At 58.5% G+C, this 57,671-nt stretch carries 49 protein-coding genes and 3 pseudogenes; 29 read left to right on the forward strand and 23 right to left on the reverse strand.

Going from position 1 to position 57,671, the window contains the following annotated elements:
* Positions 1-533, forward strand: a pseudogene (locus ED655_RS09945) (IS3 family transposase); the annotation flags it as partial.
* A gap of 244 nt (positions 534-777) precedes the next feature.
* Here the strand turns inward: ED655_RS09945 and ED655_RS09950 are convergent.
* The 3 genes from ED655_RS09950 to ED655_RS09960 are packed head-to-tail and all read right to left on the reverse strand — an operon-like array spanning position 778 to position 5,071.
* Positions 778-1,992: a glycosyltransferase family 4 protein gene (locus tag ED655_RS09950; RefSeq protein ID WP_122050028.1), complete on the reverse strand. Its 1,215-nt coding sequence runs from the start codon at positions 1,990-1,992 to the stop codon at positions 778-780.
* Complete coding sequence (locus ED655_RS09955; RefSeq protein WP_122050029.1) at positions 1,989-3,356, reverse strand: capsule biosynthesis protein; 1,368 nt, start codon at positions 3,354-3,356, stop codon at positions 1,989-1,991. The genes ED655_RS09950 and ED655_RS09955 overlap by 4 nt, the downstream gene beginning before the upstream one ends.
* Positions 3,353-5,071 carry a capsular polysaccharide export protein, LipB/KpsS family gene (locus ED655_RS09960; RefSeq protein WP_122050030.1) on the reverse strand — a complete coding sequence of 573 codons (1,719 nt, stop codon included), beginning with the start codon at positions 5,069-5,071 and terminating at the stop codon, positions 3,353-3,355. The genes ED655_RS09955 and ED655_RS09960 overlap by 4 nt, the downstream gene beginning before the upstream one ends.
* 76 nt (positions 5,072-5,147) lie before the next feature.
* Between ED655_RS09960 and ED655_RS09965 the strand changes: the two genes are divergently transcribed.
* The 4 genes and pseudogenes from ED655_RS09965 to ED655_RS09980 all read left to right on the forward strand — a co-directional run bounded on the left by ED655_RS09965 (position 5,148) and on the right by ED655_RS09980 (position 11,216).
* A complete protein-coding gene (locus tag ED655_RS09965) occupies positions 5,148-6,590 on the forward strand; it encodes an LTA synthase family protein (RefSeq protein WP_162993475.1) in 1,443 nt (480 codons plus the stop codon).
* An 897-nt stretch (positions 6,591-7,487) separates the two neighbouring features.
* A pseudogene (locus ED655_RS15890) lies at positions 7,488-8,073 on the forward strand (IS3 family transposase); the annotation flags it as partial.
* 760 nt (positions 8,074-8,833) lie between these two features.
* Entirely contained in the window at positions 8,834-10,414 is a 1,581-nt protein-coding gene (locus ED655_RS09975) for a glycosyltransferase family 2 protein (protein ID WP_122050032.1), read from the forward strand.
* Positions 10,407-11,216: a DUF5672 family protein gene (locus ED655_RS09980; RefSeq protein WP_205836026.1), complete on the forward strand. Its 810-nt coding sequence runs from the start codon at positions 10,407-10,409 to the stop codon at positions 11,214-11,216. Before ED655_RS09975 ends, ED655_RS09980 begins: the two co-directional genes overlap by 8 nt.
* An 827-nt stretch (positions 11,217-12,043) precedes the next feature.
* On the opposite strand, the pseudogene ED655_RS09985 reads toward ED655_RS09980, so the two are convergent.
* The 3 genes and pseudogenes from ED655_RS09985 to ED655_RS10000 form a co-directional block, all read right to left on the reverse strand.
* Positions 12,044-12,833, reverse strand: a pseudogene (locus ED655_RS09985) (IS5 family transposase); the annotation flags it as partial.
* Between the two features lie 126 nt (positions 12,834-12,959).
* A complete protein-coding gene (locus ED655_RS09995; RefSeq protein ID WP_240993603.1) occupies positions 12,960-13,775 on the reverse strand; it encodes an ABC transporter permease in 816 nt (271 codons plus the stop codon).
* Between the two features lie 891 nt (positions 13,776-14,666).
* Positions 14,667-15,200 (reverse strand): sterol desaturase family protein, encoded by a 534-nt coding sequence (locus ED655_RS10000; protein ID WP_122050033.1) that lies wholly within the window; start codon positions 15,198-15,200, stop codon positions 14,667-14,669.
* 1,866 nt (positions 15,201-17,066) lie between these two features.
* Between ED655_RS10000 and ED655_RS10015 the strand changes: the two genes are divergently transcribed.
* Positions 17,067-18,101 (forward strand): polysaccharide biosynthesis/export family protein, encoded by a 1,035-nt coding sequence (locus tag ED655_RS10015; RefSeq protein ID WP_240993613.1) that lies wholly within the window; start codon positions 17,067-17,069, stop codon positions 18,099-18,101.
* 16 nt (positions 18,102-18,117) lie between these two features.
* Here the strand turns inward: ED655_RS10015 and ED655_RS10020 are convergent, their stop codons facing one another.
* The gene (locus ED655_RS10020; RefSeq protein ID WP_122050037.1) at positions 18,118-18,765 is read right to left on the reverse strand and encodes an ABC transporter ATP-binding protein; all 648 of its coding nucleotides are present in this window, start codon (positions 18,763-18,765) and stop codon (positions 18,118-18,120) included.
* Between the two features lie 9 nt (positions 18,766-18,774).
* Entirely contained in the window at positions 18,775-19,935 is a 1,161-nt protein-coding gene (locus tag ED655_RS10025; protein ID WP_122050038.1) for a KpsE/RkpR family capsule polysaccharide export protein, read from the reverse strand.
* Positions 19,936-20,223: 288 nt separating this feature from the next.
* Here ED655_RS10025 and ED655_RS10030 point away from each other — a divergent pair, with 288 nt between their 5' ends.
* Positions 20,224-20,586 carry an ArsC family reductase gene (locus ED655_RS10030; protein ID WP_122050039.1) on the forward strand — a complete coding sequence of 121 codons (363 nt, stop codon included), beginning with the start codon at positions 20,224-20,226 and terminating at the stop codon, positions 20,584-20,586.
* A 27-nt stretch (positions 20,587-20,613) separates the two neighbouring features.
* Here ED655_RS10030 and ED655_RS10035 read toward each other — a convergent pair whose 3' ends face one another.
* On the reverse strand, positions 20,614-21,177 hold the full coding sequence (locus ED655_RS10035) for an HNH endonuclease (protein ID WP_023978366.1): 564 nt from the start codon (positions 21,175-21,177) through the stop codon (positions 20,614-20,616).
* 138 nt (positions 21,178-21,315) lie between these two features.
* On the opposite strand from ED655_RS10035, the gene gluQRS reads away from it, so the two are divergent.
* Complete coding sequence (gene gluQRS, locus ED655_RS10040) at positions 21,316-22,173, forward strand: tRNA glutamyl-Q(34) synthetase GluQRS (protein WP_122050040.1); 858 nt, start codon at positions 21,316-21,318, stop codon at positions 22,171-22,173.
* Here the strand turns inward: gluQRS and ED655_RS15585 are convergent.
* Both ED655_RS15585 and argH read right to left on the reverse strand, forming a co-directional pair.
* Positions 22,158-22,295 (reverse strand): hypothetical protein, encoded by a 138-nt coding sequence (locus ED655_RS15585; RefSeq protein ID WP_162993476.1) that lies wholly within the window; start codon positions 22,293-22,295, stop codon positions 22,158-22,160. The two genes, gluQRS and ED655_RS15585, sit on opposite strands and share 16 nt — an antisense overlap.
* On the reverse strand, positions 22,292-23,752 hold the full coding sequence (gene argH / locus ED655_RS10045) for an argininosuccinate lyase (protein ID WP_122050041.1): 1,461 nt from the start codon (positions 23,750-23,752) through the stop codon (positions 22,292-22,294). Before argH ends, ED655_RS15585 begins: the two co-directional genes overlap by 4 nt.
* A gap of 60 nt (positions 23,753-23,812) precedes the next feature.
* On the opposite strand from argH, the gene ED655_RS10050 reads away from it, so the two are divergent.
* The 9 genes from ED655_RS10050 (at position 23,813) to ED655_RS10090 (ending at position 32,421) form a co-directional block, all read left to right on the forward strand.
* Positions 23,813-24,586 (forward strand): N-formylglutamate amidohydrolase, encoded by a 774-nt coding sequence (locus tag ED655_RS10050; RefSeq protein WP_122050042.1) that lies wholly within the window; start codon positions 23,813-23,815, stop codon positions 24,584-24,586.
* A 2-nt stretch (positions 24,587-24,588) separates the two neighbouring features.
* Positions 24,589-25,455: a shikimate dehydrogenase gene (locus ED655_RS10055; protein WP_122050077.1), complete on the forward strand. Its 867-nt coding sequence runs from the start codon at positions 24,589-24,591 to the stop codon at positions 25,453-25,455.
* A gap of 97 nt (positions 25,456-25,552) precedes the next feature.
* On the forward strand, positions 25,553-26,140 hold the full coding sequence (gene coaE / locus ED655_RS10060) for a dephospho-CoA kinase (protein ID WP_277302615.1): 588 nt from the start codon (positions 25,553-25,555) through the stop codon (positions 26,138-26,140).
* A complete protein-coding gene (gene dnaQ, locus ED655_RS10065; RefSeq protein WP_122050043.1) occupies positions 26,137-26,814 on the forward strand; it encodes a DNA polymerase III subunit epsilon in 678 nt (225 codons plus the stop codon). Before coaE ends, dnaQ begins: the two co-directional genes overlap by 4 nt.
* Complete coding sequence (locus ED655_RS10070) at positions 26,811-27,752, forward strand: glycosyltransferase family 9 protein (RefSeq protein WP_122050044.1); 942 nt, start codon at positions 26,811-26,813, stop codon at positions 27,750-27,752. Before dnaQ ends, ED655_RS10070 begins: the two co-directional genes overlap by 4 nt.
* A 64-nt stretch (positions 27,753-27,816) precedes the next feature.
* On the forward strand, positions 27,817-28,884 hold the full coding sequence (locus ED655_RS10075; RefSeq protein ID WP_408735668.1) for a glycosyltransferase: 1,068 nt from the start codon (positions 27,817-27,819) through the stop codon (positions 28,882-28,884).
* Between the two features lie 3 nt (positions 28,885-28,887).
* A complete protein-coding gene (asnB, locus tag ED655_RS10080; RefSeq protein WP_122050045.1) occupies positions 28,888-30,627 on the forward strand; it encodes an asparagine synthase (glutamine-hydrolyzing) in 1,740 nt (579 codons plus the stop codon).
* Between the two features lie 39 nt (positions 30,628-30,666).
* Complete coding sequence (locus tag ED655_RS10085) at positions 30,667-31,986, forward strand: dihydroorotase (RefSeq protein ID WP_122050046.1); 1,320 nt, start codon at positions 30,667-30,669, stop codon at positions 31,984-31,986.
* Positions 31,987-32,034: 48 nt separating this feature from the next.
* Positions 32,035-32,421: a hypothetical protein gene (locus ED655_RS10090; RefSeq protein WP_122050047.1), complete on the forward strand. Its 387-nt coding sequence runs from the start codon at positions 32,035-32,037 to the stop codon at positions 32,419-32,421.
* An 88-nt stretch (positions 32,422-32,509) separates the two neighbouring features.
* Here the strand turns inward: ED655_RS10090 and bla are convergent, their stop codons facing one another.
* Positions 32,510-33,466, reverse strand: a complete 957-nt coding sequence (gene bla, locus ED655_RS10095; protein WP_240993606.1) for a class A beta-lactamase — start codon at positions 33,464-33,466, stop codon at positions 32,510-32,512.
* A gap of 148 nt (positions 33,467-33,614) precedes the next feature.
* On the opposite strand from bla, the gene ED655_RS10100 reads away from it, so the two are divergent.
* Genes ED655_RS10100 through ED655_RS10115 form a run of 4 tightly spaced genes read left to right on the forward strand, consistent with a single transcriptional unit; the run spans position 33,615 to position 37,695 of the window.
* On the forward strand, positions 33,615-34,307 hold the full coding sequence (locus ED655_RS10100) for a tetratricopeptide repeat protein (protein WP_122050048.1): 693 nt from the start codon (positions 33,615-33,617) through the stop codon (positions 34,305-34,307).
* Positions 34,308-34,312: 5 nt separating this feature from the next.
* Positions 34,313-35,698, forward strand: coding sequence for a PQQ-binding-like beta-propeller repeat protein (locus tag ED655_RS10105; RefSeq protein WP_240993607.1), 1,386 nt, complete (start codon positions 34,313-34,315; stop codon positions 35,696-35,698).
* A 3-nt stretch (positions 35,699-35,701) separates the two neighbouring features.
* Positions 35,702-37,108 (forward strand): ribosome biogenesis GTPase Der, encoded by a 1,407-nt coding sequence (der, locus tag ED655_RS10110; protein ID WP_062164785.1) that lies wholly within the window; start codon positions 35,702-35,704, stop codon positions 37,106-37,108.
* Positions 37,105-37,695, forward strand: coding sequence for a cysteine hydrolase family protein (locus tag ED655_RS10115; protein WP_122050050.1), 591 nt, complete (start codon positions 37,105-37,107; stop codon positions 37,693-37,695). The genes der and ED655_RS10115 overlap by 4 nt, the downstream gene beginning before the upstream one ends.
* Before the next feature lie 66 nt (positions 37,696-37,761).
* On the opposite strand, the gene ED655_RS10120 is transcribed toward ED655_RS10115, so the two are convergent.
* Positions 37,762-39,102, reverse strand: a complete 1,341-nt coding sequence (locus tag ED655_RS10120; RefSeq protein ID WP_122050051.1) for a GntT/GntP/DsdX family permease — start codon at positions 39,100-39,102, stop codon at positions 37,762-37,764.
* A gap of 299 nt (positions 39,103-39,401) precedes the next feature.
* Here ED655_RS10120 and ED655_RS10125 point away from each other — a divergent pair, with 299 nt between their 5' ends.
* Together ED655_RS10125 and ED655_RS10130 are read left to right on the forward strand one after the other, a co-directional pair.
* Positions 39,402-40,151 (forward strand): dienelactone hydrolase family protein, encoded by a 750-nt coding sequence (locus ED655_RS10125; RefSeq protein ID WP_122050052.1) that lies wholly within the window; start codon positions 39,402-39,404, stop codon positions 40,149-40,151.
* Between the two features lie 3 nt (positions 40,152-40,154).
* Positions 40,155-41,552 carry an MFS transporter gene (locus ED655_RS10130; protein WP_122050053.1) on the forward strand — a complete coding sequence of 466 codons (1,398 nt, stop codon included), beginning with the start codon at positions 40,155-40,157 and terminating at the stop codon, positions 41,550-41,552.
* Between the two features lie 15 nt (positions 41,553-41,567).
* On the opposite strand, the gene ED655_RS10135 is transcribed toward ED655_RS10130, so the two are convergent.
* Positions 41,568-42,218 carry a class I SAM-dependent methyltransferase gene (locus ED655_RS10135; protein WP_122050054.1) on the reverse strand — a complete coding sequence of 217 codons (651 nt, stop codon included), beginning with the start codon at positions 42,216-42,218 and terminating at the stop codon, positions 41,568-41,570.
* The gene (gene ubiA, locus ED655_RS10140) at positions 42,215-43,135 is read right to left on the reverse strand and encodes a 4-hydroxybenzoate octaprenyltransferase (RefSeq protein WP_122050081.1); all 921 of its coding nucleotides are present in this window, start codon (positions 43,133-43,135) and stop codon (positions 42,215-42,217) included. Before ubiA ends, ED655_RS10135 begins: the two co-directional genes overlap by 4 nt.
* A gap of 18 nt (positions 43,136-43,153) precedes the next feature.
* Between ubiA and ED655_RS10145 the strand changes: the two genes are divergently transcribed.
* The 3 genes from ED655_RS10145 to ED655_RS10155 are packed head-to-tail and all read left to right on the forward strand — an operon-like array spanning position 43,154 to position 46,038.
* Positions 43,154-43,933: a 16S rRNA (uracil(1498)-N(3))-methyltransferase gene (locus ED655_RS10145; RefSeq protein WP_240993608.1), complete on the forward strand. Its 780-nt coding sequence runs from the start codon at positions 43,154-43,156 to the stop codon at positions 43,931-43,933.
* Between the two features lie 58 nt (positions 43,934-43,991).
* Positions 43,992-45,374: a glutamate--cysteine ligase gene (locus ED655_RS10150; RefSeq protein WP_122050056.1), complete on the forward strand. Its 1,383-nt coding sequence runs from the start codon at positions 43,992-43,994 to the stop codon at positions 45,372-45,374.
* Position 45,375: 1 nt separating this feature from the next.
* Entirely contained in the window at positions 45,376-46,038 is a 663-nt protein-coding gene (locus tag ED655_RS10155) for a LolA family protein (protein ID WP_122050057.1), read from the forward strand.
* 127 nt (positions 46,039-46,165) lie between these two features.
* Here the strand turns inward: ED655_RS10155 and rsmI are convergent, their stop codons facing one another.
* On the reverse strand, positions 46,166-47,110 hold the full coding sequence (rsmI, locus tag ED655_RS10160) for a 16S rRNA (cytidine(1402)-2'-O)-methyltransferase (protein ID WP_122050082.1): 945 nt from the start codon (positions 47,108-47,110) through the stop codon (positions 46,166-46,168).
* Here rsmI and ED655_RS10165 point away from each other — a divergent pair.
* Entirely contained in the window at positions 47,095-48,474 is a 1,380-nt protein-coding gene (locus ED655_RS10165) for a penicillin-binding protein activator (protein ID WP_162993477.1), read from the forward strand. The genes rsmI and ED655_RS10165 overlap by 16 nt on opposite strands.
* 173 nt (positions 48,475-48,647) lie before the next feature.
* On the opposite strand, the gene ED655_RS10170 is transcribed toward ED655_RS10165, so the two are convergent.
* The 6 genes from ED655_RS10170 to pdxH all read right to left on the reverse strand — a co-directional run bounded on the left by ED655_RS10170 (position 48,648) and on the right by pdxH (position 54,757).
* A complete protein-coding gene (locus ED655_RS10170; RefSeq protein WP_205836027.1) occupies positions 48,648-49,019 on the reverse strand; it encodes a hypothetical protein in 372 nt (123 codons plus the stop codon).
* Between the two features lie 182 nt (positions 49,020-49,201).
* Positions 49,202-50,128 (reverse strand): LpxL/LpxP family acyltransferase, encoded by a 927-nt coding sequence (locus ED655_RS10175; RefSeq protein WP_122050060.1) that lies wholly within the window; start codon positions 50,126-50,128, stop codon positions 49,202-49,204.
* A 9-nt stretch (positions 50,129-50,137) separates the two neighbouring features.
* Positions 50,138-51,124: a tetraacyldisaccharide 4'-kinase gene (lpxK, locus tag ED655_RS10180; RefSeq protein WP_122050083.1), complete on the reverse strand. Its 987-nt coding sequence runs from the start codon at positions 51,122-51,124 to the stop codon at positions 50,138-50,140.
* Complete coding sequence (locus ED655_RS10185) at positions 51,121-53,115, reverse strand: glycosyltransferase N-terminal domain-containing protein (RefSeq protein ID WP_122050061.1); 1,995 nt, start codon at positions 53,113-53,115, stop codon at positions 51,121-51,123. The genes lpxK and ED655_RS10185 overlap by 4 nt, the downstream gene beginning before the upstream one ends.
* Before the next feature lie 71 nt (positions 53,116-53,186).
* Positions 53,187-54,074 (reverse strand): universal stress protein, encoded by an 888-nt coding sequence (locus tag ED655_RS10190; protein WP_062164774.1) that lies wholly within the window; start codon positions 54,072-54,074, stop codon positions 53,187-53,189.
* 71 nt (positions 54,075-54,145) lie between these two features.
* The gene (gene pdxH, locus ED655_RS10195; RefSeq protein ID WP_122050062.1) at positions 54,146-54,757 is read right to left on the reverse strand and encodes a pyridoxamine 5'-phosphate oxidase; all 612 of its coding nucleotides are present in this window, start codon (positions 54,755-54,757) and stop codon (positions 54,146-54,148) included.
* Between the two features lie 142 nt (positions 54,758-54,899).
* On the opposite strand from pdxH, the gene fabI reads away from it, so the two are divergent.
* Together fabI and aroC are read left to right on the forward strand one after the other, a co-directional pair.
* Positions 54,900-55,742 (forward strand): enoyl-ACP reductase FabI, encoded by an 843-nt coding sequence (fabI, locus tag ED655_RS10200; RefSeq protein WP_122050063.1) that lies wholly within the window; start codon positions 54,900-54,902, stop codon positions 55,740-55,742.
* Between the two features lies 1 nt (position 55,743).
* Entirely contained in the window at positions 55,744-56,844 is a 1,101-nt protein-coding gene (gene aroC / locus ED655_RS10205; RefSeq protein ID WP_122050064.1) for a chorismate synthase, read from the forward strand.
* Positions 56,845-57,072: 228 nt separating this feature from the next.
* Here the strand turns inward: aroC and ED655_RS10210 are convergent, their stop codons facing one another.
* Positions 57,073-57,501, reverse strand: a complete 429-nt coding sequence (locus tag ED655_RS10210) for an OsmC family protein (RefSeq protein WP_162993478.1) — start codon at positions 57,499-57,501, stop codon at positions 57,073-57,075.
* Between the last annotated feature and the right edge of the window lie 170 nt (positions 57,502-57,671).

Raw genomic sequence — 57,671 nt, forward strand, 5'->3', positions numbered from 1 at the left:
GGTGCGATGCTCGGACATCACCTACATCCCGATGCGCAAGGGTTTTCTGTATCTCGTGGCGATCATGGACTGGTCGACGCGCAAGGTTCTGTCCTGGCGGCTGTCGAACACGATGGATGCGGAGTTCTGCATCGAGGCGCTGCAGGTAGTGTTGATCCGCTACGGCGCGCTGGAGATTATCAACACGGACCAGGGTTCACAATTCACGACGCCCCGGTTCACCGAGGTCCTTGAACGACGCCAGGTTCGCATCAGCATGGATGGACGCAGGCGCTGGCTGGATAACGTGTTCATCGAACGTCTGTGGCGACCGTTGAAATACAAATACGTCTATTTGCACGCATTCGAGACCGGATCGAAGCTACGAGCCGGGCTCGCCGGATGGATCGCCCATTATAACGGGCAGCGTCCGCACTCGGCACTGGCTGGACGCACGCCCGATGAGGCGTATCATGACGTGCTGTTGACCATCTGGTCCGGGGTTAACCCCGGACCAGATGGTCAACAGTAGCGCCGTCAGAATGGCGGCATAACGACAACCGGGTATAGCTTATCAAGCCCACAAAACTATCCGAACAGACGGGTCCACCTCTGTGTTTTGCCGTTGGATCGCACAGCTACTACCCAAGACCCCCAAACTCGCCATGCATCACCAGAAGTCACGGACTGCCACATCTTCGTCATAGAGATCCATGCAGACCCATTACAGCTTCAAGTTCTAAAAGGCTTTACCATCCCACCTTTATTTTTAGATGAGAATAAAATAAATACATGCCATTACATTATCAATGAAAGTGCTTGCGCTACGCTCTTTTCCCAAGAAAGGGTGCTGAAGTTTCCTGTCTGTGATGCATGATCTGTCCTGTCACACCCTGAAGCAGCGTAACGCACAATTGCGTCCAACCATGCCGGCCCGTCCAGAGGATCGAGATAGCTTGCCGCACATCCTCCGACCTCTCGTAAAACTGGAATATCGGAACAGAGCGCGGGCACGCCTAGTGACAAAGCTTCCGCAAGTGGGAGGCCGAAACCTTCGACAAAAGATGGGAAAAGAAGCCCGGAGCTGCCTTTCAGAAGGGTCTGAACCATAGTGTCAGGCAATGACTGGCACTCAATGACGTGCCCGTTGAGGGCCGGTGCACGATCGAGAAGATCAAGAATATTCTCATTCTCCCAGCCGCGCTTACCTACGATTACCAGTATAGGTGCCGAATGTTGCTCCTGTTCAACGAGACGACGCCAAACATTGAGCAAGAGGAGATGGTTCTTCCGTGGCTCAATGGTGCCCAGACATACAAAATAGGGTCGCCCTTTGAGCTGATCGCGGAGGGATACATTCAGTTCCATCCTGCGTGTATGGAGATGAGGAGTATCGACTCCATGAAGAACTGCATAGACTGGAATATTGACAGAAAGTTCAGTGAGATATCGACATACCGTTTCCTTCACGTAGTGCGATGGTACAATAATGGAATCAGCATAACTTGCGACTGTCTTGAGACGGACTTCATGCCGCGCGGGCTCTCTCGGACGAGAATACTCCGGGTAGTCTATCGGAATAAGATCATGAATCATCACCACGAAACGAGCGCCTGTCTGCCTGAGAAAGGCACCTACGACCTTAGGGCGTGTCAGATGATGATGTGAAACATTAAGGTATATTGTGCCGGGAGCCATTGCAGTAGGGCGATGCCAGAACAGCCCACGATTGATTCTAACGCATAGGCGTGCGGCCGGCCGACCGGAAACAGATTGTCCCCACTGGAGTTCGAGTGCCTGTATAAACCGCCGCGCCAAGGCCTGGTCAATCATTCCCATCACACCAATTGGGTGCATGGCACAGAAGCGAGTGTGTTCTGATGCATGAGCCAACAGGTATCGCGCATAGGCTAGCTCGACCCGATCAATGCCGGTCGGTACGCTTGCTCCCGAACGGGACAGAAGGCGTGAAATATCCAGGAGAAACGGAGATGTTGTCTGACTGGCCTTCACTCAGGAGCCCCTACTGCGTCCGCGACCTTTTCTGCAAGCCGCAAGAGGGGACGGCTCATTCCGTGCCAGAATTCATGTCCTTCCTTGGTAGCCCGTGTCTGAAATAATTGAGGCGAGTGTCGTTCAAGTTTTGCTACGACACCCCGCACTAGCTTGGACATGGCTTCGTCTGAGAAAAAGCCACCGGCGACAAGACAATATTCGACTAGAACGCGCCTAAATGCAAAAAATAGTTCCATATCTGGCTTTTCCGGGGCGTTCCAGAATGCATCAATTGTGCCCTCGTATGTAATGCCGGGAATATTGTAGATGGCCTGTCCCAACGTTATAACTGGAATACCTTCTGCTAGTGCCAATGTGCCCGTCGTACTATTGATCGTTATGACGCCTTTAGCCTGTTTTACCAGAAAGGCAATGTCACCACCCTCGATGAAACCAATCCGACCGAGCACTCCATTATGGCGCCCGGAGCATGCAATAATATGCCGCCAATCGCGCAGACCATTATCTAGGGGATGCTGCTTGATGATTAGTCGCATATTTGCCGGTGCGTGAGCCGCAAAGGAAGAAATGACGTATTCAATCGCTTCCTGCATGCCACTAAAGCCCGAATGGAGGCGGACCTGAGCATCTGCATCCAACTGGAGAGGAAAGAGCATATAAGGCGCTTTACAGGCCTCAAGCCTACTCAGAATTTTCTTCGTACGCTCGGCGACGGCTTTACGACGCGAAAACCGCTTTAGCCAGCCCATTCCCTCAACAAGGGGATGCCAAGGACGATGGTTTGTCCAATGCGGGAAATACCATCTCAAAAGAAGGTCAGCAGTATTATAGGCAATACCTTCCGCTGCTCGCCTTTGAAAAGAAGATGGCACGGAACTGTGAGGCAGTTGGGGAGGGAGCAATTGTGCCTCCACACGGTAATAGTCGGGATCGCGCGGCAAACGCGAGTGGCCGTTCACGCCCCCAAGTTCGAGTGTTACCCAGTCCGGCCTGAGATACCCTTCTTCGAAGACATGCATCGGGATTTGGAGCTCTTCACAGACTTTTGCCGCTGCCATGTGATGCAGGCGACAGTCTCCGAAAATAACGACATCCGTAATTTCGCGTTTCACGATGAAGTTACGCAAAAAATCAGGCCAGTCTTCAGGGCTTCGCCGATAGTCCACACCACCTGGGAGGCGCCAAAAAAGCTTGTCTCCACCATTGAAGTTAATTTTGAAAACCTTGTAGCCATCCGCTAGCAGGGCTTCTCCAACGCGCTCAAAAAACGGCCCCATTAGCCCCTGTAAAAACAGAAAACTCCGTGTTTTAAGCGGTTTGAGATGGTCCTTGCCGAAGTGGCTATCGCCCGGTGCCTTCATTTCGGCCAGATCCTCATGCGTGTATGCTGTATTCGTCTACGTAGACGGCCTTGCAATCTTCGTAGACGCACAGCGAAAGATGTTGTCCATATCGTTGGGTCTGAAATTCTTTCTACAAGAACCTCAGGTCCACAAGGTGTTCGGGTGACCGGATCCAGGTATAGTGGATAGAGAATGAGCGCCCCTGCTACAAGCTCTTCCAATTGTAGATTTCGCCCCCTACGGCCCGTGCTCGGAGCCAGATCGCACGTGAGCCCCCATCCCGCGTAGAATGGATTTCCATAAGTCGTTACCGCACGCCCCCGTAACAACGCCTCGAAGCCTGCAAGCGATGTCATGGTGTGAACTTCGTCTACCTGAGCAATCAAAGAGACCATTGAGCCATCTCGTGCGATTTCGTCTGCGTATCGCAGAGCAATATCATCTCGAACTGCACCTAGGCGATGGCCTGCATCCACGTCCGGGTGAGGACGAAAAACAATATGCGCATCGGGCATCCGATCACGAACTCTCCGAAGCAAGGAGAGGTTGTCGCTGACGTCCCCACAGCCCAAACGAATGGACAGATCATCACTGACCTGCCCCGGCACCAGAATAATCATCTTTCCGGCAGGACGTGAACGCAAGGGACTAACATCAGCCGTGCTCCCGTATTTGGAGACATTCCGCGCTATAAGTGTATCAATCAAATGGCGAGCCCGAGCCCGCACGTCATCATCGAAGGGAGTCTCCATCAGGATTTTTTCGAGATCACTGGAGCGCGAGGGATCAAAATAGATGCCCGACCGATCGACTACGATAGAACAGGGGGGGAGAAGATCACTACCGAGCCCGACAGAACGCAGAAAGCCATCTTCGACTTGGGAAATTTCCACACCTTGAGCTTTGGCCTTATCCCTTAATCCAGATGGGATGCGGCTGGACCAAGCAGCAATTACTCCTTTGCGACGTTGCGCTTCGCTTAGAGCGCCATAAACGGAATGCAGAAAGAAGGCCCTCTTCCGACTAACATTGAAAAACTCGCGAATACGCTCGCGCTTCCACCATGCCATGCCAACACAGGCAGCTACATCCCGCGTCCGCTCCCACGCACGACGATCGTCAGAAACAATCCTTACCGACTCGGTTAGATCTATTGATCTGCCATCGAACGGGCTACGCCAGGAAATAGCTTGTGTCAGCCATTCGAGAGCCATTGTTTCAGAAAATATGGCCTCGCCTTCTTCGGGTGACCATATTTTCACTAACCGCCCATAAATTGCACCTAGAAGCGCTACGTCGTCCCGACCTGTTGCCCAGACTTCCTCAGTCTGTTCGACTACGGTGTGCGGGTCTACCTGCGATACAACATGCCCATTTGCTGCTTTGATCGCATCGGCATGATGCGAGTGCTGAGAAAAAACGACAATGTTCCGTGCATCTACCTGAGCCGTAACATGCTTCCACAAACTCCAGGCAAGAGCTCCGTCTTCTGGCAGCGACAGGAGAATATTGCGCTCAGCGGAAAGCACTACAGAAGGTAACCAGAAAGCTCCCCCAATCTTTGCACGCCGAATGTCATGCAAGATCGATACAGTAGAATGATGCAGATTTTCGCTAGATAGTGAGGAGATATATCCTAGTTCGACATCCTCGCGTTCCGCCCTTGGTGGCCGCCTTAGCAAGACCGAGTCAATCGTAGAGCCTGTGCTTGATGGATGAAATCTCATAGACATGCTTTCTAACTGAAAGCCTGCTGCATCCGAAAGCCGATTTCGAATTCATGTTTTATCTTTTTTATGGGTCGTTTCTGTGAAGGACGTTCTGTTCTCCCTTTGCTGCACGGTCGTATTTTCGATCTTGATTGACAGACGCGTTCGGCCAGGTCGTAGTGGCTGGCGCGGATACACATCCCACACCCTTTCTATCTTGATTTTGTACGGCGCAACACTTGTGTTGACAGGTGGCTTTTGGGTTGCTTCCGTTCTCACGGACGCATTTTTTCTTGCCCTTGTTATTGCTTCCAACATCAAGTTTCGGGTGTTGGGCGAGCCCTTAGTTTTTTCCGACCTGGCGGTCGCTGCTTCATTCTTGCGTTATCCACGCTTTTACCTCGCTGCGATTCCTAATTTTTTGAAGATTATCCTGATACCTTCTCTGATGCTCATCTCTGGATGCGTCATTACGTTTTCTTCTGCTGCTCCTGTACCTCATTTCGCCGGTTTTCTGATATTGCTGACCTCTCTGTTGGGCCTCGGCGCTGGCTGGAAATTTCGTTGGCGTTCCAATGTTATGTTGCGCCCTGAGCTTGAAGCAGACATCGTGCGATTCGGATTACTTTCGGTGTTGCTCATTTACACCCTCAGATGGCGAGCAACGTCATCACCGGTTGCTGCCCAGGCACTGCCTGCACGGGAACCAGGTACAGGCCCGGCACCCTTTCTGGTCATCGTACAGTGCGAGTCCTTTGCAAATCCCGTAGATCTAATTCCTAGCCATCCGCTTGCTCCCCTCCACAACTTTGAGCGACTTAAGAAAAATTCCGACCACCATGGGGCCCTGTCCGTTAGCGGTTTCGGCGCTTATACAATGCGCACGGAATACGCTGTGCTCTGCGGGCGCAGTGAGGAGGAGCTTGGCTTTCGAGCCTTTGACCCTTTTCTTACAGCTCAGGATGAGCGTACCTTTGGGTTACCAAATCGGCTGGCTGCCCTTTATCAAAAACGGCTTTTCATCCATCCTCACGATTTAAGGTTCTACGGCCGAGATCGCCTAATGCCTGCCTTGGGCTTTACCACGCTCGTCGGCCCAGATGATTTTGTACACGCTGAAACAGCCGGTCCCTATATCAGCGACAAGGCAATCAGTGACTATCTTAACAAACGCATCATGACCGCAGAAGCACCAGAACTGATTTATGTTGTAACCATGGAAAATCACGGCCCTTGGGATGCCGGCCGCTTAGATGCCTCAGATGCTCTAACAGCTTGGGAACGTCACGCTCAAAACAGCGACGCTTTATTGAAGAGTTTGGACACTACATTGCGCGACTGTGGCCACTCAGCCCATCTCATATTTTTCGGCGATCACCGTCCCTCGATTCCAGGATACGTCACCCCTTCGAAGATACGGTCAACTCCTTTTATTTCTCTTTCTTATCATATCCATAAAACAAGAAATTTTCCGTCTGTTGGTGATATAACGCCAGCGGAACTTCATGACCTCATAATAAAAAAAACAAATCAACATATATAACTCGGATGGCCTGAAAACCACTCTGTCTCTGAGGTGCTGCCCCGTTATCCAAGGCCTGTTATTTATTGAGATAATCTGCGGCGATACAGATGACGGCCCTGAAGGATACTGCGGTTTTTTTCATGTCGCGTAGTGCCTACCATACACTCCTTAAGGCGCGTCCACAGATTTCCGACCAGATGTTTGTGCCGGTAGGTGTATTTGAAACAGGCCACTTGCAGCTTCTTGAGTTTTGTCGGGATGACCGGGCCTGAGCCCCGTTCCAAAGGACTTCTCGAAACCGATTCGATGCATTACCCCGGTCGTAGACAATGTAGCGCGGGGCGTACGGTAACGCGTTCGGGAGTGCCATGGCTGATGGAAGTTCATAGGCCTGACCTGGCGTCAGGCTAAAAGATAGGGCCTTTCTATGGCTATCTGCGACTACACAGACCCCACTGCCAAAACCGCCACGCGCGCGGCCAAGTGCTTTATGATCATTTTGGCTTCCTCTGCATTCTTTTTTGTCCGCGCCTGCCGCTTTATGATGAGCCCGAATGTTTGTGCCGTCGATGAAGATTATACTCAAAGCCGGATCCTGACCCTTCACTTGTCCAAACGGCGCTTGCCAGACATCGCCTCTCGCCCCAGAGATGAAATGTTGAGCCGCTCTTCATCAAGCACCAAGTTCTTTAGGAATGGATCGTCACTCCGTCCCGTTCTGATGACGCCAGAAAATCGCCGATATGGTCCGCCGCAGATTGCGAGGCAGGGGTTTGTCCCTCGGACGAACCGCTTCGATCAGAGGTTCCCCAACCGACCACGCATCATTAGAAAACACGGACCATATCATGTTTTTTACAACGAGCTTTGCGCGTCCGTACATTATTCAAGACCTAACTGACCCTAACGGAGTGGTCGTCAAAGCGCGGTGTGCATCAGACGTTGATCGCGCAGTGGAAGCGTCGGGTGATCGAAGGGATGACAGTGCCTTTCTTAGGCGAGCAGACGCCCGAGGCCTGTGCCAGTCCGGTCGAGGTGGAAAAGCTTCACGCCTAAACTGGACAGGCTCTGTTGGAACGGGATTTTTTGCGAGATGCCTCCACGCGGTCGTGCGTGCTCAGAGATCCGTCTTGGAGGGCGATACGAACCTCGCGCCGTCGCGGCTGATCAACGCGCAGTTTCTTGAGATACCTTATCACGGGTTGCGGTAGATGACCCGGCATCCTCATAGGCGCGGCAAACATGTCGGGCACAAGCGCGTCCGTCGGCTGATTGCGACGATGGGGCTGCGGGCGATTTGCCAGCGGCCATGTTCGGACGTGCCGCATCCAGCACATCGAAGATGTCCCTATCTGCTACGGGATCTGGTGGCCGACCGCCCCCCCCCAATCAGGTGTGGTGCTTCGACGTTACCTGCATCCCGAGGCGGAAGGCCTTCCTCTGCCTCATGGCGATCATGGACTGGGCAACCCGCGAGGTTCTACCATGGCAGCATAACAACAATCGGCTACAACTCATCAGGCCCGTAAGACTGTCCAAACGAATAGAGCCACCTTTGAATGCTCTATCGAAACGCTGTTCAGCCTCTTCAGCTATACGAGACTAATTCTAGCTAACTGGCAGGAAGTCTACAACACGGTGCTTCCCCACTCCTGACTGGATGGCAGGACACTTGTCATCCCATAAACGCCAAGCCATAAAAAAGGAGACTCTTTTTCGGGTGCATACAAAAAGTAGGGCACGTCAGGTGGAGAGAAAGGCAAGGCAATAATGCGTTACGGCTATGTCCGTGTTTCAACCAACGAGCAGAACCTCACCCGATGGCGTGCGGCACTTACGTTCGTCGGGTGCAACCGTATGGACGAGGAAGTGGAGAACGCTGCAAAGGTCCACCGTTGCCTCGACCGCGCTCGCAGACCGGCTGAACGATGACAACAAGTGATTGTATCCGAGCTACACATGCCAGGTCGTAGCAAAGGAGAAGCCGTGTTGTTGGTGCATGAGCTCTTCGCGTGCGACCTAGAACTCCACGTCGTCTCTCGACGTCGCGACGATCGAATGATTGCGGATATCCTCGCCAGCCTCGCCAAGCATGAACGGCACCGACTTGATGAGCGCCAACTCATGCGGACATGGACAGCGACGTCACCCGATCCCCCGCGTCGCGACATGGAGGCAATGTTCACTCGTGCCGCGATCAAGACATGCGGTACTGAGGGAGGAAGTCCCACTACCCGTGCTATGGACATTGAGGCACATTCATGAAAGCCGGGCTGCTGAGGCTAGTTATCTACCTAGACGCCGCACGTCTTTCGCCTAGATTATGGTTGACTGCCCTTTGGTGGCGCGTGCTAGGCAAGCGGGTGCGTTCACGTGCGCAATTTGCTGCGCTGCTGAGTAATTCCCCTCATGCCTACCGCTTGTGGCTATGTAAGGAGCCGGCCGTAGAAGGACTAGGCGAAAGCCTTGCAAATTCCAGCATCGTAGCAGTCGTGAGCGAAGGATCGGGTCGCGATGCGACGTTACGCAGCCTTGAGCGTGAAGGCATTTCGCTTATGCCTACAGATCCATCTAAAGCAGGAGGGGGCGGCTCGGTGTGGCTGTTGTGGCTCGGGGCCGGAGACGAGCTGGCATTGGGGGCCGGTACAGCTTACCGCGCTGCCGTGGCTAAAAAGCCTGCTGCGCGTGTGATATATGCCGATGACGATGCGCTGGCTGCAAACGGGTGCCGCGCGTATCCACACTTCAAGCCGAGATGGAACTCCGAGCTACTGCGCCACCACGATTACGTGACTGGTGCTGCTATCTTTCAAGTCGACCCGACCTGGCTTAGTCGAGTGCTAACGGATAGCGCGCTGGTGTCGATGATTGCAAAGCTGGTCACCAGCACAGCGCCACAAGAAGTACTGCACCTACCTTATATCCTGCATCATCGCAGCACCCGCCCGGCCCCTCAAGTTCCAGTAGCACTTTCAACAGTGCCCGATCCGTGTAGGGAGCGACCTCTACCTAAGGTCAGCATCATTGTTCCTACGCGCAACCGGCTAGACCTGCTGCGCACCTGTATTGAAGGCCTTAAGCGCACGAACTATCCAGTGATGGAAGTAATCATTGTGGACAACGGCAGCGATGATTTGGCGACGCTTGAATATCTTGCCGCACTTGATCCAGTGATCTTCCAGATCCTGCGCGACGACGGGCCATTCAACTTCTCCCGCCTGAACAATCGCGCGGCACGAGCAGCGACCGGTGAGCTACTGTGCTTGCTCAACAATGACATAGAAATATTGGACCCGGACTGGCTTATGATTATGGCTCGCCAAGCGCTGCGACCCGACGTGGGGGCGGTAGGCGCGTGCCTGCTTTATCCCGACGGACGCATTCAGCATGCGGGCGTGATACTGGGCATTTGCGGCGGGGCAGCGCATGCTCATCGCCTGCTACGTCCAGAGTCCAATGGCTATTTTCGTCGCCACGCCTTACCGCAATTCGTCTCCGCCGTCACTGCCGCTTGCCTAGTCGTGCGACGTACGAGCTTCGAGGCCGTGGGAGGGCTGGACGAAGAAAGTTTTGCCGTTGCTTTCAACGATGTGGATCTGTGCATGCGGCTCAACCAACAAGGCTGGCAGTCTCTGTACGAACCCCGAGCTGTGCTAATTCATCACGAGTCCGTATCTCGCGGGTTTGACCGCGATGCGCTAGGCGCGGCAAGGCTGATGGGCGAACTAGCTGCGCTCAAGCTACGCTGGGGGACGGGAGACATGGATCGGCAAGTCGATCCTTTCCATCATTTGCAACTTAGCCGCTACAGCGAGCGTTTTGTGATCCGCATCAATGGATAAGACAAAAGCCGTTGATGCCGCGCATCTATACTGTGCAAACGCGCGATTGCATCTATCACAGGTGACGCTTTGCGCGGTGACATCGGTGAATGTGGCAGCTACCTTGCGTGCGCTGGAAACATCACTACGCCAAGTCCGCTTCGGGGCTTGTAGACTGTTTACCGATATCTCAGTAAGCCCGGCGCACCCCGAGATTGAAGTGATACCGATAGTTCCGCTGCGTTCATCTGCCGCGTACTCCAATTTCATGCTGACAAGACTCGTCGATCATGTCGAAACCACGCATTGCCTTGTGACGCAATGGGATGGGCACTTGCTTAATGCGGGGCGTTGGCAGGCAGCATTTCTAGATTACGATTATGTCGGCGCTAGCTGGCCACAGTTCGATGATGAGCATGATGTCGGTAACGGCGGTTTTTCTCTAAGAAGTCGACGCTTGATGGAACTGTGCCGCGATCCCGCCTTCGTGCCCGTCCACCCAGAAGACATGGCGATCGGGCGACGCAACCGCACTTGGTTGGAAGGGCAGGGCATACGCTTTGCCCCACGTGATTTAGCCGATGCCTTCGCGGCGGAGCGCACGGGTGATCCGCAAAAAACCTTCGGCTATCACGGAGTCTGGAACATGCCCCGTGCGATCGGGCCTGAAGCGTTCTGGCAAGTCTATAGCCAGCTTGATGAACGCGGCACACTCAGGCGGGATTTCGCCAGCCTACTGCGCGATATGACGCGGGGGGCCGGCGGCGTCCTACGCGCAGGCCGGATGATCGCCGACAGGTATCTAGGGCCTTTTAGGCCTTGAAGATGTAGTGGGTCTGCATGGCTCTTTATGACGAGCATGATACAGTCTTCAACTTCTGATGATGCGCGGTGGGTCTGGGAGCCTTGGGTAGTAACTGTGCGATCCAAAGGCAAAACACGGCCCTACAATCTGAGCCTGACGGTATCAGCGATCTTATAACGCCATCGAAACGGCGCCCTCTTTCTTCGGCGTTCGGCCCTTGATGGACTGCTGCTCAACCTTTCATCCGCTGAGCGAAGCTCAGTGTATGGGAGGCAGTCTTCGAAAGGGCGAAGGACCGGGATGCAGCCCCGAGCTTGGTCTTGTTCGAGGGTACGAACATCAGGGCACACCACTATGCGGCAAGAGCCGCTACCAGGGGGGCTTCTTCAAAAAGGCTGGAGCAATTGTCAAGCACCCAGCCGCTCGTGCGGAGGCTTTGGTAGCACGGTCTGCGTAGCGGCTGGCGGACGAGGAAAAGCTCTGTCCTTCATCCTGACCCCGGGGCAGGCGCACGAACTGCCGTCTGCCATGGCACTCCTGAACGCATTGCCGGGTGTGCCGCGCCATGCCGTTTAGGACCGGGAATATGCCTCGAACCGATCGCGTGAGGATTTGTGGAGCAGAGGCTCGAAACCCGTCATTCCGATCAAATGAAATGGGCCGTCCCTTTCGTGCCCCAAATGTGCCTATCAACACCGCATCTGGTCGAACATTTTAGGGCTCGGCTCGGAGAGCGCAGAGACATTATCACTTGATACGGGAAAACCGCCTCTTCCTCCTTCTCCGTGATCGCTGCCGCCGCAGGACACATCAAGGCCTAAGGGCCTGTTTGGAAATTCACGGGAGGCATTTCTGCGGGTGAGATTGGCGCCCATGGCGACGAGGATCACGGCCTGTAAGACGTCGATACGACGCTCATAATCACGCACGAGACGTCGCCAGCGGGTCATCCAGCCAAAGGTCCGCTCCACGACCCATCATGCGGGGTAGTATCTCGAAGCCCTTCGCGCCGTCCCGGCGTCGGATGACTTCGACGACGAAGTCCAGATAAGTCGCCTTGTCCATCGACTGGAGCCGGTCTTCAGCCGCCGTCGGCAAACAGGTGCTTCACCCAGGGCTAGCGCTTGTGGATCGCATCTAGAATCATCTGCGCATCTGCGCTGTCGGAGATGTCGGCCGGGGCAGATTGACCATCAGCAGACGTCCGTCTGTATCCACGGCAATATGCCGCTTGCGCCCGACGACCTTCTTGCCGGCGTCATAACCTCTTGTTTGCGCACGCGGTGCCTTGATGCTCTGGCTGTCGATCACCCCGGCGGTCGGACTTGTCTCGCGGCCTGACCGCTTCCAAGCGAGCATTAGTTCGACGTCATGGATAGTCTGAAACAGAAACCGCCGGGCCAGCTCCCGAAACCAGCCATAGACCGTGCGCCAGTGGTCGAAATGGATCGGCAACATCCGCCAGCCACAGCCCGAGCGGACCAGGTAGCGCATCGCGTTGATCACCCCGCGAGATTCGATCTCGCGTGGACGGCCCATGCGCCCCGGTTCGAGCATCAGCGGTGCGATCCGCTCCCATTCCTCGTCCATCATGTCCGACGGATAGCGCCCCGTCTTGCTGGCGCTCTAGGCCATTCGGGCCCTCTGCTCTGGTGTTCACATCCAGAGCTTGAATCACATCTGCTCCAACTTTCCAAACAGGCTCTAACAAAGAATAAAACTTATATGGGAAATCGTTGTTAATATGAAATTAGTAGCCTATTAGGTAATGTGAATATATTTTTTCACCCTGAGAGTTAATGACGTTCCTATCAAGATGAGCAGGAAGTTTATCCATATACTATAAAAAATATCATAATGTGCATGTGCGTTATAACCAAATTGGCCCGCGCGGATCATTTCAATGCTGTCAACGCTTGGAGATAGTAGGAGTATCCACCTGTAATGAGGGGGAACCCAATCAACCATCATGAAGGCACCAGACAAAGGCAGAGATAGATATGAAATCACATTGATCGATTTTTCGAACATTTCACTTCGCTGTGTTAAAGGAGCGACAATCAAAGAGGTAGCTAAGCAGAATAACATTTGAAATGCTAAACCCATGTATAAAAGCGAGTAATTTTTTGGAGAGTCCATAAATCCGAAGATAATTGCGATACCAGCCACAAACAAACCGGCACAAATGGTGCCCATTATTTCCAAAATAACCCTTGCCATTATGATATCGAACGGTGTCACTTGTCTATGAAACAGGAGGCTTCCATTAGCTTCAAACGCTAGTACCGAACGGGAGATACAGTGTCGCCACATGGTTAGGGGCACATATCCGGTAATAACAATCGCGGTGGTTGGCAAACCATGCTCGTGCGTTGGTCGTATAGCGCTCCAGGCAATCGCAACACCTGCACAGAACAAAATTGGCTCGCCAATAATCCACAAGAAACCCAACCCATGCCGACCAAAGCGAGTATGCAGTTCACGCATCATCAATGCGCCAATCACGCGGCATTGCAACGAAAACAGGGAGAGCAAAGACTGTGATTTCATGTCGGTCTGGACACTTTTCTGAAACATGACAAGCTGTTGGTTTCTGGCATGGTAGCTACGTCACAAACGCACTGATAGAGGTCTTGTGGTACGACAATATGACTATTTGACCAAGACAAAACACCTTCGGTATTGTAATGGCGCACGATAAACGACGTGCTTCGCTCTGCACAGGTTTCCTGAATAGATATGTGCTCGGTTGGTGGATATTACTGCGGTCATATGGCAGGATTGAAGAGCCGTTAATCGATTTGCCGTGGTTATGATTTTAGGCTTTGGGTTGATCTAATCGACGACTCTTTGAATCGCTTATGATCTGTGTTTTGAGCAGATCGGGGACTTCTGTCCTACTGGAGGGCATGGTTCCATCGTCCAGCCGGTTTGCTTTGATGAGCTTCAGTGTCCAGCGCGCATGACGTTCTTGATGCGACAGCTTTGCCGGCTTGTCCTGCCAGTAGAGTTTTGCACATCAGCACCAGATCAAATGGCGGCCCCCCGATGTTGCTGTCGTCTGAATTGGTCGGAGCCTGCTCCAGCTCAGGGCATAATACCCCAAGACCCGAAAACCGGGAAAGCACTTCGAGTTGATCACCAGGCACGCTCGGTCGAGCAAACCGCTCTCTAACATCACAGAAACTAAGCCACTTCCTCTTCCTTTTCCATGATCCCCAATCAACGCGAGAGAAATGGAATCAAAGAGAATTGGTCAGGGCTAAGAGGTTTTTCCCGAGCCTCTTGAGTATCTGACCTCTCAGGAAAACTTATGAAAATTTCAATGTAATTTCATGTCATTATGTAACCACGCCGGGTGAATGCCTGCCTCTCTGGAGGCTTCTTTTAAAGTCGCCTCGTATAAGGCAATGCCCTTACCGCCAGGGCTTCCGGTACCGCGGGTATCAAGTCCAGTCCGCATTGATGTCAGGGTGAGCGTCCGGTCTTAGTGTGAAAAATCCGATCCCAGACATCGTTGCTTACCGCGAAATTCTTTTCTGGTGTTGCGTAGTGATGAATAAGGTGGTGACGACGTAGCTTGCGAAGAATGCCCCGTTTAGGCCGATACTGATGACAGGCGTAGTGAACAAGATCGTAGGCAATGTAGCCCGCAAGAAAGCCAAGGAAAAATGTGCTGCCGCCATGGCCCCCTAAAAGATGCGCCAAGCCCCAGAGCAAACCTGCAAAAGGAAGGCTGACGGATAGCGGCATCATGTTACGGAGCTTCTCTTCCGGTTCTTCATGATGGTTGCCATGAATCAGGTAGATAAATCGCTTGCCAACCTCATGGGAAACATTGAGGTGGAAAAGGAAACGATGTCCCAGATATTCAAAAAACGACCACGAAATAAGACCCATAAGGAATAGAGCTATAAACGGGGCCACCGTCATAGGCACGCAATCCAGGAAGACAAGGAAGAATATGACGACCCAAACCGGGATAAAAACTGACAACGGCATATATGTAAGCCGTTCCAGCCAGTCATTTCTGAAAAGCCTCAATGACACTCGGCAGAATTCCCCTGCAATCTTCGTTGTCTGTGCTGAATTTCCTCTTTTTTCGGAAAACAGAACGCATTGATCTGTGCGAGCATATCAATCTTCCCGTCACACGCACATTAGTTTATATGCTCCCTTTTCCGCCTTCAGTCAAAAGGAGAGTTGCGGTTTTTCTACGGCTTAGGGTTGATGCGATGAAAAGTGTCTTGGGGGGATGGCCCCGAGACACTAGACTCAGGACTCGTAGTCAGAATATGACGGCTGCGGCGAGGCGCTGGCTGAGAAGAAGACGGTCGGGCATCTGTCCTAGCGGGTTGCGATATGCGATTACGGCGTTTACATTTCTCAGATTACAAAGCCACAGACACCCTGCTGATGTTGCCTGTTCCAAACGCGAGGGCGATGCTGGCTGAGCGGGCTATGACAGCGACTGTTTTCGTCAGGCGCTTCTGATCCATTCGATCCTGCCGGTGTTCCTTCACGCGAAGGCCGTAAGGCTCCTCAGCAAACAGACTGGCAACGCTATCGGGACCGAGATCGTATCGAGCGGATGTTCAACAGGCTCAAGCAGATGCGTCGTATCGCAACCCGCTACGATAAGACCGCCCTCTCTTTCGTGAGTTTCCTCAGCCTCGCCGCCGCAAGACATTGAATCAGATCTTCCGTCAACGTGACCTAGAGGTGGCTTTGTTCGTTTGGACAGTCTTACGGGCCTGATGAGTTGTAGCCGATTATTGTTATGCTGCCATGGTAGAACCTCGCGGGTTGCCCAGTCCATGATCGCCATGAGGCAGAGGAAGGCCTTCCGCCTCGGGATGCAGGTAACGTCGAAGCACCACACCTGATTGGGGGGGGGGGCGGCCACCAGATCCCGTAGCAGATAGGGACATTTTCGATGTGCTGGATGCGGCACGTCCGAACGTGGCCGCTGGTAAATCGCCCGCAGCCCCATCGTCGCAATCAGCCGACGGACGCGCTTGTGCCCGACATGTTTGCCGCGCCTATGAGGATGCCGGGTCATCTACCGCAACCCGGGATAAGGTATCTCAAGAAACTGCGCGTTGATCAGCCGCGACGGCGCGAGGTTCGTATCGCCCTCCAAGACGGATCTCTGAGCACGCACGACCGCGTGGAGGCATCTCGCAAAAAATCCCGTTCCAACTGAGCCTGTCCAGTTTAGGCGTGAAGCTTTTCCACCTCGACCGGACTGGCACAGGCTTCGGGCGTCTGCTCGCCTAAGAAAGGCACTGTCATCCCTTCGACCACCCGACGCTTCCACTGCGCGATCAACGTCTGATGCACACCGCGCTTTGACGACAACTCCGTTAGGGTCAACTCGTGCCGGATCACCACCATCGCGAGCCAAGACCTTAACTTCCCCGTACACCTCTCCCGTGTAACTTTGCCCATAAACCTGCCCTCACTCAGGCCAGTCTATAGCTTCATCCCCTCTCCAAAAAATAGGGGCCAGCACTTAATAATACCCTTTGCAAGGAATTGACTGAAGCAGGATATCGTCAAGCGCAAAAATCTAGCATGATGTCCTACCAACAACGCCTTGCCGCGATGTACGCCTCCACTCTATCGACCACCAGAGAGATATAAATCTTAATGTGCTTTTTTTTAACTTCGGATATCTGTCAGCATCGCGGTCCCAGGCGGTTTATAAGTGGCTGCCTGGCCAGCGTTGGGCTTCTGGCGCTTAGCGCATGCAATACACTGCCAGACAGCGGCCCGACAGAGCGCATAGTGCTAGAGGCTGCGCAGACTAAGCAACTCAACCCTCTCGGGTTCCACATACTGCCTGTGAATCCCAAGTTGGCGGAAGTGCTGTCGACCGAAATTCCTCCATTGATATCCAGTATCGACAATGCTGAGACCATTTCGTCAACCAATGATCGGATTGGTGCGGGCGATATATTGACGATTACAGTTTTCGAACTGGGCAGCGGTTTGTTCACGCCGTCAAGTGGTGCTGCTGGTGCTGCTGGTGCCGCAAGCGCCGCAAGCGCCACCGCGCTCTCTACCGGCCCCGCGGCAAATGTAACAAACCAAAATCTACCGCCTACACAGGTTGAAGCAGATGGAACCATATCCATACCTTACGTCGGCCGACTGCGGGCGGCCGGGTTAACCCCTCAGGCACTTGCCCAAAATATCCGAAGCAGCCTTGCCGGCAAATCCCAGAATCCCGAAGTTATGGTTCGGATTTCAAGCGACATTGCAAACACCGTCATTGTATCGGGCGAAGTACATAAACCAGGCCGAGTGGTCCTGAGCACGGCCCAAGAGCACTTGTCTGACGTTGTGGCCATTGCCGGCGGGGCCATCTATCCGCCCGAAGATTCGCACGTTGAACTGGTTCGCGGAGAGAAGGTCGGCGCTACAGACCTTGGAACGCTGGAATCATTTCCTCAGCAAGATATTCGTGCGCGCCCCGGGGACAGAATTCACGTTATCTATCAACCCCGTAGCTATACCGTATTCGGTGCTGCGGGCCTGCAAGCCACCGAAACACCGTTCAAGTCCCCTCATGTTTCACTAGCTGAAGCATTGGCGCGTGTTGGTGGACCTAACGACAATCGTGCCGACCCCAACGCTGCCTTTCTGTTTCGCTTTGAAGATCCGGCCGCAGCCAGGCAACTCGGATTAGACACGCCGCCGACACCAAGAGGCATTCCGGTGGTCTATCAGCTGGATATGATGAACCCAAGCAGCTACTTTCTGGCTCAAAGCATTCCCATGAAGACCAAAGATGTTCTGGTGATCGCCAACGCGAAAACCAACAGGTTCTATAAAGTTAATCAGCTAATCAGTACGCTTATCAGCCCGATGATTACAGCAGCCTATCTGGCGCACTGAGTACTGCCACGAGGAATTAGAGAGCCTCGTAAATTGAAATCGCTTCTTCAACATTATCAAACGGGGTGAATGCCCCGTTTGATATTATCGCAGCACGATCACACGTACCGCGCATAAATCCCATGTCATGAGAAACCAGGATCATGGCCCGGTCCTGTCGCTTCACGAAAAGCTCTTCCTCGCAGCGTTTATGAAAGCGCGCGTCACCGACCATGATAACCTCATCGATTAAGTAGCAGTCGAATTCTATAACGATTGACAATGCAAAGGCCAGACGGGCACGCATTCCAGACGAATATGTCTTGACCGGATCTGCCAGTTGAGAACCAAGCTCCGCGAAGTCGTCTACGTACGCACGTGTTGCGATGTAATCGAGACCATAGATACGGCATATAAAACGCAGGTTATCCAATCCGCTTAGACTGCCTTGAAACGCCCCTCCGAATGCTAGTGGCCACGATATCGACATTGTATGTTCGATGTGTCCGCTGGTAATGGGTTCAACGCCGCCAATCATGCGAATGAGAGTTGATTTCCCTGCCCCATTACGCCCCAGAACACCGAGTTTCTGACCTTTTTCAAGGCGAAAGTTAATCCGGTCTAGAACCCTGCGCCTTCCACCGGCCACGGGATAATCTTTTGTAACGTCTATACATTGCAGCATGAGAAAAGCTTAAAGGAGTTTGTGCTCTCGAGCGCCGCTGATAAGCAACATTGCCATCAGATAAAGCCCGAGCATCGTCGCAAACACCACGGCGACATTAGAAACTACACGCGGATATGCCGCATAATCCGGAAGATTAGGCTGTGTGATTTCGTTCAGATACGACAATTGGCGGTCAGCCTGTAATTTTGCGGTTGCCACGCCAGCATCCGCAGTAGAAACTTCTTTTTCATAAAGTGCTCGTTGAAAAACAAGACTTTCGTATTCGCTGATCTTGGGAACGAACGAAGCATCAGAGCCAGTAATCTTCGTTTCGGCATGCGAGATCTCTGCATTGATGGCTAGTATTCTACGCTTGTATACTTCAATCAACGGGCTATCGGGCGTTGAATGCTGAAGTTGAGCAAGTTCCACACGTGTTGTTGTAACGATCGTTTGAAGGGCCGCAATATCCTTGAGCACTGGTTGAGATTGCAAACTCGGATTAAGCATCGCAATCTTGTCGCGATAAAGATCAATCTTTTTGTTCACCGCGGATAATTTCTGAATTGATTCGTTCAATTCCTTTTCAGATGCAGCGATCGTATTTTTGCGCTGCCGGTCATTCATCCGGTTAACAAGGTTTTCGGCAGCCGTGACGAGGGCACGCGCGATGCGCTGAGAATCCTCAGCGCTAAATGTTCGGACCTGTAAGGTCGAAACACCGGTTGTGGTGTCGAGTTCTGCGACCACGTGCCGGCGATAATACGCGTAGAAATGTTCGAACGTGTGCCCGGAATAAAAATTTGGAAACCGAGCAAGCGCATCTGCTGCTGATTTTTGATAGGCTGCGCCAAGATTCTCCGTACGTAGCAATAATTCTGCCGCATCACGGGATGTAACGTAATCCTGCACGGCATACGTGTCTTCACTGGCACTCCCGCCAGCGCCTGCTTCAAGCAGACCGGCAAGCATCAGATTGGACTGGTTATGTTGCCCCTGGACGATGAACTGTGCTTCCGAAACGTATTGCGGAGACGCGAAGACGGAAAAATACACTGCGGACACGACAGTCGGCAGCACGACAAAGGCGCAAAATCCCGCGTTGCGCTTTGCAAACGAGCTAACGCGACCTGATACTCCATGAATGCCTTTGTGAGGACTGCCGTCAGCGAGTGATAGGTTGTTCATTTCTCTGATTTGCCTGAAACTCGCCTAAATGGCAACTTAGAGTTGGCCCCGTTTTCAGAAGACGCGGTGAAGCTCTAGACCAGCCTGAGAGAAGGCAGGTTTATGGGCAAGGTTACGCGAAAGCGGCATACGAATTTTTGCTTAGCTGCGGATTTGATCCGCCCTTGTGAGGGTTAAAAATAAGGCGGTGATCGTCTCTGGGATCATGTCAAGCAATATCAGTAATCGCCGTAACCCATGGTATGGCAGCGCCCAGTTTGAAGATCTGACATTTAAGAGGAGGGTTAATTGCAGCAAGGGGTGACGATCTACGGAATCACGACCTGTGACACTGTGCGCAAGGCGCGGCGCTGGCTGGACGCCGAGGGTGTTGCCTATCGCTACCATGATCTGCGCAAGGATGGGCTGAGCGCTGAGGAACTGGCGAACTGGGTTAAAGCTGTTGGGTGGGAGAAGCTGCTCAACAAATCGGGGATGACGTTCCGCAAGCTGCCTGAGGCGGACAAGCAGATCAGCACGGAAGCTCAGGCTGTAGCGCTGATGCTCGCGCACCCGACCGTCATCAAGCGCCCTATCCTGGTGCGTGACGGAGCAGTGACCCTTGGGTTCAAGCCCGAGCTCTATGCAGCAGTTTTTAAGCCCACGCCCTGAGGGGGAAGCGGGTAGGGAGGGCGAAACTCAGCCCTCCAGCTCGCTGTCCCAGTACAGATAGTCGCGCCAGCTTTCATGCAGGTAATTTGGCGGAAAGCTGCGGCCATTCTCCTGTAGGCGTCGTGTCGAGGGCTGCACAGGCCTGATGCGCGGGTGCATGCCGATCTCGGCAGGGAGTTTCGATCCCTTGATCAGATTGCACGGGCTGCACGCCGTCACGACGTTTTCCCAAGTGGTGCGGCCGCCTTTGGCACGGGGGATAACGTGATCAAAGGTTAGTTCGTGCGTGGGCAATCGGTCGTGGCAATACTGGCAGGAAAAGTTGTCGCGCAGGAAAACGTTGAAACGCGTGAAAGCAGGTCGTCGCGCTGTGGGGATATATTCTTTTAGCGCAATAACGCTGGGCACGCGCATGACGCAGCTCGGTGAATGGACCTCGATATCGTCATATTCACTCAGGACCGAAACCCGGTCGAGAAACACCGCCTTGACGCTTTCCTGCCAGGACCATAGCGATAGCGGGAAGTATGAAAGCGGACGAAAATCCGCATTCAGAACAAGGGCGGGGAAATGCTGGGCGCTGGCAAGCATCGATCGCATCCTCTTTTACAGGGCGGCACGATCGGATTATCTCAAGCGCGACGGGAAACCAGCGCCTATAGATACGCGCCGTCTGTCTTATGGGTCTGACTATTTCAGCTTTCCGGGAGCAGGGCAAGCGAAGGTTTGATGACAGGATTTCGCACACGTTTTGCGCCGAGCCCGACGGGTTTTCTGCATCTGGGTCATGTTGCCTCAGCTTGTCATGCGCGGGATATCGCAGGGCATGACGGAACATTCCTGATCCGCATCGAGGATATCGACCCGCAGCGCTGCCTCCCTGCCTACACGCAGGCGCTCCTGGACGATCTTTTGTGGCTGGGGTTCGAAAGCGCGGAGCCTGTCATATGCCAGTCAGCCCATCTGCCTTATTACCGGTCCATGCTGGATAGATTGCGCGAACAGGGGCTGGTTTATGCCTGCACCTGCTCAAGGGCCGAAATGCAGGCGGGTGCGGCGGGCATCGCGCCGGATGGGAGCGCCGTCTATGGCGGGCATTGCCGTGGTCGTTATGGCCAGATTGTGCCGGATCAGCCGCATGTATGGCGTCTCGATATGAACGCAGCACTGAAGCGGCTCGGGTGTATCCCCTCCTGGCAGGAGGGCACGCAACGCATCGAAGGGCGCGCGCAGGATTTTGGGGATGTCGTGTTGGGACGGCGCGATAATGGCGTTTCATACCATCTTTGCGTCACCTGCGACGATGCCCGTCAAGGCATTACCTGCGTCACACGAGGCGCGGATCTTTACGAGGCGACCTCGATGCACCGTGTATTGCAGGAATTGCTTGGTTTTGCGGCTCCGCTTTATGCTCATCACGGGCTGATCTGCGATGAAACCGGGCGCAAGCTTTCAAAGCGGGATGGTGCCGAGAGCCTGCGTGCCCTGCGGGAGAAGGGGATGAGCGCGCCTGCCATTATCGCTCTGGCGCGCTCATCCATTGCCCGGACGACCTTTATCGGTAAGGCGGGTTACTCCGGCGGATAGCTGTGTGGGTAGGTGATCTTGCTGGCCGGGCCGGGGGCGTGGGGGGCGCCCTTCTTGCCGCAGCCGGTGAGCATGAGCGCGCCTGCCAGAGCCAGGCCGAGAATTCGGGTCGTGCGGGTCATGCTGCGTTCTCCTCAAGGCGCGACAGCCAGAGCCCTGCTGCGCGGGCGACGTTCTCCGGCGCTGTGCCGCCCTCACTGGTGCGCGAGGCGAGGGAGGATTCCACGGTCAGCACATCGAAAATGCTGGCATCAATCTGCGGCTCGACACCCTGCATTTCCTCCAGCGTGAGATCAGCCAGATCGCAGCCTTTGGCTTCGGCCATGCCGACCAGTCGGCCCGTGACATGATGCGCCGTGCGGAAGGGTAGACGCGGCACGCGCACCAGCCAGTCTGCAAGGTCGGTCGCGGTCGCAAAACCGGCACCAGCAAGGGCGCGCATCTTGTCTGTGTTGGCGGTCATGTCGCGTATCATGCCATCCATGGCGGCGAGAGACAGGGTAGCGGCCTCGGTGGCATCGAATACCGGCTCCTTGTCCTCCTGCGTGTCCTTTGCATAGGCCAGAGGCAGGCCCTTCATCACCATCAGCAGGCCCATGAAATCACCCGTGATGCGCCCGACCTTGGCGCGCACCAGCTCGGCGGCATCGGGGTTTTTCTTTTGCGGCATGATGGAGGAGCCGGTGGTGAAGCCGTCTGAAAGCCGTACGAAGCTGAACGGTGCCGAGCACCATAGCACCAGCTCCTCGGACAAACGCGACAGATGCATGCCAAGCAGCGACAGAGCCGAGAGATATTCGAGCGCAAAATCGCGATCGGACACCGAATCGAGCGAGTTGGCCGTGGGTCGGTCAAAGCCGAGCTGAGCAGCCGTGAAGCGCCGGTCGATCGGGAAGGACGTGCCTGCAAGCGCCGCAGAGCCGAGCGGACATTCGTTCAGTCGCGCGCGGGCGTCGCGCAGGCGGTCGCGATCACGCGAGAGCATCTCGACATAGGCCAGCAGATGGTGCCCGAAAGTGACAGGCTGGGCGACCTGCAGGTGGGTGAAGCCCGGCATGGCGTCAGCAGCATGTTCCAGTGCCCGTGTCGCCAGAGAGCGCATGAGCGCGGTGACCTGCCCGCTTATTCCGTCAATGGCGTCGCGTACCCACAGGCGGAAATCGGTGGCAACCTGGTCATTGCGCGAGCGCGCTGTATGCAGGCGCTTGCCAGCCTCGCCGATACGATCGGATAGGCGTGCCTCGATATTCATGTGAATATCTTCAAGATCCTGCGAGAAAGGAAAATTCCCGGCTTCGATATCACGGGCAATGCCGTGAAGCCCGTCGCGGATCTCCTTTTCCTCGGCCGCCGTCAGCAGACCCACGCGGGCGAGCATAGCTGCATGAGCCAGCGAGCCCCGAATATCCTGACGCCACAACTTGCGATCGAAATCGATGGACGCATTGATGTCGGCCATGATGGCAGCCGGACCGGCCGCAAAGCGCCCGCCCCATTGCGGGTTGGCCAGACGTGCTTCGGTCTGGGTGGGAGTATCGCTCGATGGCTGGGGCTTAGTCTCGGTCACGGGGTTGTCCATGGCATGGGGATTGTGGTCAAGGTGGGCTAACCTAGTCAGTCAGCAAGGTGCGCGCAATTCATGAGCGAGCTTCCCCCTCTTCTCGGCCCTGAAGATCCGCTGCCCTACCGGGTAACGAAAGCCGCAGGTGCATCGCCGTTCATTCTCGTGAGCGACCACGCAGGGCGCGAGGTACCCAAAGCGCTGGGGCGTCTCGGAGTGGAGGAGACCGATTGGGGGCGACATATCGCCTGGGATATCGGTATCCACGGAGTTGGTGTGCAGTTGCAGGCGCTGCTCGGTGCTGATCTGGTCGAGCAAGTCTATTCCCGTCTCGTGATCGACAGCAATCGTGCACCCGGTCATCCGACATCCATCCCGGCAGTGTCGGACCACACAACCATAGGCGCGAACGTGGCACTCAGCGCCGCCTGTCGGACGCGTCGTGAGCGCGAAATACTTCATCCCTATCATGACCAGATCGCAGCACTGCTACGCCGGCGGCAAACGCCCGTGGCCCTGATCGCCCTGCATAGCTTCACGCCGCGCATGAACGGGAAGGATCGTCCTTGGCATGTGGGGATCCTGCATCATCGGGATACGCGCTCGGCACGAATCATGCTCGATCTGCTGCGGCAGGAGGGGGATCTGTGCGTGGGGGATAATGAACCCTATGTCCTGACCGCGACATCGGATTATACCGTGCCGTATCATGCAGAGCAGGGCGGTCTGCCCTATCTGGAGATAGAGATCCGTCAGGATCTGATTGAAAACGAGGCAGGACAGATATCTTGGGCACAGAGACTGGCGCGGCTGTTGCCGCTCTACTGGAACGCCATCTCGACGGCGCACTGAACCTGGCAGACGCCAAGGCTGAACTTGCGGCGCTTTTTCCGCAGGGCCAGCCTATTCTCGCGGCTGTAACGGGATGGCCGCTCGCCTATACGCGCTCGCCCATCCTGCATAATTACTGGTGCGCGGCTTACGGAATCGACGGTCTTTACCTGCGTCTGCCGCTGGCGCCGGAACGCTTCGAGGCTGGCGTACACGCCTTGCAGGCCCTTGGCTTTGCAGGCCTGAATGTCACGATCCCGCATAAGGAAGCCGCTTACAGTCTGGCTGGCAGGCACACCCACCAGGCCAGACGGGCAGGGGCCGTGAATACGCTGGTCTTTCCACCCGATGGCACCATCCTCGGCGATTGCACCGACGGCACGGGCTATCTGGACTCGCTCGATCAGGCAGGGATCACCCTGCCGCGCAAGACACTGGTGCTTGGCGCCGGAGGGGCCTCGCGGGCCGTTTGTGCGGCACTGCTTGATGCGGGATGCGACCTGGCCATTGCCAATCGTACCCGCAGCCGTGCGCAGTCGCTTGTCGAGGCATTGGAGGGCGGTACCGTTCTGGACTGGCAGGAATGGCCCGAAGCTCTCGCCTCTTTCGGGCTTCTCACCAACACCACGTCGCTGGGTATGGCCGGGCAGGAAACTCACGACTGGGCCGCAACACTCGCGTTGGCGTCGTCCGATCTGGTGGTGTCCGATATCGTCTATATGCCGCTCGAAACGCCTCTTCTGGCTGCGGCGCGTGCTCGCGGACTCAAGGGGGTCGATGGGCTTGGTATGCTGATCAATCAGGCAAGGCCGGGTTTTGCTGCGTGGTTCGGTCACGAGCCGCAGGTGGATGACGCGCTGCGAGCACGTCTGATCGAGACGATCGATTGAGCAGGACTGCGTCAGAGGTGCCGGATTGAGTTCTAAAGCGCGCATCGGGGTTGTTTGCCCTCGCAAGGACTGGCGGCCACAGCGTAAAGGAACCGTCGTGATCGGCCTGACGGGCGGCATGGGAGCAGGCAAGAGCACGGTCGCGCATTTTCTTCGCAAGGCGGGATGGCCGGTTTTCGATGCGGATCGCGCTGTCCACGCCCTTCAGGCGAAAAATGGCGCGGCCGTTCCGGCCCTTGCCCGGCTCTGGCCGGAGACGGTGAAAGAAGGGGCGGTTGATCGCGCCGCTTTGCGCCAGACCGTCATCGGGTATCCGGAGCGCATTGCAGCCCTTGAGGCGATTATCCACCCGCTCGTTCGCAAGGCGAGGCAGGATTTCCTGCGGCAGATGCGTCGGCGCAGAATGCGGTTTTGTGTGCTGGATATCCCGCTTCTTTTCGAGACCGGAGCCGATCGTGACTGCGATCTGGTCGTTGTGGTGACGGCGCCGTTGCCTGTGCGCCTGCGTCGGATCATGCGCCGACGCTCAATGAGCGAGGCCCAGGCGCGTGCATTGCTGTCACGTCAGATGAGCGATAACGAACGCAATCGACGCGCCGATCTGTTGTTGCGTAATGGCCTCTCGCGCGGCCATACCGCGCAGCAGATGAAACGCATGATGAGAACCCTGGAGAACGCAGCATGAAAAGGTCCATCCTTTTCGATACGGAAACCACAGGGCTCGACCCGGCGACCGGCGATCGCGTGATCGAAATCGCAGCGCTCGAACTGATTGACGATCTCCCGACAGGAGAGGCGTTCCACGTGCTGATCAACCCCGAGCGTGACGTGCCGCCCGAGGCCAGCCGTGTGCATGGCTTCACGCTCGATGACCTGCTCGATAAACCGAAATTTGCCGAGATTGTGGACGGCTTCCTGGCCTTCATCGGCAATGATGAGATGATTGCCCACAACGCGCCGTTCGATTTTGGCTTCATCAATGCCGAGCTTAAGGCATGCGGCAAGGCGCCCCTCGATCGTGCGCGTATGATCGATACACTCGAGATGGCCAAGAAACGCTATCCTGGTCTGCCTAACTCGCTCGATGCGTTGTGTCGTCGTCATGACATCGATCTGTCTGCACGTACCACCCATAATGCACTGCTCGACTGCAAGCTGCTTTCCGAGGTCTATCTGGAGCTGATGGGCGGTCGCCAGCGCGGACTGGGACTGGCGGTGTCTGGGAGCGGCGATGGTGTTGCCACCTATCGCGGCAACCCCGATCGCAGACCGCGCCCCATGTCCCCGCCGGATGAGGCGACGACAGCGGCTCATGAGGCCTTCGTAGCGGGACTGAAAGAGCCGATCTGGCTGCAATGAAACGCATCCTGTTCATCACGGCCAACCGTCTGGGTGATGCCGTCATCTCCTCCGGCGTGCTGGCCGAACTGCGCCGCCTTCACCCGGATGCCCGCATCACCGTGGCCTGCGGGCCTGTCGCAGCCAGCTATTTCGAGCCATGCCCCTCGGTCGACCGGGTAATCGTGGTCAGCAAGAAGCGCTACGACCTGCATTGGCTTGGCCTTTGGTGGAGCTGTGTGGGCACGTTCTGGACCCGGATTGTCGATCTGCGCGGTTCGGGCGTCTCGCTTTTCCTGCCGACATTGCACCGGCGCATCCTGCGCGGTGGCCGTCGGCCGGGCGCGCGTATCGGCCATCTGGCAGCGTTGTTCCGGGGCGAGAGGACGCTCATGCCCGAAATCTGGTGTCGCCCGGAACAGGAGGTTCTTGCGGCCGAGATCCTGCCAGCGACAAGGCATTATTGCGCCCTCGCGCCGACCGCCAACTGGGAAGGCAAGATCTGGCCCGCCCCGCACTTCATCGAGGTCGGTCGGGCCATGCAGGCACGAGGTTTGACCCCTGTCATTTTCTATGGCCCCGGCGAGGCAGAGAAGGCACTCGCACGGCCCGTCATCGAGGCGCTTGCGGCATCCGGCCTAGAGGAGGGGAGAGGCGCCATTGATCTTGGCGGGGAAGGAAGCCTTGGCCTCGTAGGTGCCTTGCTGCGCCGCTGCGCCCTGTTTGTCGGCAATGATTCGGGGCTGATGCATCTATCGGCGGCGGCCGGTACGCCAACACTTGGTCTCTTCGGCCCCAGTCGCGCCTCGGAATATGCGCCGACGGGCAGGAAGGCACATTTTGTGGCGGCACCCGGCCCGGAGGGCAAGGCCCCGATTGCTGGGCTCACTGTCGCGACCGTTCTGGCCGAAATCGAGACCCTGCTGGCAGAAGAGGGAGAGGCGCATCATGGCGGTTGAGACGATTGGTGCGGGTGCAGGATCGGCGTCTGTCAGTCAGGCGATGCGCGGGCGGGAGAGCGATATGAGCATGCCGGAGCGTCATTTCACCCCTCTGCGCATCGCTCACGTCATGGCGGGCGCACGTAGTGGGGGCGCCGAACTTTTCTATGAACGCCTGTGCATGGCCCAGCATGAGGCCGGTCATGATGTTAGGGCGATCCTTCGTCGTGACCCTGCGCGCGAAGCGCGGTTGGGCGCGCGACACGTCAACACTGAGGCCATGCGTTTCGGCGGGCGGCTCGATCTGCTGACACCTTGGCGTCTGCGTCGCTCCCTCACACGGTTTCAGCCTGACGTGACCATCGCCTGGATGAGCCGCGCCGCCCGTATGATGCCGACAGGGCCGTGGCCTGTTGCGGGAAGGCTGGGCGGTTATTACGACCTTGCCAATTACCGGAAATGCTCCGACCTCGTGGGCAATACCCGCGGGCTGACACGATGGATGGTGGCCCAGGGCTGGGATTCAGGGCGGGTGCATTATCTGCCCAATTTCGCCAGTGATCTGGCCCATGTGAAGCCGCAGCGTCCCGATTGCGTACCGGAGGGGCGGCCGTTCATTCTGGCTCTGGGCAGGCTGCATCGCAACAAGGCCTTCGATATTCTGATACGCGCCATGAAGCGGTTACCCGGCGTCCATCTCGTCATTGCGGGTGAGGGGCCGGAGCGCGAAGCCCTTACCGGTCTTGCGCGTGGTGAGGGCGTGTCTGATCGCGTGCATATGCCCGGCTGGGTGCAGGATAGTGGCCCGTGGCTCAAGGCGTGCGACCTGCTGGTTTGTCCGTCGCGCATCGAACCTCTGGGCAATGTGGTGATCGAGGCGCTTTCGGCGGGGCGTCCTGTCGTGGCGAGCGCGATACAGGGGCCGGAGGAGGTTCTGGCCGGAACGCAGGACGGGCTGCTTGCGCCCACCGAAGATCCCGAGGCCTTTGCGCGGGAAATTGCGACGGTACTTGAAACGGCTGCGCTGGCGGCATCGCTATGCGTCAATGGCAGGGCACGTTTTGAACGCGAGTTTGCCGCCCCGGTCGTACTGGCGCGTTGGGATGATTTCCTGCATGCGCTGGCCTCGCGGCATAGCGGGGAGCGTTAGGCCATGTGTGGTATCGCTGGCGTGGTATGTCGTCCCGGGTATGCGCCTGACACGGCAATCCTTCAGATCATGGCTCAGGCGCTGCGTCACCGCGGTCCTGATGGCGAGGGATTCCATGAGACAGGATCAGCGGCGCTTGTTCATCGCCGTCTTTCCATTGTCGACCTGGAAGGGGGGGCGCAACCTCTGATTCAGGGCCCAATTGCGCTGGTTGCCAATGGCGAGATCTACAACGATCCGGCCCTGCGCGCGACGCTTGCCGATGCGCCATTCAAGACGGGCAGCGACTGTGAATCGCCTCTGTTTCTCTGGCCCGATTGCGATACCGCCTATACGTTCGAACTGCGCGGCATGTACGCGATAGCGCTGCTGGACGAGACTGGGCCTGATACGGTCATGGCCCTCAGTCGCGATCCGTTCGGTATCAAGCCGCTCTACTACGCCGAGATCGAGCAGGGGGTGATCTTTGCCTCTGAGGCGAAGGCATTACTCGCAACGGGGCTTGTCACGCGTGGCGTGCGCGAGGCCGCCCGCGACCAGTTGCTTCAGGTGCAGTTCGTTGCGGGACGTGAGACGATCTATCCCGGTATCAAGCGCGTCCTGCCCGGCGAAACCCTGCGTTTCGTTAATGGCGCACTGGATCGCGCCAGCAAACTGCCCGCCCGTCATGGCGCGATCAACCGGGATCTGAACGAGGAGATGGCGCTCTCACGCCTCGATCATGCCCTTATGGATAGTGTGCAGGCGCATGAGCGGGCCGATGTGCCTTTCGGCATGTTTCTCTCCGGCGGCATAGACAGCACGGCGGTTCTTGCAGCCATGACGCGTCTTGGTCGCGGGGCGCCTCTGGCCTGGACAGCGCGTTTCGACACCGGCTCGGTCGATGAGAGCGCTCAGGCGGCGGAGACCGCCCGTGTGCTGGGCGCGGAGCACAATGTGCTGACCATTACCGAAAGCATGGTTTGGCGCCATCTACCTGAAATCGTGGCTTGCCTGGATGATCCGGTGGCGGATTATGCCGTAATCCCCAGTTGGTTTCTTGCGCGTGAGGCGCGCAAGGATGTGACCGTGATACTGAGCGGTGAGGGGGGTGATGAGCTCTTCGGCGGCTATGGCCGCTATCGCCGCGCCATGCGTCCCTGGTGGCGGGGCGGGCGTCTGCCCTGGCGGCGCGGCATGATGGACGGGCTTTGCCGTCTGCCTACTGGGGGGCAGTGGAAGAAGGACTTCACGCCACCTTATGAGCAGACGCGTCTGCGATCCGTGCAGGGCCTCGATCTGGACGAATGGCTGCCGAATGACCTGCTGATCAAGCTCGATCGTTGCCTCATGGCCCATGCCATCGAGGGCAGGACCCCCTTGCTCGATCCGGTCATGAGCGCACTGGCCTGGTCCTTGCCCGATCATCTCAAGGTGAAGGGCGGCCACGGCAAATATCTGTTACGACGCTGGGTAGAGGAGAATGTGCCTGGGTCGTCGCCTTTTGCGCCCAAGCAGGGATTCACGGTGCCGGTCGGGCAGTGGATCGGCGCCCGTTCCGCCCGTCTCGGGCCTTTGGTGGCTGAGGCGCAAGCGTTCGCGGGCGTGTTGGAGGCTCAGGACATTCGTCGGATTTTCGATCGCGCAGAGGGGCGGCGCGAGCGTCATGCTGCCTGGGCGTTGCTGTTCTATGCCCTGTGGTACCGGATTCATATCGAGCGAATTCCGTACCATGGCGATGTGTTCGACACGCTCGCCGCCTGATCTTTCCCTGATTTACATCACCCGCAATAGGAGAAACCCATGCATTACGATCTGATCATCAGAGGCGGGATCTGTGTCTTCCCCTGGGGTGAGGCCAAGGCCGATCTGGGCGTGAGAGACGGGCGCATTGCGAGCCTGGCCGTGACGGCGCGGGACGACGCTGCGGAGGAGATCGATGCGACCGGGTTGCATGTGCTGCCTGGCCTGATCGATGCGCATGTGCATTTGCGTGACCCCGGCAATGCCGCAATCGAATCCATCGCAACTGGCACCCGCGCTGCGGCGCTTGGCGGCGTGACGATGGTGTTCGATATGCCCAATACATCGCCTTCCATCACCTCCGCCGCCACGATTGCCGACAAGCGCCTGACCGTGGCGGAGAACGCGCTGATCGATATGGGGCTTTACGTAGGGGCAACCCGCGCCAATACGCCTGAACTGGCCGCGTTGGAGCAGGAAGACGGCGTGTGCGCCATCAAGGTTTTTGCAGGGTCATCCACTGGCGATCTGATGATCGAGGATGATGAGGGCATCGAGGCTGTGTTGCGCAGCGGGCACCGTCGCGTGGCATTTCATTCCGAGGATGAATATCGCCTACAAGCGCGCAAGCCCCTGTTTGAGACAGGAATGCCTCACGTGAACCATATGATCTGGCGCGATGAGGAATGTGCCTTTCTCGGTACGCGACGGATCACGGCACTTGCCCGCAAAACGGGCCGACCGGTCCATATCCTGCATACCTCGACCGCCGAGGAACTGGACTGGCTTGCTGCCCATCGTTCCCATGTGAGTGTGGAGGTTCTGGTCAATCACCTGACACAGGTAGGGCCGGACTGTTATGAGACGCTCGGTGCCTATGCCGTCATGAACCCGCCTATTCGCGACCAGCGCCATTATGACGCCTGCTGGGCCGCCCTTCGTGACGGGCGGGTGGATGTCGTGTCGTCAGATCATGCGCCGCACCCGCGCGAGGCCAAGGAAAAGCCCTGGCCGCAATGCCCTGCCGGTCTGACGGGTGTTCAGACGATTGTGCCCGTCATGCTCGATCACGTGAATGCAGGTCGCTTGTCCCTGCCGCGTCTGGTCGATCTGATGGCGGCGGGGCCGGCCCGTATCTATGGCTTGCAGACCAAGGGACGCATGGCCGTCGGGTTCGACGCTGATTTCACGCTCGTGGACACGAAAGCCCGACGCGAAATCCGTAACGACTGGATTGCGAGCCCCGTTGGCTGGACGCCTTTCGATGGCAAGCAGGTCACGGGCTGGCCTGTCGGGACGATCGTGCGTGGGCATATCGTCATGCGTGATGATGAAATTACCTCGGCACCCATCGGTCGTCTGGCCCGATTTGCGCCGTAATTCCTGCGCAATAGCGTCTTTCACTTCACATCAGCAGATCGCACGATCATGAAACCTATCGCTTTACCTTCGCTCCTTGCCACGATCGCTCTGGCCTCGGTTACTGTAACCGGGTGCCTCCCTTCTGTCGCCAAGGCCGATCCGCGCGCCAAATGCGGTCAGGAGCCGAGTGCCCCCTCCATCACGGCGACCGATACCGCGCATTACAATGCGAGCGTGGACAAGTTCCAGGCTTATGAGAAAGAGGCGCGCGCCTATAATAGCTGTGTTGCCAGTGCGTCACAGAAAGAAGAACAGGCCATCAGCGAGGATGCGCGCGAACGTATTGCGAAGGTGCATGCCGTCAGCACGGGCGTTCAGCAGCGTATCGCCGCCAATTTCAGCCATATCTCGGCTGAGTTGACGGCCGCCGGCAAGAAACTCGCCAAGAAGTAAGACCTGCGCCTTTCGGGCTTATGGAAGAAGGGGATGGGTATGAGCCCGTCCCCTTTTTCGTTCCGCTCCCCTCGGAATGGCGCAGGTTTCAGCCCAGCAATGCCGGGGCGAGGGCGCCGATGTCATGAAAGACGCGGCGGAACTGTGTCTCGTCCGGGGTGCCGCCTGCGGTGTAGGTGGCGATGATAACCGATTTACCGGCGTTCTTGTCGGGCGATGCGAAGGCGATGTCGGCGGCAATATCCTTGCCGTTATTTCCCGTCTTGTCTCCAACCACCCAATGCGCAGGTAGCCCGGCGCGCAGTCTTTGGGTGCCCGTGGTGCAATTGATCATCCAGCTGCGAAGCAATGCTGCTGAGCTGGGATGAAGCAATGTCCCGTGGATCAGGCGATGCAGTGTCCGTGCCATCGCAACGGGACTGGTCGTGTTGTCATCAGGGTTGGCAGAGGGACGGTTCAGTTCCGGCTCATAAGCGTCGAGACGGGTGATTTCATCGCCGCTATCTCGCCAGAAGCGCGTCAGGGCTGCGGGGCCGCCGATATGACGCAACAGCATGTTGGCACAGATATTATCGCTCATCGTTACCGCCCCCGCGCAGAGCGCCGCGAGGCTGAGACTGCCGGCATCGCGGTTCCGGGCGGCCACCGGGGCCCAGAACGGCTCCTTGAAGTCGCTTTCGCGGAAAGCGATGCGTCGGGTCAGATCGTCCTCGTCCCGGTCGCAGCGTGCGAGCACACAGGCGGCGAGCGACGCCTTGAAGCTGCTGCACATCCGAAAACGTTCCTCGCCTCGCCACGAGAGCGCTGTACCGTTTTCGGGACAGAAGATGTGGACGCCAAGGCGCCCGCCCGAAATCTTCTCGTAGCGCGTAGCAATATCGGAAAGGGCCTGATGGGTTGCCGGAGAGAGGACGGGGGCCGATTGGGTGAGAGCCCCTTGAGCCATGGCCTTGTGGGAGAGTGCCGATCGGGCGGCGATCCCGAGAAGGGGAAGGCCGACAAGCAGGCGTCGTCTCGCCAGTGGGGCAACGGGATCTGGGCGCATGAAGGACTTTCTGAATCAGTGTAAAACGCTGTTCTGACGCGCGGTTGTGGCTGAAGTTTGTCCGATGCGTGTCTGCAATGACAAAGCAATTTGCCGCAGGGTGCAGGCGTCTGTATGGTTGCGGTAATAGTGTCGCAAGAGGATCACGGTGGCAGACGAGTTTTTCAGTCAGGCCCAGGCGGAGATGCGTGCAGCTGAGATGCGCGCAACTGCCCGGCGTTTTGGAGGTGTTGCGGTCGGTGTGGCGCTTGTCGCACTGATCGGTGTAGGCGGATGGCAATGGCAGATTCATCGCCACCATCAGGCGCAGGCAGAGGCCTCGGGCCGCTATTATACGGCTATGGAGGCGCTTCAGGCGCCCCAGCCCGATACGGCCGCACGCAGCCAGTCCGAAAAGGCCAATCAGGCCGTCCTGGCTGACCTCGCCAGCAAGGCCCCCGGCGCTACACGTGGCTTCGCCGCCATCAGGCTGGCCCAGCTCAAGGTTCAGGCTGGCGATGTCGATGGCGCGCGCAAGGCCTGGCAGGGCGTGATTGACGACAAGGACGAGAATGCCTCGCTCTGTGATCTGGCCCGTCTTCTTCTGCTCAACAGCCATATCGATGACGCGAACCCGGCCGAGACCCGAAAGGGGTTCGAGGTGCTGGCTGCCAGCGCCGGTCCCTGGCGCGCCTTCGCCCAGGAAGGCCTTGCGGCGCTCGATTTGCGGGCAGATGCCACAGCCAAGCAGCATGACGAGGCACGCAGCCTGCTCATGGGGCTCGCGCAGTCACCCGACGCGCCGGACGGTGTTCGCCAGCGTGCTTCCATCCTTCTTCAAACCTTCGGCGGAGCCGGTTGATGCCCATGACGAACAAGACATCCCCGCGCCAGCCGGGGCGACGCTTCTTTCTGGGTTCGACCCTCGCCACAACGGCCATGCTGAGTGGCTGCGGCATCTTCAAGGACGACCCCAAGCAGATCCTTGCGGGCAAGCGCTACGACGTGCTGTCGACCGGTGCTGGTCTGGTCGTGGATGAAGAGGATCATACACCGATCGTTCTGCCCCCGGCCCAGCCCATCACAGCGTGGCCGCTGGTCGGGCGCGTGCCGGACCATCTCTCGCTCAATACAAACTGGGCCGGTCCGCAACTCGCCTGGTCGCGTTCGATCGGTCACGGCATTTCCGAGCCTGCTTTCCTGCATTTCGTCGCCCTCGGCCCCAATGGCCGCGGTGCCATCCAGTCGCCACCCGTCATTGACGCAGGTCGCATCTACACCCGCGATGGTGTCGGGACGGTGAGAGCCTGGAACTGGCCTGCCATGAGCCCGCTCTGGACATTCATCCCCAAGGGCAACAAGGCACGTTCGAGCGATATCGGTGGCGGTATGGGCCTTGCCGGTGACACGCTCTATATCGTCGACGGTGTCGGGCAGGTCATTGCGGTGGCTGCCGAGACCGGCAAGGTCAAATGGCGTGCTGAAACGGTTGTGCCGGGGCGTTCGGCACCGACAATCGTCGATGGTCGCGTGTTCTTCGGCACGATCGATGAGCGGCTCTTTGCGCTGAATGCCGAAACGGGCGAGCAGATCTGGACCTATCAGGCCACCGAGGCCGATACGGTCATGTTCGGGCAATCCGCCCCGGCGGTATATAATGGCGTCGTCGTGGCCGGTTTTGGCAGTGGCGACCTTGTGGCGCTTCGTGCGGAATCCGGTGAGCTTGTCTGGAGCGACAGCCTTGGCGGCTCGAACGGTCGCGGCGCCATGCTCGATCTGGCCTGTGTGCGTGGCGCACCCGTGGTCAAGGACGGCACAGCCTATGCGGTTTCGCTCTCCAAGGTTCTGGTCGCCATCGATATGCGCTCGGGTCGCCGCCTTTGGGAGCGTGAAGCCAGCGGGCAGAATACGCCGCTCATTGTGGGCGACTGGCTGTATCTGATCTCTTCGGATCAGCAGCTTGCCTGTCTTGATCGACTGTCGGGCCATGTACGCTGGATCCACGATCTGCGTCGTTTCAAGAACGAGACCAAGCAGAAATATGCCGTGACGTGGTTTGGCCCTGTCATGGCCGATGGAAAGCTCGTGTGTGTTTCCTCTCTCGAGGAAAACGGCTTCCAGGTGATCGACGCGGTCACGGGCAAGGCTGACGCACCCCTGAAAACAAAAAAGCCTACTCTGGTTGAACCCATCATCTGCGACGGCAAGGTTCTTGTGCTGTCGACCGATGGTAACCTGAATGCATATGGTTGATCCGTGACTGACTCTTCTTTTCTTCCGCTCGTTGTCATTGCCGGGCGTCCCAATGTCGGTAAATCGACTCTCTTCAACCGGCTGGTAGGGCGGCGTCAGGCCATTGTGTCTGACATGCCGGGCGTGACACGCGATCGCAAGGAAGGAGAGGCGTTGCTGCGTGGGCGCAAGGTGCGCCTGATCGATACGGCAGGTCTCGAAGAAGCTGCGCCGGACACGCTTTTCGGTCGTATGCGTGCTTCTTCAGAATCGGCCGTGGCGCAGGCGGATCTCGTGCTGTTCTGCATCGATGCCCGCGCCGGTGTGACGCCGGCCGACAAGCATTTTGCTGCCTGGCTGCGCAAGCAGAACAAGAAAGTGCTGCTCCTCGCCAACAAGGCAGAGGGTGCGGCGGCGGGTAACGAAGTGCTCGAGGCCTATTCCCTGGGTCTCGGGACGCCACTGGCGCTCTCTGCCGAACATGGCGAGGGTATTGCGCATCTGATGGGTGAAATCGCCGATCGCCTGCCCGAAGGTGAGCGTGTGCGTGAAAAGCCGCGTTCGCGTGCCAAGGTGCTTGACGAGGATGGCGAGGAAATCGAGGAGCGGCCAGCGGGCCCGCTGCGCCTCGCCATTGTGGGCCGCCCCAATGCCGGTAAATCCACGCTCCTGAACTGCCTGCTGGGTGAAGAGCGCATGATCACCGGGCCCGAGCCGGGTCTGACGCGTGATTCAATCTCGGTGTCGCTGCATGACGAGGTTGGGCCGATCCAGCTTGTCGATACGGCCGGGCTGCGTCGCAAGGCGCGCATCGAGCAGGATCTGGAGCGTATGTCGGTTTCGGCGTCCATCGAGGCGCTGAAAATGGCCGAGGTGGTTGTGCTGACGCTTGATGCCACGCTGGGTGTGCATGAGCAGGACCTGCAGATTGCCCGTCTCATCGAGCGGGAAGGGCGCGCCTGTGTTCTGGCCCTGAACAAGTGGGATGCAGTCGAGGACCGCGCAGCCACGCGTCAGGCGATTGCCGATCGTATCGAGACCTCGTTGGCCCAGATGCGCGGTATCCCGGTCGTTACCTTCTCGGCCCTGACGGGTGCTGGGGTGAACAAGCTTCTGCCCGCCGTTCGTCGGGCGCATGAGGTCTGGAACAGCCGCGTGACGACCGGCGAGCTTAATCGCTGGTTCGAGGCCGCGCTTGAGCGGCATCAGCCGCCACTGGTTGACGGGCGCCGTCTCAAGCTGCGTTACATGACGCAGGCCAAGTCCCGCCCGCCGACCTTCATCCTGTTCGGTACGCGCGCAGAGCTGCTGCCGGATGCCTACAAGCGCTATCTGGTGAATGGGCTGCGCGAAACGTTCCATCTGCCGGGTACGCCGATCCGTTTGCAATTGAGGGGCACCAAGAACCCCTATGCGGAGAACAAGTCATGAGCCAGACCGCCCTTGTGCTGATCGAATTCCAGAATGATTTCGTTTCCGAGGGCGGAGCGTTGCATGATGGCGTGAAGGCCGAGATTGCCCGCACGGGCATGATCGATCGCACAATCGCTCTCGTCAAAGCGGCGCGTGCCAAGGGCGTGAAGATCGTCTGGGTGCCCATCGAGTTCGCAAAGGGCTATCCGGAGCTCGCCAGCGCGCCCTACGGAATTCTGGCGGGCGTGAAGGCGACGCAGGCTTTCCAGAGAGGGGAATGGGGCGCTGAGATCATCGACGCGCTGTCGCCTGAGAGTGATGATATCGTCATTTCAGGCAAGCGTGGCTTGTGCAGTTTCGCCAGCACCAATCTCGATTTCGTGCTGCGGCATAACGGGATCACGCGTGTCGCGCTCGGTGGTTTCCTGACCGATTGCTGTGTGGAATCCACCATGCGCACGGCCTATGAGCTGGGCTATGATGTGGTGACCCTGACCGATTGCACCGCCACGCTTTCACAAGCGCAGCATAAGGCAGCCATTCAGTACACCTACCCGATGTTCTCCCGCCCTATGACGTCAGAGGCCTTTCTGGCTACGCTCTGAGGCTCTCACAAGATGCGCCTGTCGGCGCAGCGGCAAGAAGCGCGGGATCATTGTCCCGCGCTTTTCTTATATGAACAGGGACGCCAGCAGGCAGAAACCAAGGCCGAGGAACGCAATCAGCGTTTCGATGACGCACCAGGTCTTTATGGTCTGCGGCACGGTCAGGCCGAGATATTCCTTGATCTGCCAGAAGCCGGCATCGTTCATGGGGCCGAAAGCCACCGAGCCTGCGCCCGTGACCAGCACCATGAGTTCGGGTGAAACGCCATGGCTCTTGAGCAGGATCGGGCCAGCAATGCTGGAGGCGGTGCTCATGGCAACCGTCGCCGAGCCGCAGGCTACGCGCACGATAACCGCCAGCAGCCAGCCCAGAACGAGAATCGGCACATTGAAGTCCAGGGCCGTGTCGGTGATGACCTTCGAGACACCGCTATCGACCAGTTCGCGGCCAAAGCCGCCGCCTGCGCCAACGAGCAGCATGATGAGTGCAGTCGGGCCAAGACATTCATTGGTGAAACGCAGGATTGTCTCGCGTGAGAAGCCGCGGGCCAGCCCCAGAACATAAAAGGAGAGGATGACAGCCAGCACGAGGGCAATATCGGTGTTGCCGATGAAATGCAGGGCCGTGTTCAGGCTCGTTCCCGGTGCCGAGACGCGATCGGCTATCGACGCCACGAGCATCAGCACGACTGGCGAGAGAATGGTGAAGACCGTGATGGCAAAGCCGGGCATGTTCTTGGGCGGCTCGCGGTTCACGAACTGCTCTGCCAGCGGGTTGGCCTCGGTCAGGGGAACGCGGGGGGCAATGAAGCGAGCAAAGAGAGGGCCGGCAATGATGGCGATGGGTGTGCCGATCAGAATACCGAGGAAAATCGTATGGCCTGTATTGGCGTGATAGGCCGAGAGTGCGAGCAGCGTGGCCGGATGCGGCGGGATCATGGCATGGGTGACTGACAGCGCGGCCCCCATGGGAAGCGCGACACGCAGCAACGGTGTATCGGTACGGGCAGCCAGCACGAAGGCGAGGGGGATGAGCAGGACAAATCCGACCTCGAAGAATACCGGCAGACCGATCAGCAGACCGATGATCATCATCGCCCAGTCTACGCGCGAGCGTCCGGCCCGGTTGGAGATGGTCAGGGCTATGCGGTCAGCGCCGCCCGACTCAGCCAGCATCTTGCCCAGCATCGTGCCAAGCGCGATCACCGTGCCGACATGGCCAAGCACGTGGCCTGCGCCCTCCTCGAAGGATTTTACCACCTTGTCGGCTGGCATCCCCGCCGCAAGCGCAAGCGCCAGCGACGTCGTGAACAGCACGATGAACGGATTGAGCCTGAAGAAGGCAATGAGGACGACGATCGCAAGGATCGCGGCGGAGGCAAGGGAGATGGCAAAAAGCGCAGACATGACGTGATCACGCGGGGCTAACGGGGTTTCTGTCAACGTGTCATCACGTTGCTGCGTGTTCACATATTGGGCAGAAATCTTACAAGCCTGATCCCGCCTGTACCGGTCCGTTCCATATCATGGACCGATCCAAAGTGTTTGCGAGGCTGCCCGCACGGTTTGCACGATCAGCCTACGAGTCGCATCGGCTGTGATGCGTTGTTCTGGTGGGCATGGTCGTGGAACGCATGAGGTTCTATGCAGAGTAGAGACTCGCCAGTGGCGCTTACGACTCCATAAGATCCTGAGAGGGGAACACCGTGCTGATCCGAAGCGACGAGACAGTTGATATCCAGACACCCACGGGTGAGATGCGCGTCCATCTCTTCCGTCCGGCAAGAGCGGGACGTTTCCCCGCCATTCTGCTGTTTTCGGAAATCTATCAGGTGACCGCGCCTATCGAGCGCCTCGCCGCGATGATTGCAGGGCAGGGCTATCTGGTCGCGGTGCCGGAAGTCTATCACGAATACGAGGCTCCCGGCTGTGTGCTGGCCTATGACAAGCCGGGTACAGATCGCGGGAACGACCTGAAATACACCAAGCCCATCGGGCAGTTTGACAGTGACAATGTGGCGCTTGTTGCCTGGCTGCGCGGGCACGAAGCGTGCAGCGGGCGCTTTGGTGCGTTTGGCGTCTGTCTGGGTGGCCACCTTGCCTTCCGTGCAGCGCTGCTGCCGGACATCGAAGCGACAGCCTGTTTCTATGCTACCGATCTGCATACCGGCACGCTGGGTGGCGAGCGCCATGATGGTACGCTGGCCCGCGCTGCCGAGATAAGCGGCGAGATCATGATGGTATGGGGCCGTCATGATCCGCATGTGCCCTATGAGGGACGTCGCCAGATTCGCGATGCGCTCGAGCAGGCCGGTACGGCGCTGGAATGGCATGAGGTCGATGGCCAGCATGCCTTCCTGCGCGATGGTGCACCCCGTTTCGATGCAGCGCTGTTCCTTCAGGGCATGAGCTGGACCAACGGGCTCTATCAGCGCATGTTCATGGCTCAGCCCTGAGTCATGAAAGCGGCGCGACAGGGCGGAATTTCGCATAACGACAGCGATGGCACCGGGCAGCCTGACGGGCTGTATGGTGTCGAGCGCGCCAGGGCGATGCTGGCAGTCGCGCTGGCCGTGCTGCTTTCAGTGCTTGATTACGCGGTGGCCAATGTCGCGCTGCCGAGCATTGCGCATGACCTGCATATCGCCTCATCCCAGTCCATCTGGGTCATCAATGCCTATCAGCTTGCTTCGCTGTCGATGCTGCTCCCCCTGGCGTCGATCGGGGCACGTATAGGCTTTGCGCGCATGTGCCGGCTGGGCATCGCGATCTTTCTTGTCGCCTCCATCTTCTGTGCCCTGTCGCACAGCCTGCTTGAGCTTGCTCTTGCGCGGGCTCTGCAGGGTGTTGGCGGGGCGAGCATCATGAGCGTTGCCATTGCGCTCATACGGTTCATCTATCCCAAGGCAGCACTCGGCAAAGGGCTGGCCTTGAACGGCCTCATCATCGGTACCGGCGTGGCGCTTGGTCCTACCGTCGGTTCCCTGGTCATGTCGGTTGCCGACTGGCCGTGGATTTTCTGGATCAATGTACCCCTCGGGCTGGCGGCCCTGGCGCTGGCCAGCTTCGCCCTGCCAGTCACGCCATGCTCGGAGAAGGCGGTCGATCTGCCTGCTGTGGTGCTGACCATCTGTGCCTTTACCTTCACCGTGATTGGCGTTGATGACGCGGTGCATGGCGGGCTCTGGGGCGCATTGCTGCTCTCGGGGGCAGGTGTTCTCTGCTGGGCAGCGCTCCTGCGCTATCAGCGCGGCAAGGACGAGCCTGTGGTACCGGTCGATCTGCTGGGTGTGCCGTCGTTCCTGATTGCGTTCATCGTCGGCATGACAGGGTTTGTCGCGTCGAATTTCTTCATCATTGCCATGCCCTTCACGCTTGAGACCGTGTTCCAGCGCCCGGCGACAGTCACCGGGTTTCTGATCACGCCCTGGGCGGTAGGCGTGGCCACCATGTCGTTCCTCATTGGCCGCTGGACCGATCGGGTCCCTGCGGTTCTGCTCTCCAGCCTCGGCCTTGCCGTAACCGGATGCGGGTTTGCGTTGCTCTGGCTTCTGCCGCCAGATGCCTCGAATCTGGATATCATCTGGCGCACCTGGCTGGCGGGATCCGGGTTCGGCATGTTCCAGCCCCCCAATAACCGCGTCATGATGCTGGCGGCTCCCCGTGGGCGTGAGGGAAGCGCAAGCGGACTCGTGTCGGTCGCAAGGTTGGGCGGGCAGACGCTTGGCGCGCTGCTGGTTGCGAGCGTTTTTCGCTTCAGCACCCATGCCTCAACGCTGTGCCTGCTTTGCGCCATGCTGATTGCCTGGGTTGGCGCTGCGATGAGCCTGGCGCGTTCGATCAAGGCGAAGGCCTGACCGGGCTGGGGTCAGTCAGGCCGGTAGAGGCAGAATTCGGCACAGGCGAGTTTCACGCGCTGTCCTGCCCTCCAGCTCCATCGTTGTGGGCAGATCCATCACGCTTAGCGTCTCGATACCGTCTTTCGGCGCATAGGGGCGGCCTGGGTCAGCCATCCAGACCTCCATATGGGCCGCACAGTGACGCAGCCACGGAATGATCTGGTCCGCCATCTGCTGATTGTAGCAGACATCTCCGCAAAGAAGCAGGTCTGCCTTGGGCAATATGCCGATGATGGAGCCTTCCAGCGGGGTGAGGCCAACGCCATTCAGCGCGGCATTGAGCTGCGCGGCCTCAAGGGCAAGTGGGTCGATATCATTGGCAAGCACCTCTGCTGCGCCGGACCGTGCTGCCGCGATGCCTGCCAGACCACCCCCACAGGCGAAATCCAGCACGATGCGATCCCGCACCAGAGCCGGGTTGTCGAGGATGAAACGGGCAAGAAGCTGGCTGCCCGGCCACGCAAAGGCCCAGAAAGGCGGCTCTATGTTCATCTCGGCCAGGTGGGCTTCTGTCGCCTGCCAGATCGGGGTGATTTCAGTGGCTAGATGCAGCCTGAGCTCCGGGACGAGGGGCGCGGTTTCGATAACCGTCTGACTGGCAATGAAGTTTTCGGCCTCTCTCACGACAACACCCGCCCGCAGATCAGTGCCGCGGCCAGAACCATGCCAAACGGGACATTCTGACGAAACAGCATCAGGCACAGCGCCGGGTTGCGGATATCCAGACGAGCGATCTGGCTGACCAGCATGAGGCTGGACAGGAGCGCGAGAGGCCAGACACTCCAGTGCAGCCCAGCCAGTGCGATGGCCGCCGACAGGAGGAGGGCCGCCCCTGCGTAGCAGGATGCGATGAAAGGCCGCGCCTGCGTTGCCCAGAGACGCGAGGTTGAACGCACTCCAATACGGGCATCGTCATCCATGTCCTGAAAGCCATAGATGGTGTCAAAGCCAAGCTGCCACAGGATCGTGCCGGCGTAGAGCAGGGCACAGACCCAATCGACCCGCCCTGCGGCAGCGGCGTACCCCATGGGGGCGCCGAAACCAAAGGTGAACCCCATGACGAGCTGCGGCCACCACGTTACGCGTTTGGCTGCCGGGTAAAGCCCGACCAGAAGCAGGGCAAGCGGTGCGAGCGCCCAGCAGATTGCGGGAAGCTGGAATAGCACCAGGGCGCCGATAACAAGCAGGGCTGCCAGCAGCCAGAGGGCCTGAAGCACCGAGACAGCGCCGCTGGCAAGAGGGCGACCTGCGGTACGGGCAACCTGGGCGTCGATCTTGCGGTCCCAGATGTCATTGACGACACAACCGGCTGACCGCATGGCGAGGGAGCCAATGGCGAAAAGGGCGATCAGCACGGCACGGCGGGAGAATGTCGCGCCCTCGGCCAGCGCGATTCCCCAGATGCCGGGCAAAAGGAGGAGCCACGTGCCGACAGGGCGGTCGAGACGGGCCAGCAGCAGATAGGGCCGCCATGCGCGCGGCATACGGGCGATCCAGCCATGAGCGCGTATGTCAGTGTGGGGCACGGTCTCGCGCGTCATCGGGGTCTCCATGTCGTCATGAGGGTTCATTGCGTCTATGAACAGGGAACGTCAATCACGCATCACGAGGCAGACATGCAGGACGCCCCCCGGCTCTATCTGGATCAGCTCCTTCCCGGCATGGGGGCGGGCACAGCAATCGCGCTCGATCCGGGTCAGATGCGTTATCTCACCGCTGTGCTGCGGCTGAACGAAGGGGAAGCGCTGTGCGTATTCGGTAAAGGGGCGGGCGAATGGACAGCGCGTCTTGAGATCCAGCGCAAGGACCGGGGGCAGGCGGTTCTGACCATGCTCAGCCGCCCTGCGGTGGAGGTGCCGGGGCCGGTTCTGGTATTTGCCCCACTCAAGCGCGACGCCACCGATCTTGTGCTGCGCATGGGGACCGAGATGGGTGTCAAACGTTTCGCGCCTGTGATCACGGAACGCACCAATACGCACCGCATCAACGCCGAGAGGTTTCGCGCCATTGCGATCGAGGCCGCGGAACAATGCGAACGGCTTGATATTCCAGTCATCCAGCCGCTGCGGCCACTGGCGCAACTGCTTGATGAATGGCCCCAGTCCTATCCGCTCTATGCAGCGCTGGAACGACAGCTAAGTCCGGGCGTTGAACCGGTGCCGTCGCATTATGGCCTGCTGATCGGGCCGGAGGGTGGATTCTCGGAGAGCGAGCGCCGCCTGCTGAATACGCATAGCGCGATCAGGCCGGTTTCGCTGGGAAATCTGATCCTCAGGGCAGATACGGCAGTGATTGCCGGGCTTGCCCAGTTGGCGTTTCGCGCATCACGGTCCATATAGGACGAAACTCGACAGTTTCTTTTTCCAGAAATCTCCCTTTGAGGCTCCAGTACCGCCCATGTCCAATCCCGGTGACCTGAATGACGCGCCCATCGAGAGCAAGGCGCAGCTCGTTGCACTTCTGGCGGATGGGGCCAAGCCACAGGAGTCATGGCGCATCGGTACCGAGCACGAGAAATTCGGCTTTGTTCTGCCGGGCGATCATTCGGGCCGCGAAGCCTATTCGGCACCTGCCTACACGCCGAAGGGTATCGAATCGCTCCTTGAGGCAGTCATGGCTGACGGGCGTGACTGGCAGGCCATTACCGATCATGACAAACTCATAGGGCTCAAGGGGCAGGGCGATCATAAGGGCGAATCTCTCTCGCTTGAGCCTGCAGGGCAGTTCGAACTGTCAGGACGTCCCGTCGCGACGCTGCACGAGACACGCGACGAGATGCAGGCGCATTTCGACGCGATCAGGGAGCCAGCCAAGGCGCTTGGTCTGGGCTTCGCGCCCCTGGGTTTTCAGCCGCTCTGGACCCGTGATGCCATGCCGATCATGCCCAAGAGCCGTTACGCGATCATGCGACGCTACATGCCGAAAGTCGGTACACTCGGGCTGGATATGATGACCCGCACCTGCACGGTTCAGGTCAATCTCGATTTCGGCTCCGAGGAGGACATGGCTCGCAAGATGCGCGTTTCCCTTGCGCTACAGCCGCTCGCAACAGCGCTCTTTGCGAATTCTCCCTTCTATGAGGGAAAGCTGAACGGTTTGTTGTCGAACCGCGCGCAGGTCTGGACCGATACTGATAACGCGCGTTCGGGCATGCCAGCCTGTTGTTTCGATGACCATTTCGGCTTCGAGCAGTATGTGGACTGGGTTCTTGATGTCCCCATGTATTTCATCATGCGCGATGGTGAGATACGCGATGTTGCAGGGGCGTCGTTCCGCGCCTGGCTGGAAGGTAAGGCGCAGTCAGCGCTTGCTGGTTTCACCCCGACGATGGGTGATTTCGAGGATCACCTGACAACGGTTTTCCCTGATGTACGCCTCAAGCAGTTTCTCGAAATGCGCGGTGCCGATGCGGGTAGCCCGGCAATGATGCTGGCTCAGTCGGCGCTCTGGGTGGGGCTGCTCTATGATCCGGCCACTCTGGTCGCAGCCGAGGCGCTGGTTCGTGAGCAGGATTGGTCGGACTATCGCGCCCTGCGTGCTGAGGTGCCGCACAAGGCGATGGGCGCGGATTTCCCCGGCGGCCTACGCGGGCTCGCCAAGCGCGTCATTGCGTTGGCTGAGCAGGGGCTGCGTGCGCGTGGTCTGGGTGAAGAAGTCTGTCTTGCCCCGCTCCAGATCATCGCTGATGGCGGGCCAACGCAGGCCGAGCATTGGGTGGAGCGTTTCAAGGGAGCCTGGCAGGGCGATGTCCGTCACGTTTTTGAAGAAGCAGCGATCTGAAATGAGCGCGAACAAGTCACGACCCTTTATCCGAACCGTGATTCTGACCGGCCTCCTGGGCGGCATCTCGGCCATTACTCCCGACACGGTGCTGGCCCAAGGCAATGCTGCAACGCCTCAGGCTGCGGTTCTCAAGCCCACCGATGCTGGCTGGATTGCCCGGGTGCAGGATGCGCTGAACGCCATCCATGCGATCAAGGCGCGGTTCCAGCAGATCGCGCCCGATGGCAGTCGCTCCACGGGACAGGCCTGGCTGGACCGGCCTGGGAAGATGCGTTTCGATTACGATAAGCCGAGCCCGCTGCTGCTCATCGCCAATGACGGCAAGGTTGTCTATCAGGATCGGGAGCTCGGGCAGGTCACGACGCTACCTCTCGATCGGACACCGCTTGGTCTGTTGCTACGGCCCGATCTGCGCTTGTCTGGCGATGTGACGGTGACGGCCTTCCAGCATGACCATGGGCTGGTGCAGGTCACCCTGGTTCGCACGGCGACACCATCAGAGGGTAGCCTGACACTTATCTTCAATGACTCCCCCCTGACGCTGAAATCATGGGTGGTCAAGGATGCGCAAGGACGCGAGACGCAGATCGACCTGTTCAACGTCGTTTCCAATCCCGGCAACCCGGCGACATTGTTCGCACTACCAAAAGAACAGGACTGACGTGATCACCTTAGAGCGCGGGGATGCGTCGTCCTCCGCGCTTCGAAGGGCGACCCCACGCCGGTATGATGTCCGCACCGACGCAAGGCAGCCGCGACCTGCGGCCTTCCTCGCATTCGGTCACTGATCAGCTTTTGCCAATCTCCAGCGCGCGGGCATAGACAACGCGCTTGGGCAAATTGACCGCCCCGGCGACCAGAGTCGCCGCATCTTTAACGGAATGGGTCTTGAGCGCCTCAATAAGGCGCGCGTCCAGAGCATGCGCGTTGTCATCCGCCTCGTCCCCTGGCGGTCCCACGAGGACGGTGATTTCTCCGCGGGGGGCCGTCTCGGTGAAATGCTCGCGGATCACAGCGAGTGAGCCTCGTCTTATTTCCTCGAATTTCTTGGTCAGTTCACGCGCCACGGCGGCTTCACGCTCGGGGCCGAAAACAGCGATCAGGTCATCCAGCATGTCCAGCAGGCGGTGGGGCGCTTCATACCAGATGAGCGTTGCTGACAGGCCCGCCTGTTCTGCCGCACGCAGAACAGCAAACTGGGAGCGCCGGGCCGAGGAACGCGGACTCGCGAAGCCGCTGAACAGATAGGGGTGAGGCGGCAAGCCTGAAAGGGTGAGGGCGAGCGTCGCGGCATTGGCTCCGGGTATGGCGCTGACAAGGACGCCAGCCGAGATTGCCGCACGTGCCAACCTGAAGCCGGGATCCGATACGAGCGGTGTTCCGGCATCGGAGACAAGGGCCAGTCGTGCACCGCCTGCGAGACGGGAGAGCAGGCCGGGGAGGCGGTCTTGCTCATTGTGGTCATGCAGAACTTGTGTCGGGGTGGAAACGTTATAGGCCTTCAACAGCCTGGCTGTTACCCGGGTATCCTCGCACAGGATGACATCCGCGGCCTTGAGTGTAGCGATTGCACGCGTACTCATGTCGCCCAGATTGCCGATTGGTGTAGCCACGAATGTCAGGCTGCCGGGTGGCAGGGTCGCGGAATTGCCGGAAGTGTCATAAGCATGCGGCGGACCATCATGGGTCGAGTCGTCAACAGGAGTATGGGTGTAAGATGATAGGTCGGACATTCGGTCCCCGTCAGCGCGTGGTTTCCTTCACATCGCTCAGGTCGGCCTCTGCATGCAAGCTGTCTGCTCTCGCAGGCGTCGCGGCACTTGCCCTCACTGCCTGCGGTGGTCCGGAGAGCCCGCCCCCCATTGCCAGTGTTGGACCCGGATCGGCTCAGGAAGCTTCCGGTCAGAAGAAAATCGCGATGTTGCTGCCCCTGAGCGGTCGTTTCGGCAAGCTCGGCCAGCAGATGGCCAACGCAGCCCATATCGCGGTACCGGACGGGCACGGTGTAACGCTTGATATCCGCGATACAGATGCCCCCGGCCAGACGGCCGAAACCGCAGCCCGTGCCGCGATTGCGCAGGGTGATCGCGTTATTCTCGGTCCTCTGACAGCCCCTCAGACTGCGACAGTGGCCTCGATTATCTCCCCTGCAAATATCCCGGAATTTGCCTATACGAGTGATCAGGCACAGGCACGACCCGGCGTGTGGGTGATGGGTGTGACGGTCGAGCAGCAGGTCAATCGTCTCGTTGAAGCTGCGAGCGCCGAGGGGCGAAAGACCTTTGCTGCCTACCTTCCCGATTCGGCACTGGGCCACGCACTGGCTGATGCCCTGGGCAAGGCCTGCATTGCCCATGGTCTGGCACAGCCAAATATCGCCTTCCATAACGGCACAAGCGAGTCGATCGCTTCCGGACTCAAGACACTGGCGGACTGGCAGGCGCGACAGGATCAGGCAACCCGACAGGCCGCCGCCGCGCAGCCTGCCGCATCTTCCGAGCCTGATGCCGTCAATCCTCTTGGTAATGAGTCCGCAACCGCTCCGGCGGTTGCCGTCACGAATCCCGGTGGCGCAAGCGCCGGTAATGCGGGGGCAACAGCCGAGACAGCCAAGCCAACGCTGGCGCCGCCACCTTTTGACGCGCTGCTGCTGGGTGATACAGGGCTGCAACTTGCCAACGTCATTGACGGGCTCAAACAGGCAGCGATCGACACACGTCAGACCCGCATCCTCGGGCCGGCGCTATGGAATGCTTTTGCTGCCAAGCTTGGTGCGCTGCGCGGTAGCTGGTTCGCCGCGCCAGATCCGTCTTTCCGAAATGATTTCGTTCAGCGCTATCGCGCACGTTACGGCTATGCCCCATCGGTGCTAGCCAATGTCGCCTACGACACGGCCACAATGGCAGCCGTACTCAGCCAGCGCCCTGACGGGTTTTCCGAAAGCTCGCTGCTGCGCCCTGACGGGTTTGCCGGAGCTGACGGCACTTTCGTTTTAAGGGGCGATGGCACGGTGACACGCGGACTTGCCTTGTTTGAAATTCTGCCCGGTGGTGGGGTAAAGATGGCCTCGGCTGCACCGAGACGCCTGTCGCGCTGAGCGGTTTATGCTGGCCCTGCTCACCTGCGGGTGAGAGGGGCGGCCCTGCTGGTAGAGAACTCTGCCAGACGTCCTGTTCCTGAGGCCCCGGAGGCATTCCTCGCGTAGGAGAGATAACGGGGAACAGCTGTCGGGCGCTGTTTCCCTGCCTGCTCACCTGCTTGGTCGAGGTTTCAGGCGGCGGCGATGGATTTGAGAGGCAAAACCGGACGGACCGTATTCAGAGCGAGCTCGAGGCTCGGATAGACGCCTAGCTCATGCTCGCGAATGTGGTCAATCAGGACCCAGCGAAGACCGCGTGGCTTGATCATGTAGGCAGGGTCCGCATTCTCACGAACCCAGATCAGAATATGGGCGACAGCTTCGCTTCGTCCATCGAGAGATTCCGTCTCGATATCAGCGTCGCAAAGCCCCATCGCGAGGCCAGCCTCCAGCCATTGCGAGAGATACTCGCGATGACGAGGCAGCACATTGAAGCGCAGTGGAATCACATTGCTGAGAGGTGCTGGAGTTTCGTTCTTGGGAAACGGCAGCGTCTGGGCCATACGTTGCGTCCTCATTTCTGGTGCAACACCGAGGCTAGACGGCAAAAGCGGACGGTCTCAACGTAAAATTGCATTTGTATGACGTTTTCCGTCATCGTGAGGGCAGGGTGTTGCACAAAAGCAATGCTTCGTTTCACCTATGTTCAGATAGGAAAAAAGAAACTTTCGGTCTCTCCCGACCGTTATTTACGCCATTTTCTTGTATACAATTCTTTTGGCCAGCGACGATGGAGCCATAGCCAGCTCCCGGGTCTCTCCGTGATCCAGCGTTCAAGCTGATCATTGAGCCTTTGGGTGAGACTGCCGATCTCGTCACTGCGACGCGCGGCGAGGTTAGGGTAAAGGACGGGACCAACCTCCAGGTGCAGTCTCGCCGGGCCAAGCCGGATGATTCGCCCCGTCACGATGGGGCAGTCATGCTTGACGGCAAAGGCCGCTGCCGCCGAGGCTGTCATGGCAGGGAGGTTGAAAAAGCGACATTCTATCCCGTCATTCATTTTCTGGTCACCGAGGATACCCAGATGATGCCCTTTCGCGAGATGGCGCAGGGCCGAACGCGCGCCCTTCGACCCTTTCGCAAACATGGGGACCTCAAGGCCCATTGCGCGCGATCGCAGACTGATGATGAGTCTGTTTACGAGCGGATTGCCTGCTGCACGGTAGAACGACGCGAAAGGCAGACCGTGACGCGCGACAAGGGGGGGCAGCATCTCCCAGTTGCCAATATGACCTGAAAAGAAGATTACGGGTCGACCCGTCATCCGTACGGTATTCAGCGCCTCGACATTGCTGATCGACCAGCCGGGACCGCAAGCCGTGTCCTTTTCAAGGCGAGACAAGTGAGGAAATTCGCCGAGCGTGCGCCCCAGATTATCCCAGACCTCCTTGATGATGGCGGCGCGTTCCCGTTGCGTGAGACGTGGTAGCGCGAGACTCAGATTGTCATCAGCAACGCGTGAGACAGGCAGGCGTGGCCCAACGGTCCGTGCGAGCCACCCTCCGAGATTGGAGGCGCTCGCCGCCGGCAGGCAGGAGAACCCGGCCAATGCCAGACGGGCCACAACGTATTCGACGCGGTGCAGGAGAGAGATCGCAGGAGTGTCGCTCATGGGGCGGCTCTACACAGTTGCGAATAGCTGGTCCAGCAGGCGTTCGGGCGCTTCGGGATCGGACCAGAGCAATTCGACGTCGATAACGGTCACATCGTCGCGCAACCAGTCTGGCAGCTTGACCCAGTCCTTGCGTGTCGTGACCAGAGCGGTCCTGGGTTGACGGGCCAGTACCGACAGGCGGCGGCAATCACGCTCGGTATAGGCGTGATGGTCATCAAAGGTGATGCTGCGCATTGCGGGCGCCCCGGCGTCGCGCAGCATGTCGAAGAATTTTGCGGGACGCCCGATACCAGCGAAGGCGATGACCTGCTTTCCCTGTAGCCGTCTTATGGCAGCCGACGGAATAAGGCGCGCCGACAGGACTGTGACTGCCGGCGGCACGATCGCGGCAAGGTCCGTGTCGTTGCGTCCTATGACGATGAGCGCATCGGCACGCATAAGTCCTTTTCCAGCCGGTTCGCGCAAGGGGCCAGCGGGGAGGGTCTGGCCATTGCCAAGCCCAATCGCGCCGTCGATGGTAATCAGGCGCATGGTCTGACGCAGGGTTGTGTTCTGCAGGCCGTCATCCATGATCAGGCACGTTGCACCGGCTTCCGTCGCGAGCCTGGCCGTTTCTGCGCGATTGCCTCCAATCCATACGGGAAAGTCCTGTGCCAGCATGAACGGTTCGTCACCTACATCCTGCGCTGTATGGACATCAGCCGCTACCCGCAGGGGGCCGGTTAACCGACCACCGTAACCACGACTGAGGATGTGGGGCTGCTCCCCCCGGGCCAACAGCCTTGCTGCCAGATCGCGCACCAATATGGTCTTTCCGGTTCCCCCTACACTGAGATTACCGCAGCAGAGAACCGGAATACTTGCCGTTGCAGGGCGCGCGCGCATGGCTCTGACAAGACTGATCGTGTCGAAAAGAAGTGATGCTGGCCTGAGGGCGCGCGCCTGCCAGCTTCGGTTATGTCTGAGCCAGAAGGCTGGGGGTGAGAGTTTCAGGCGCACAACGTCTCGATCTTCTCGGCCAGCCTGTGCGCAACGTCATGTCCGGACCCGATGGTCTCTCTCGCGCGACGGGCACGGTCCTTCCACAAGGGAGGGTCGGTCAACACCTCTATGATCCATTCAGCCAGTTGCATCTCATCATCTATAGTCCCGACGAGCCCTTTCAGTTGCGTAAAGGCCGGACGAAAATTGTCATGAAAGGGGCCAGTCGCGAGGGCGAGATCAAGTCTTGCCGCTTCGAAAGGATTATGTCCGCCGCCTGGGGCCAGGAGTGAGTTGCCAATGAAGGTGCAATCGGCTAGGCGATAGAACAGCCCCATTTCTCCGAGGGTATCGGCAATCCATACGGGATCGTCCCGGGTCGGCATGACTCCTGCGCTTCGCTGAGGCGCTGCAGGTGAGGTGAGGGCAGCGATATCTGGCCCCCGCACCGGATGCCTGGGGGCAATGATCGTCAGCAGGTCAGGGAAATGAGTCCTTGCGCGACAGGCTGCACGCAGGATGATCTCGTCCTCGCCCGGATGGGTGGATGCAGCGAGAAATACGGGTCGCCCTGAGATTGCCCATCTGAGCCTGTCGAGCTCGCTGCGGTCAACAGATGGGGGTGGCGCATCCTGCTTGAGATCGCCAAGGCAAACGACGTCCCGGGCTCCTAGCGCAGTGAAATGTCGCCCATCCTCCTCTCCCCTCGCGGCGACGAAAGCGAGGCGATGAAAAAGCGGTGGGGCAATATGGCGTGCCCGATGCCAGCGCCGCCAGGATTTCTCGGAAAGGCGTCCATTGAGCACGCCAACAGGAATGGCGCGGCGGGTACAGGCGAGGATCAGACCAGGCCAGAGTTCGCTATCCGTCAGCAAGAGGGCCGCGGGTTGCCAGTGATCGAGAAAACGTCGCGTCCAGACGGGCGTATCATAGGGAATGAACTGATGAAGGATACGTATGGCGCTGTGCTCAGGCTGGGCAAGGTAATGAGCGACGATATCAGCGCCGCCGGTCGTGGCACTGGTCAAGAGAAAGTGCCAGTCAGGATTGCGTTCTGACAATGTTTCGATCAGTGGCAGAATGGAGTGGGTTTCACCGACACTTGCAGCATGAAGCCACAACACGCGACCGGCCGGGCGCTCCAGTTCTGTACGGCCACGCCTTTCGGGGAGACGTTCTCGACGTTCCTTTCCGCGCCTGAGCCTCATGATCATCATGGCCCGCAGCCCCGGCGTGATCATCACGCCCAGCAGGTGCCACAGATAGTCAGGAACGGTGAAACGGCCTGCAGAAAGATAGTGTTCGGCGCTGGTCGAGAGACCTTTGAGGGCCTGTTCGATTTCTTCTGGCGTCGTGTCCCCCGTCATGGGGGCGCCGTAGAGCATGTATCCGCGACCGAAAGGCAGGGGAATGCGCAGACCGTCCCAGGTGGGCAGGCGCAACGATGTGCAGGCCCCGCCTATGGGAATGAGCGGGCTGCCTGAGAGACGCATCAGGGCAGGGGTGCCTGGCTGGACCCGCTCTGCCGGGCCACGTGGACCATCTGGCGTGATGGCAAAGACAGAGCCGCGTCGGATTGCCTGCACAGCTTCACGCAGGGCACGACTGCCCCCTTTTTTCTTGCCCTGCCGGTCGCTCGATCCCTCGACGCCGGTGATCCCCCAGGGAGCCACGAGGTCATTGATGAACCGCCCGTCCCGGTTGCGGCTGATCATGACCCTGAAATCAAGGGCGGCGTTCTGGCGATGTCCCCAGCGGCACATTGCCGGCAGGGAAAGCAGGGAACGATGCCAGCAGGCCGTGATACAACCCTCGACCCTGCGATCCGGGCTCTGTAGCAATGAAGGCCGAGACTCAGGCGCACCGGTGAAATGCCAGCGAATGGTGCTCTGTGCAAAGCCGAGATAAATGCGCGCCAGTTTCAGCAAGATGCGTTCGGCGCGTGAACGCCTAGGAGATCCGGCCTGGCTTTCAGCCGGAGTTTCGTGCTCGAGGCGGGTCATTCGGCGGCTGGAAGGAAGTCACCCATACCGCGCCGGTAGCATGTCCGCCGCGCCATGGCAAAAATTCGACATCAACGGCTCATCAGAACCGTTATGCCTGCATGCTCCAGAACATGTCGGGTGGCACCCCCCATGATCATCTGGCGCAGACGTGAATGAGAATAGGCTCCCATTGTGAGCATGTCAGCGCCGAAATCTGCACACGCGGTGAGGATGCCTGCACCGACATCGCGCTCGATTCCCTTGAAGTTTCTGATCTCGGCATTCACGCCGTGCAGCTTGAGATAATCCTGCACCGTATCTGCTTCAGGCCCGCGCCGATGATAATCGACGCTGGTCAGGATCTGCACGGCCTCGGCCTGTTTGGCATAAGGGAGAGCCCCACGCAGGGCCGATGCCGCCTCTGCGGTGCCATTCCAGGCAATACACAGGCGCTTGCCCGAACTGACCGGCGGGGTGGGGGGCGCAATAACCAGCGGGCAGCCACTATCGTAAAGCACTGCGTGCAGGACTTCCGAGGCACGGGCATTATCGTTAGGCCCGAGATGCGGCATTAGGGTGAGGTCCGACAGGCGGGCTCGCCAGGTCACGGCCTCGTGTTCCGATCCCGTTAGGAATTCGAGGGATGCGCTCAGCCGCGAATGCGCCAAGGGATCGTTTTCGAGAAACCCTTGCTTGGGCTCGATGTCATTGTCGCGAATGAATGCATCGAATTTGAGCCGAACCTGAAGCATGCGACGATGCGCTTCATGCTCGGCAGCCTCCATCATCTCGTTGATCATGGCGCTTGATAGGCCTTCGCCTGTCAGGGCCGCCATTTCATTGGGATCGTCGCCCACGAGAACGGTCGAGAGGTGAGCGTTGAACGCGCGCGCATGGAGAAGGCCGACACGCAGAACGGCATCGATATTGCCTGCGCCATTCAGCGGGACGAGGATGTTTCTGACGTCGTTGGCCATGAGGGGTCTCACTTGATGAATAATGGGTCTGGAGGAATGGGCGTTGCACAGCGCGCCCATTCTGGTCTGGGTCAGGGATAAAGCCGGGTTACCACCCAATCATTCTCTTCGCGCGTCCATGTGGCGCGGTCATGCATGCGATAGGGCCGATCCTGCCAGAACTCGATCTGCCGGGGCACAAGGCGGAAACCTGACCAGTTGGCCGGACGCTCGGGTTCCTTCCCCTCGAAGCGCGCCGTCACGGCTTCTATACGTTTTTCGAAATCAGCACGCTCGGCAAGAGGCCGCGACTGGTCGGAGGCGATGGCACCGATCCGTGAATTGCGGCTGCGACTGGCAAAATAGCGATCGGCTTCCTCCGCGCTGACCGGCTCGACCGGACCCTCGATGCGGATCTGGCGGCGGAGGGATTTCCAGTGGAAAAGCAGGGCAGCATTCGGATTGCTGACCAATTCGCCCCCCTTGCGGCTCTCGAGATTCGTATAGAACACAAAGCCGCGCTCATCGGCGCCCTTCAGAAGGATCATGCGGACTGAAGGAATGCCGTCACGTGTGGCTGTCGCAAGTGCCATGGCATTCGGGTCGTTGGGTTCGCTCGCCTCGGCTTCTTTCATCCACTCGGCAAAAAGAACAAAGGGATCTGCATCAAGGGGGATGAGAGGGGATGTTGTATCGTGAGCCATGACAGGGCGTCTCCCGCGTTATTCAGGTCCGTATTCGTTGTCCCTGCTAACGTGTCATCTCGACACTTGTTTGCGCGGCAGGCATGTGCGACGTAGCGGAGCCTTATTATTTCTTTCTCTGACATTAACCGGGATCTGCCTCATGTCCACCGCTTCCTTCGATCTCCCTACCGGGACGCTGATGGCGGGCAAGCGCGGCCTCGTGATGGGCGTCGCCAATGACCGCTCCATTGCCTGGGCCATCGCCTCTGCCTGCGCCGCACAGGGGGCAGAGCTCGCATTTACCTATCAGGGCGAGGCTCTGGGCAAGCGCGTCAAGCCGCTGGCGGAGAGTGTCGGCGCATCCCTGGTTATCCCCTGCGATGTCAGTGACGATGCCGATATCGACCGCGCTTTTGATGAAATCGAGAAAGCGTGGGGCCAGATCGATTTCGTGGTTCATGCCATTGGCTGGGCTGACAAGCAGTTCCTGCGTGGGCGCTATGTCGACACCCCTCGCGATGCCTTCCTGAAGGCAATGGATATCTCCTGCTTCTCCTTCACGGCGGTTGCCCGCCGGGCCGCGGCGCTTATGACAGATGGCGGTTCGCTGCTGACCCTGTCGTATCTCGGTGCCGAGCGCGTCATGCCTCATTACAATGTGATGGGTGTGGCCAAGGCTGCGCTTGAGGCTTCGGTTCGCTACATGGCGGCCGATCTCGGCAAGGACAATATCCGCGTCAATGCGATCTCTGCCGGGCCGATCATGACGCTGGCTGCCAATGGCATCGGCGATTTCCGTTACATCCTGCGCTGGAACCAGCTCAACGCGCCGATGGAGCGCAATGTCTCGCTCAAGGATGTAGGAGGTTCGGGCCTCTATTTCCTGTCTGACCTTTCGTCGGGCACCACGGGTGAGGTTCACCACGTCGATTGCGGCTATCACGTGGTGGGTATGAAGAACCCGACCGCGCCCGATATCGCTGTCGCATCCTCAGAAGGCTGACATGTCGGATAACAGCTTCGGGACGCTGTTTCGTGTCACGACCTGGGGCGAGAGCCACGGGCCGGCCATTGGCTGCGTCGTTGATGGCTGCCCGCCCGGTATCACCCTGAACGAGGGTGACATCCAGCCCTGGCTGGATCGGCGCAGGCCGGGGCAGTCCAAATTCACCACCCAGCGCCAGGAGGCGGATCAGGTCCGTATCCTTTCCGGCGTGTTCGAGGGCAGGACGACTGGCACGCCGATCGCGCTCATGATCGAAAATACGGATCAGCGCTCGAAAGACTACTCGGACATCGCATCACGCTATCGCCCCGGCCACGCCGACGTCACCTATGACCTGAAATACGGGCACAGGGATTATCGCGGTGGCGGACGCTCATCGGCGCGCGAGACAGCCTGCCGTGTCGCAGCTGGCGGTGTCGCTCGGCGTGTGATCGAAACCCTGCTGGGCGAGACAGCGACCATACGCGCAGCGTTGGTACAGATTGGCGGCCTTGCGATCGACAGGGCGCGGTGGGACTGGGGTGAAGTCAATCGCAATCCCCTGTTCTGTCCGGACCCTGTCACGGCGGTTGAGTGGGAGGGCCTTCTCTCAAGCGTGCGCAAGGAAGGATCATCCATCGGCGCGCTGGTTGAAGTTGTTGCCGAGAATTTCCCGGCCGGCCTCGGTGCGCCGCTCTATGGCAAGCTGGACGCCGACATCGCCTCCGCCCTCATGGGGATCAACGGGGTGAAGGCAGTCGAGATTGGCGAGGGTATGGGCGTTGCGGTGCTGCGTGGTGAAGAGAACGCCGACCCGATGCGCATGCGCGACGGAGCGCTTCATTTCGAAGGAAACCGGGCGGGCGGTATTCTGGGTGGTATCTCGACTGGCCAGCCTGTCACCGCACGTTTCGCGATCAAGCCGACCAGTTCAATCCTGGTGCCGGTGCCCTCGGTCAACCGTCAGGGCGAAAATATCGATGTCATGACAAAGGGCCGCCACGACCCCTGTATCGGTATCCGTGCGGTGCCCGTGGCGGAGGCTATGCTGGCCTGCCTGCTGGCAGATCACATCCTGCGTGACCATGCTCAGAACAGCTGGCATCGCACCCGCGATTAGAGATCACTCTCCGGCGGGTGCTGAGTACCCGGGCTCACTCCCGTAAGTGGGGTAGATCGAGTCCGATGGCAGGACGATCGAACACTCAGCCGAATATGGTAAGGCGTTCCACGTTCCGCCATCACTGCCCCGGCACCTCCGGGCTGATCTACGCATGATCGCTAACCACGCGCACGCATCGGTGCTCAGGGGAAGGGGTGTCAGGCTGGCAGTCGCCAGCCCAACGGTTCAGACCAACGCGGCAGACAGGGTGATATCAGCCTTGAAGAGCTGCGAGACGGGACAGCCATTCTTGGCCTTCGTGGCAAGTTCTTCGAACTTCGCCTGATCGGCGCCGGGGACAGCGCCCTTGAGGTCGAGATGAATGGCAGAAATCTCGAAACCGCCCTCGGTCTTGTCGAGCGATACAGTCGCCTTGGTCTCAAGCGACGTTGCCGTAAGGCCTGCTTCGCCAAGAATCATGGAGAGCGCCATGGTGAAACAGCCGGCATGCGCCGCACCGATCAGCTCCTCAGGATTCGTGCCGGGCTTGTCCTCGAATCGCGTGTTGAAGCCATAGGGTTGGCTGGAAAGCGCACCGCTCTGCGTCGAGATCGTACCCTTGCCGTCCTTCAGGCCACCGCTCCACTGGGCGCTGGCAGTTTTCTTGATCGTCATGTGCAAGTCCTCCTGCTGGGTTCCGGACGCAGAAGCCTCCGGTTGCTCAGCCAACGCAGGGGCCGGGGAATTGTTCACCTGTAACGCTGTGACATCATCGCAACGCCGGGAGCGTGCCGTAAAAAAAGCGGCTTGGGGGAACTCCATGTTCTCCAAGGGCTTCTGCCCCT

The sequence above is a fragment of the Asaia bogorensis genome, assembly GCF_900465345.1.
GTDB lineage: Bacteria > Pseudomonadota > Alphaproteobacteria > Acetobacterales > Acetobacteraceae > Asaia > Asaia bogorensis_A.

What these genes read in the sequence shown, in the direction of transcription:
- ED655_RS09955 (WP_122050029.1), bottom strand. Translation starts at nt 3,356, where the DNA reads ATGAAGGCACCGGGCGATAGCCACTTCGGCAAGGACCATCTCAAACCG.
- ED655_RS09960 (WP_122050030.1), bottom strand. Translation starts at nt 5,071, where the DNA reads ATGTCTATGAGATTTCATCCATCAAGCACAGGCTCTACGATTGACTCG.
- ED655_RS09975 (WP_122050032.1), top strand. Translation starts at nt 8,834, where the DNA reads ATGAAAGCCGGGCTGCTGAGGCTAGTTATCTACCTAGACGCCGCACGT.
- ED655_RS09980 (WP_205836026.1), top strand. Translation starts at nt 10,407, where the DNA reads ATGGATAAGACAAAAGCCGTTGATGCCGCGCATCTATACTGTGCAAAC.
- ED655_RS09995 (WP_240993603.1), bottom strand. Translation starts at nt 13,775, where the DNA reads ATGTTTCAGAAAAGTGTCCAGACCGACATGAAATCACAGTCTTTGCTC.
- ED655_RS10000 (WP_122050033.1), bottom strand. Translation starts at nt 15,200, where the DNA reads ATGCCGTTGTCAGTTTTTATCCCGGTTTGGGTCGTCATATTCTTCCTT.
- ED655_RS10020 (WP_122050037.1), bottom strand. Translation starts at nt 18,765, where the DNA reads ATGCTGCAATGTATAGACGTTACAAAAGATTATCCCGTGGCCGGTGGA.
- ED655_RS10025 (WP_122050038.1), bottom strand. Translation starts at nt 19,935, where the DNA reads ATGAACAACCTATCACTCGCTGACGGCAGTCCTCACAAAGGCATTCAT.
- ED655_RS10035 (WP_023978366.1), bottom strand. Translation starts at nt 21,177, where the DNA reads ATGCTTGCCAGCGCCCAGCATTTCCCCGCCCTTGTTCTGAATGCGGAT.
- gluQRS (WP_122050040.1), top strand. Translation starts at nt 21,316, where the DNA reads ATGACAGGATTTCGCACACGTTTTGCGCCGAGCCCGACGGGTTTTCTG.
- ED655_RS15585 (WP_162993476.1), bottom strand. Translation starts at nt 22,295, where the DNA reads ATGACCCGCACGACCCGAATTCTCGGCCTGGCTCTGGCAGGCGCGCTC.
- argH (WP_122050041.1), bottom strand. Translation starts at nt 23,752, where the DNA reads ATGGACAACCCCGTGACCGAGACTAAGCCCCAGCCATCGAGCGATACT.
- ED655_RS10050 (WP_122050042.1), top strand. Translation starts at nt 23,813, where the DNA reads ATGAGCGAGCTTCCCCCTCTTCTCGGCCCTGAAGATCCGCTGCCCTAC.
- dnaQ (WP_122050043.1), top strand. Translation starts at nt 26,137, where the DNA reads ATGAAAAGGTCCATCCTTTTCGATACGGAAACCACAGGGCTCGACCCG.
- ED655_RS10070 (WP_122050044.1), top strand. Translation starts at nt 26,811, where the DNA reads ATGAAACGCATCCTGTTCATCACGGCCAACCGTCTGGGTGATGCCGTC.
- ED655_RS10075 (WP_408735668.1), top strand. Translation starts at nt 27,817, where the DNA reads ATGAGCATGCCGGAGCGTCATTTCACCCCTCTGCGCATCGCTCACGTC.
- asnB (WP_122050045.1), top strand. Translation starts at nt 28,888, where the DNA reads ATGTGTGGTATCGCTGGCGTGGTATGTCGTCCCGGGTATGCGCCTGAC.
- ED655_RS10085 (WP_122050046.1), top strand. Translation starts at nt 30,667, where the DNA reads ATGCATTACGATCTGATCATCAGAGGCGGGATCTGTGTCTTCCCCTGG.
- ED655_RS10090 (WP_122050047.1), top strand. Translation starts at nt 32,035, where the DNA reads ATGAAACCTATCGCTTTACCTTCGCTCCTTGCCACGATCGCTCTGGCC.
- bla (WP_240993606.1), bottom strand. Translation starts at nt 33,466, where the DNA reads ATGCGCCCAGATCCCGTTGCCCCACTGGCGAGACGACGCCTGCTTGTC.
- ED655_RS10105 (WP_240993607.1), top strand. Translation starts at nt 34,313, where the DNA reads ATGACGAACAAGACATCCCCGCGCCAGCCGGGGCGACGCTTCTTTCTG.
- ED655_RS10115 (WP_122050050.1), top strand. Translation starts at nt 37,105, where the DNA reads ATGAGCCAGACCGCCCTTGTGCTGATCGAATTCCAGAATGATTTCGTT.
- ED655_RS10120 (WP_122050051.1), bottom strand. Translation starts at nt 39,102, where the DNA reads ATGTCTGCGCTTTTTGCCATCTCCCTTGCCTCCGCCGCGATCCTTGCG.
- ED655_RS10130 (WP_122050053.1), top strand. Translation starts at nt 40,155, where the DNA reads ATGAAAGCGGCGCGACAGGGCGGAATTTCGCATAACGACAGCGATGGC.
- ubiA (WP_122050081.1), bottom strand. Translation starts at nt 43,135, where the DNA reads ATGACGCGCGAGACCGTGCCCCACACTGACATACGCGCTCATGGCTGG.
- ED655_RS10145 (WP_240993608.1), top strand. Translation starts at nt 43,154, where the DNA reads ATGAGGGTTCATTGCGTCTATGAACAGGGAACGTCAATCACGCATCAC.
- ED655_RS10150 (WP_122050056.1), top strand. Translation starts at nt 43,992, where the DNA reads ATGTCCAATCCCGGTGACCTGAATGACGCGCCCATCGAGAGCAAGGCG.
- ED655_RS10155 (WP_122050057.1), top strand. Translation starts at nt 45,376, where the DNA reads ATGAGCGCGAACAAGTCACGACCCTTTATCCGAACCGTGATTCTGACC.
- ED655_RS10165 (WP_162993477.1), top strand. Translation starts at nt 47,095, where the DNA reads ATGATAGGTCGGACATTCGGTCCCCGTCAGCGCGTGGTTTCCTTCACA.
- rsmI (WP_122050082.1), bottom strand. Translation starts at nt 47,110, where the DNA reads ATGTCCGACCTATCATCTTACACCCATACTCCTGTTGACGACTCGACC.
- ED655_RS10170 (WP_205836027.1), bottom strand. Translation starts at nt 49,019, where the DNA reads ATGGCCCAGACGCTGCCGTTTCCCAAGAACGAAACTCCAGCACCTCTC.
- ED655_RS10175 (WP_122050060.1), bottom strand. Translation starts at nt 50,128, where the DNA reads ATGAGCGACACTCCTGCGATCTCTCTCCTGCACCGCGTCGAATACGTT.
- ED655_RS10185 (WP_122050061.1), bottom strand. Translation starts at nt 53,115, where the DNA reads ATGACCCGCCTCGAGCACGAAACTCCGGCTGAAAGCCAGGCCGGATCT.
- ED655_RS10190 (WP_062164774.1), bottom strand. Translation starts at nt 54,074, where the DNA reads ATGGCCAACGACGTCAGAAACATCCTCGTCCCGCTGAATGGCGCAGGC.
- pdxH (WP_122050062.1), bottom strand. Translation starts at nt 54,757, where the DNA reads ATGGCTCACGATACAACATCCCCTCTCATCCCCCTTGATGCAGATCCC.
- fabI (WP_122050063.1), top strand. Translation starts at nt 54,900, where the DNA reads ATGTCCACCGCTTCCTTCGATCTCCCTACCGGGACGCTGATGGCGGGC.
- aroC (WP_122050064.1), top strand. Translation starts at nt 55,744, where the DNA reads ATGTCGGATAACAGCTTCGGGACGCTGTTTCGTGTCACGACCTGGGGC.
- ED655_RS10210 (WP_162993478.1), bottom strand. Translation starts at nt 57,501, where the DNA reads ATGACGATCAAGAAAACTGCCAGCGCCCAGTGGAGCGGTGGCCTGAAG.